Source organism: Pseudomonas sp. AK-TSAG1-1 (assembly GCF_056821665.1).
In genome coordinates, this window is record NZ_CM165965.1 from 5,000,185 (window position 1) to 5,057,855 (window position 57,671).

Here is a 57,671-nt window from a genome sequence, read left to right on the forward strand (position 1 = left end):
TTGAGCAATTTGAGCTGATCGTTCTGCACCTGGGTCAAGCGCTCCAGACGCTGGCGTTCCTGCTCGGAATGCTGGTGCTCGAGGGACTGACGCAGGATCAGCACCAGCTCCTCGTCATTCCACGGTTTGCTGATGTAACGGTGAATTTGCCCATCATTGATGGCTTTGATGATCGCCCCCGGGTCGGCATAACCGGTGAGCATGATCCGCGCAGTCGCAGGATATAGCTGACGGACATGGGCCAGTAACGAAGCCCCGTCCATGCTCGGCATGCGCGCATCGCTCATCACCAGGTTCACCGGCTGCTGCGCGAGCATGTCGAGCGCCTGGGCACCACTGGTGGCCAACAGAACTTCATAGGGCTGACCGCGCAGCAGGCGGCGCAGGCTGTTGAGGATCGATTCCTCGTCATCGACCAGCAGCACCGTCGGTCGATGCGTCGGCAACGGGGCGGATTGCTCTTCCATGGCATGGCCTCAAGCGAAAACAGAGGTTAACGACGCACCGACCGACCGCCGCACTGGCCCGCACCTGAGTCAAAGGCTAGATGAATTTTCAGTGCATTCACGCAAATCTTCACTCGGGGCCCAACGCGCAGTAACGAGGGGCCGACTATGCTGAACACGGCGCAGGACTCCATCGGCTGTCGAACAGGCAAATGGCGAGGGAAAAGGATGCCCCGGATGACCACAGCACGCCTCTTCGTGGGGGGTGCGACATGAACCTGCCAATCGCGCAGATCAATCGCCGCGTGCTCATCGTCGACGACAGTCCGGCGATTCATGGCGATTTCGCCAAGATTCTCAGCCCGGTCATCCCCGGCGACGATGGCTTGGGCGAAACCGAGAATCTGTTGTTCGGCAGCCCATCCGCCAAACAAACCCAACACTTCGAACTGGACTCGGCTTTTCAGGGCCGCGAAGCGCTGGACAAACTCGAAGCCGCGCTGGCTGAAAACCGCCCGTACGCCATGGCCTTCATCGACATGCGCATGCCACCAGGCTGGGATGGCCTGGAGACCATCGAACGGCTGTGGCAAGTCGACCCCAAGCTGCAAGTCGCGCTGTGCACGGCCTATTCCGACTATTCCTGGGAAGACATCGACCGGCGTCTGGCCCTGAACGACAGGCTGCTGATCCTGAAAAAGCCCTTTGACGCGATCGAGATCCGGCAGATGGCCAGCGCCCTCACGGTCAAATGGCAAATGACCGAAGACGCCGAACTGAAGATGAACCTGCTGGAAAACGCCGTGCAGGAGCGCACCCGCGAGCTGTCCGACGCTAACATCATTGTGCAGAACAGCCCGACCATCCTTTACCGGTTGCGCGGTGATCCCTCGTTTGCCCTGATGTACATCTCTCACAACATCACCCGTTACGGGCATGTCGCCGCCGACCTGGTGCGCTCGCCCAACTGGGCTCAGGAACTGATTCATCCGGACGATCAGGCAAGCGTCGATGCCGCCATGGCCCGAGTGCTGGATCGGCATGCGTCGGGCGCTTCCATCGAATTCCGGATGCGCACCGGCCAGGGAACCTGGCGCTGGGTGGAGAACCGCTACATCCCGGTGCGCGATCATGATGGCCGACTACTGGAAGTCGAAGGCATCATTCTCGACATCACCGAACGTCGCGTGGCCGAGGACAAACTGGCGTTGCTGGCCCGCTCCGATGGCCTGACGGGCCTGGCCAATCGCGCCACACTGATCGAACGCCTGCATCAGGCGTTTGCCGCCGCGCGACGGGGCGCCATGCCGTTTGCAGTGTTTTATCTGGATCTGGACCACTTCAAGCGGATCAACGACACCCTGGGACACCCGGTTGGCGATCTGCTGCTGCAGGAAGTCGCCCGGCGCATCAAGTTCGGCGTGCGCGAAAGCGACGTGGTGGCGCGCCTGGGCGGCGACGAGTTCGCCATCCTGCAACTGGACGTCAGTGACCCGACCCAATCGGCCACGATGGCCGCCAACATCCGCGACACACTGCTGGCGCCCTACAACCTGGCCGGTAATGCGCTGCACATTTCAGTCAGCATCGGCATCAGCAGTTACAGCGACCTCAGCCTCGATGCCGACAGCCTGCTCGGGCAGGCCGATATGGCGCTGTACCGCGCCAAGGAAATGGGCCGCAACCAGTATCACTTCCACTCTGAGGAGATCTCTCGGGAAGTGGCCGAGCGCATGACCCTCGTCAGCGAATTGATGACCGCCCTTGAAGGCAATGAGCTGCGGCTGCATTACGCGCCAGAAGTTGATCTGCACAGCGGCAGGATTCTGGGCATGGAAGCGCAAATCCTTTGGCAACATCCCCGTCTCGGCCTGCTGCCGGCATCCGAATTCGTGCCGATAGCGGAGAAAACCGGCGCGATCATTCCTCTCGGGCGCTGGGTGCTGGATCACGCCTGCCACCAGATGCATCTGTGGCGTAATGAAGGGGTGGCGCCGCCGGTGATGGCGATCAAGATTTCCCTGGCGCAACTCAAAAGCGGCCCGGAACTCATCTACAACGTGCTGCGCACCACCGCCCGCTGGGAACTCGCCCCCTGGGATCTGCGCTTCGATGTCACTGAAGCCACGCTGGCCCAGACCAAGTGGACGCACAACGATGCATTGCCGCGCCTGCGTGAACTGGGCGTGACCATCGCCATCGATGATTTCGGCACCGAGTACTCCTCGTTCGATTACCTGAAAACCTACCGGGTCAATCACCTCAAACTGGCCCAGAGTTTCATCGACAGTGCGACTCAGGATGTGACCGGTGCCAACGCGCTGCGCGCCATCGTCAACTTCGCCCGGGATCTGAATATCGGCATCATTGCCGAAGGTCACACGCCACTGAGTCGGCAGGATACCCCCAACGCCGGGGCTCCGCTGCCCAGCGCACAAGGCCTGTATTTCAGCGAGGCGGTCAGCGCCGAGCAGGCTGGACGACTGCTCAAGGACGGCCCCCGTCCGACTCCCTCCCCGAAGGAGGATGAGGCATGAAAGCCCCCTTTCCCCAGACCAACCGCCGCATCCTGATCATTGATGACACGCCAGCGATTCACGATGACTTTCGCAAAATCCTCGCCCCGCTGGCTGAGGACCAGGCCGATCTGCATCAACTGGAACAGACGCTGTTCAGTACCCGCCAGGCGCCACACTTGAGCTTCCAGCTCGACTCTGCCTATCAGGGTCAGGAAGCCCTGGCCCTGGTCAAACACGCGCTGGCCAGTGGCAGCCCCTATGCGCTGGCCTTCATCGACATGCGCATGCCGCCCGGCTGGGACGGCCTGGAAACCATCGAGCAACTGTGGCGGGTCGATCCGAACCTGCAAATTGCCTTGTGCACCGCCTACAGCGACTACAGCTGGGAGGCGATGGCCGAACGGCTGGAGTTCGGCGACCAGTTGCTGATCCTGAAAAAGCCGTTCGACAGTCTGGAAATCCGCCAGATGGCCAACGCCCTGACCTGGAAGTGGCAACTGGCACAGGATGCGGCGTTGAAGATGCTCAGCCTGGAGCGAACCATCGAGGCGCGGGTGCATGAATTGCTCAAAGTCTCGCACCTGCTGCAATACGACAGCCTCACGGGGCTACCCAACAGCACCCTGCTGGGTGATCGCCTTAGCCAGGCCCTGGCCGTGTGCCGGCGCCATGACAAACAACTGGTGGTGATGTTTCTCGGCCTGGATCGCTTCAAACGCATCAACAATGCGCTGGGCCATCCGGCGGGCGACGAGATGCTCAAGCGGACCGCGCGGCAACTGTTGTCCTGCGTGCGTGACTCGGACTCGGTGTTTCGCTACGGCTCCGACGAATTTGTGGTGATCCTCGGCGACATCAACCACCCGCAGCAAACCCATGGCATCGCCGAAAAGCTGCTCGCTGCCATTCGTCTGCCGCAGACGATTGCCGGCCATGACGTCAGCGTCAGCGCCAGCCTGGGCATCAGCATCTATCCCGATGACGGACTGGAGGCGATCGAGCTGATCAAGAAGGCCGAGACCGCGATGCGCAACGTCAAGGAGCACGGCTCCGACAACATCGGCTTCTTTATCGAGGCCATGAACCAGCACGCCAGGGAACAGCACAGCATCGAATCGGGCATTCGCCGCGCCCTGCACGAGCATGAATTCGTCCTGCACTATCAGCCGAAAATCGAGCTGCGCACGGCCACAGTGGTCGGTGCCGAAGCGCTGGTGCGCTGGCAAAAACCGGGGCATGGCTGGGTCTACCCTTCGGACTTCATCCCGGTGGCCGAGGACAGCGGCCTGATCGTGCCGCTGAGCAAATGGGTCCTGGCTGAGGCCTGTCGTCAGACCTGTGCCTGGCAAGCGGCCGGGCTGCCTTCGATTCGTATGTCGGTCAACATGTCGCCCATCGATTTTCGCCAGCGTGACTTCGTCGAAGGCGTCGAGCGCGTGCTCAAACAGACAGGTCTGGCGCCCGAATGGCTGGAGCTGGAAATCACCGAAGGCGTTCTGATGCAAAACGTCGACGCGACGATGACTGCGCTCAATCACCTGAAGGCGCTGGGCACCCATCTGGCCATCGACGACTTCGGCACCGGCTATTCCAGCCTGAGCTACCTGCGCCGGTTTCCCATCGATGTGCTGAAGATCGACCAGTCGTTCATTCGCGGCCTGAGCGACGACCGCAACGATGCCGCGCTCGTGAGCGCCATCATCAACCTGGGCAAGGATCTTGGGTTGAAGGTCATCGCCGAGGGCATTGAAACCGCCGAACAACTGGCCTTTCTCCAGGCGCATCACTGCGAGGAAGGTCAGGGCTACTTTTTCAGCAAAGCCCTGCCGGCAGACGCGTTTGCTCGCTTGCTGGCCGGCACCGAGCCTGCGCCGTGGACGATTTGATCAACACCTTAAACCGGCCTTGAGTCAGGGAGACGATTGCCGATGAGCCTTTTCCACCACGCCATGGCGTTGCTGCTGTGCGGACTCTGCGCCGGGGCCAGTGCCGATCCGCTGGACGAGCCCCTCAAACCCTTGCCCGGAGTGCCGCAGCAGGATGCCCGGCGCGTGGAACTCGGGAAGCGGTTATTCCACGAGCCACGGTTATCGATCAACAACACACTGTCCTGCGCCAGTTGCCACCAGCTGGACAAGAACGGTGCCGACAGCCGTACCTTGTCGCTGGGCTTCGACGGCAAACCGGTGGCCGTCAACACGCCGACCGTGTTCAACGCCGCCCTCAACTTCCGCCAGTTCTGGGATGGCCGCGTCGAGACGCTGGAGGAGCAAAGCAACGTCGTCATCACCAGTCCGCATGAAATGGGCAGCGACTGGAGCACCGTTATCGAGCGGATCGCCAACGACCCCGACTACCATCGCGATTTCGCCGCCACCTACCCGGACGGCGTGACCAAGGCCAATGTCCAGCAGGCGCTGGCCAGTTTCGAACGCACCTTGCTGACGCCCAACTCACGCTTCGATCAATACCTGCTGGGCAACACCGACATCCTCACCCTGGAGGAGAAGTACGGTTACCAGCGCTTCAAGGAATACGGCTGCATCGCCTGCCATCAGGGGGTGAACATCGGCGGCAACATGTTCCAGAAGTTCGGTGTGTTCGGCGATTACATTGCCGACCGCGGCAACCCGACGGTGGCCGATCAGGGCCGCTTCAACGTCACCGCCGACGAAGCGGACCGGACCGTGTTCAAGGTGCCGAGCCTGCGCAATGTCGCGATCACCGCACCGTATTTGCACGACGGTTCGGCGGCCACTCTGGAACAGGCCGTGGATGTAATGTTCAAGTATCAGTTGGGACGCGTACCGAGCGATGAGGACAAACGACTGATCATTCTGTTTCTCACGACTCTCACCGGCCAATGGGCAGGCAAGCCATGATCAACATCTCGCGGCGACGCAGCCTGTTGTTACTGACCCTGGTCGCCCTGGCGCTGGCCTCGATCCTGTTGTTTCTGTACTTCAAATCCAGCTCCGACCAGACCATGACGTACACCGAGTCGCGGGATCTGATCCGGCAGATCAAACAGCAGAATTCGCAGTGGGAAAACGAAATTCTCAAGGCCCGCGTGGCACTCACCCACAACTACGACCCGCTGGTCTCGCCGATGAACGAGATGAACCGGCTTTGGGAGCGCTTCGACGCGATAGAGTCCGGGCATGGTCGCAACGACTCGGCGCAATGGAACGACGCGCACGAGGGCTACCTGCAGGCGATGCAGGAAAAGACCCGTCTGGTCGAACAGTTCAAATCGCACAACGCACTGTTACGCAATTCCCTGGCCTTTTTGCCCACCGCTGAAGACGACATCCAGGAGCAACTGGCCAACCTGTCGGACCTGGATAAGTTACAGCTGCAAAACATCACCACCGATACCTACGACCTGCTGCTCAGCGCACTGGAGTTCGCCCAGGTCACCTCCGACGACAGGGCCGCCGACATCGAGGTCGGCCTGAACAAACTGAAGGTGAACGCACAACGCCTGCCGCCAGCCTTTCAGACCCCGGTCATGATCATGAGCAACCACATCACCCTGATTGCTCGCGAGCAGCCACTGGTCAATCAGTTGCTCGAAAGCATCGAAAACATTCCCGTGGCCGACCGCCTCGACAACATCACCACCATGCTCGATCGCGATCAGCAGCGCGCCGATCTGGTCGACCGCCAATACCACTTCTATCTGCTGCTGTTCTCGGTCCTGTTGATGCTGTCGCTGGTGTGGCTGGGCATCCGCCTGATCGGCAGTTTCGCCGAGATCAACCGGGTCAATAGCGCCCTGCACACCGCCAACGATGCCTTGGAGCAACGGGTCGAGGAGCGTACCCGGGAACTCAGGGATGCCCAGAGCGAACTGCTCGGCGCAGCTCGTCAGGCCGGCATGGCGGAAATCGCCACCAACGTGCTGCACAACGTCGGCAACGTACTCAACAGCGTGAACATCTCCAGCGACCTGATCGCACGCAAGCTACGCACCAGCAAGGCCCAGGGCCTGGGCAAAGCCATGCAACTGATCAACGAGCATCCGCATGACCTCGGTGCGTTCCTCAGCGAAGACGCCAAGGGCAAATTGCTCCCCGGCTACCTCAACCAACTGGTGGGCGCGATTGCCCAGGAACAGCAGGAAGTGGTCGACGAGTTGAACCAGATGAACAAAAGCGTCGATCACATCAAGGACATCGTCGCCACCCAGCAGTCCTATGCCGGCGCCAACAGCATGACCGAACCGCTGTTCATCAACGAATTGCTCGAAGACGCGTTGCGCATGAACGCCGGGGCCCTGACCCGGCACCATGTCACAGTGGTCCGCGAGTACGCCGACGTGCCGCAGGTGATGGGCGACAAACACCGCTTGCTGCTGATCCTGATCAACCTCATCAGCAACGCCAAATACGCGATGTCCGACCTCAGCAACCGCCCCCGCACCATGACCCTGGCGGTAAAAATCGCCGATGACAGCTTTCTCGAAATCAGCGTCAAGGACGATGGCGAAGGCATCGCGCCGGAAAACATGACGCGTATCTTTGCCCACGGTTTCACCACCCGCAAGGAAGGCCACGGCTTCGGTCTGCACAGCTGCGCCCTGGCCGCCATCGAGATGAACGGACACCTCACCGCGCACAGTGATGGTCCGGGTAAAGGTGCGTTGTTCACCTTGCAGATTCCCCTGATCAGCGTCACGGAGAACGCATGAGCGAGCTTTCGAACCGCCGCATTCTGCTGATCGACGACATGCCGTCGATTCATGAAGACTTCCGCAAGATTCTCGCCCCGGATGCCGCGCATTCGCTGGAACTGGACGAAATGGAGGCCGCATTGTTCGGTGCACCGGCACGCCCCCAGCGCCCGCTATTCGAGCTCGATTCCGCCTACGGCGGCGAAGAAGGTCTGGGCAAGCTGGTGCAGGCCTTGCAGGAACAACGCCCCTACGCGCTGGCCTTCGTCGACATGCGCATGCCCGATGGCTGGGATGGCGCGAAAACCATCGAGCATCTGTGGCAGCAGGACCCGCTGTTGCAAGTGGTGGTCTGTACCGCCTACTCGGATTATTCCTGGGATGAACTGCTGGAGCGTCTGCAAGCGCATGACCGCTTGCTGATTCTGAAAAAGCCGTTCGACAACATCGAAGTGCAGCAGATGGCCAACACCCTGCTGACCAAATGGCAGATGACGGAACGGGCCTCGTTGCAGATGCATCACCTGGAACATCTGGTCGATCAGCGCACCGCCCAGTTCAAGCAGGCCAGCGAAGAGCTGCAGCGAGAAATCGATGAACGCAAGCAACTGGAAGGTCAGCTGGTGCAGTCGGAAAAACTCGCTTCACTGGGCCAACTGGCGGCGGGCGTGGCCCATGAGATCAACAACCCGATTGGCTTCATCTCCTCCAACCTCGGCACGCTGGATGGCTACTTCAAACAATTGCTGAGCCTGTTCGATGCGTTCCAGACACTCGGGCACGCTTTGGACAACGAGTCCGTGGCGCGGCTTGAGCAATTGCGCCGAGACATTGATCTGGATTTTCTGCTCGAAGACATCCCGGTGCTGATCCGCGAATCCAAGGAAGGCATAGGCCGGGTCGGACAGATCGTGAAGGACCTGAAAGACTTCTCCCGGGTCGATACCAATCAGCAATGGCAGTGGGCCAATCTGCAACAAGGCATAGAGTCGACCCTGAACATCGTCGCCAGCGAACTCAAGTACAAGGCCGATCTGATCAAGGAGTATCAGCCACTGCCGGACATCGAGTGCCTGCCGTCACAAATCAATCAGGTAATCATGAACCTGGTAGTCAACGCGGCTCAGGCCATGGGCCCCGAGCGCGGCACCATTACCTTGCGCACCGGGCAACAACAGGACACGGCCTGGGTGGAAGTCGCCGACACCGGCGCGGGGATCGCGCCGGACATCCTGCAAAAAATCTTCGATCCGTTTTTCACCACCAAACCGGTCGGCCAGGGCACCGGGCTTGGCCTGTCCCTGTCCTACGGCATCGTGAAAAAGCACGGTGGCGACATTTCGGTACGCAGCGAACCGGGCGTGGGCACGACCTTTCGCGTCGAATTGCCGATGCGCCAGAGCCGGCCCGCGGCCTGAAGACGCCTCAGGTCGCTTCCTGGAAATCCATCTCCGGCGGCTGACGACGAAAGCCGCCGGTAAGTACCGCCAGATACACCACGCCCACCGCCAGCCAGCTCAGGCCCAGATACACCGCCAGGTGATCCAGGCTGACCATCAGCCACAAGTCCGCCACCAGCCCGATAAACGGACACACCAGAAACAGCAGCAGTTCGCGCGGGCCTTTTTTCTCGCCACCGATCCAGTAATGGAAGATCACCGACAGGTTGACCAGGCTGAACGCCAGGAATGCGCCGAAGTTGATGAACGAAGTGGACGTGGTCACGTCAAGTTTCAGGGCCAGCAACGCCACCACCGCACACAGCAGGATGCTGTTGACCGGTGTACCGAAGCGCGCGTGCAAGGTGCCGAAAAACGACTTGGGCAACACGCCGTCGCGGCCCATGGCAAATAGCAGGCGTGAGCCGCTGGCCTGAGCGGACAACCCCGAGGCGAACTGGCCGACGATCAGGCCGATGAGGAAGATCGAGACGAACAGATCGCCGCCGATATTGCGCGCAATTTCATAGGCCGCCGAGTCGACGCTGTCGAACTGGAACGACGGGTGCGCGATCTGCACAAAGTACGACACACCGACGAAGATCAGACCGCCGATCAGCGTGATCAACATGATCGCCAGTGGGATGGTGCGGCGCGGGTCACGGGTTTCTTCGGTCAACGTACTCACGGCGTCGAAACCGAGGAACGAATAGCAGGCAATCGCCGCGCCGCTCATGATCAGCGGCATCTGCATGTCGCCGTTGAAGAACGGTTTGATCGACCACAGCGGCGTACTCGCATCGCCCCCCACGTAGTGCACGCACAAGGTGACGAAAGCGATCAGCACCAGAAACTGCACCAGCATCAGCAAGGCGTTGATACCGTTGGCCAGTTTCAGGCCAATGATGTTGATCGCACTGGTGATTCCAATGAAGGCCAGCACCCAGATCCACTGCGCAATCGAGGGGAACGCCGACCCCAGGTACGCCGCGCCGATCAGCCAGATCGCCATCGGCAGAAACAGGTAATCGAGCAGCACCGCCCAACCGGCGATGAAGCCAAGTTTAGGGCTGATCGCCTTGCGCACGTAGCTGTAGGCGGAACCGGCGACCGGGAACGCGGCGGCCATGCGTCCGTAGCTCATGGCGGTGAAGAACATCGCCACCAGTGCTGCCAGATAGGCGGCCGGGACCATGCCGGCGGTGGATTGAGCGAGGATGCCGAAGGTGCCGAGAACAATGATCGGCGTCATGTAGGCGATGCCGAACAGCACCACCGACCCTAATGACAGGGTGCGTTGCAAACGAGCCATGAGCGACTTACTCCGAATTTTATTGGATTTATGGCAGAGCCGAGTTCGGCGAATGTTTCGGGTACGTGTGTTGTTGTTTTTGGATCAAACAGGTGTGTTGTCTGGGCGGGCCTCTTCGCGAGCAGGCTCACTCCTACAGGGTGTACGCGGTCGATGCAGGAGTGAGCCTGCTCGCGACAGGGCCGGTACAGTCGATGAAAAAAATCGGATCAGCGCGAAGGAATCAGCAACTCACGCAAACCGCAGGCGTGCGCCAGCACCTCCCCCGGCAGCTTCAAGCGCTGGTCATCCAGATAGCGGTAATCCTTGCGCGCAATCTCCAGTTGAGCGAAATCCAGCTCGACGCTGAACTGCCCTTCTTCACGCCCGGCCTCGAACAGCAACGTCCCCAGCGGATCGACCAGCGCACTGCCGCCGGCGAACATCAAGCCGTCATCCCCGGCCTCGACGCGGTTGACCATCAGCGCAAACGCCTGATTCTCCTGGGCGCGGGCCATGATCGCGGTACGGTGGGTCGGCGCGTACGGGTCCATGTTGCCGTTGGTCACGATCAGCAACTCGGCGTCCAGTTGCGCCAACGCACGGGCGGACTCGGGGAATTCGATGTCGTAGCAGATCAACAACCCGACCCGTACTCCGTTCCACAGGCACGTGGCATAGCGGTCGCCGGCCTCGAACACGCCGCGATCCGAGGCCCAGAGGTGGGTCTTGCGGTATTTCAGGGCAATGCCTTCGGGGGTGATCAGCAGCGTGGTGTTGTAGAAACGACCGTTGTCGTTCTCGGCCATGCCGATCACCACGCCGATGTTGCGCTGGCGGGCGGCGGCCAGCACGGCGCCGACGGTCGGGCCGTCCACCGGCTCGGCGATCTGCGCCACAGTGTCGGCGGTCGGGAAGCCCATCAGGTGGGTTTCCGGGAACACGATCAATTGCGTGTCGGCAGCACACGCCGCAATCGCCGCGAGGGCGCGTTCGAGGTTGTACGCCGTGTCTTTGTCACGGCCCGCCAGTTGGGCGAGTTCGACTTTCATGAAGATTCCTTGTGATGAGCATCGGGCGCTGAAAGATTGCCCGGTGGCTGTCTGTGGGCCAGTATGCGCAGCAAGCAACCGGTCAGGGAATCACGCGGCCGGGGTAACCCGATAGGGGTAGATCCATGACCGTTTCGTTTGATGACATCACCTGGCACCGCGCCGTCGGCCAACTGATCGACGCGCTCGACAAGCCCAATTTCTGGGCGCAACTGGTGCGCCTGCTCGACCAGTACGTGCCGTTCGATAGCTGGGTGGCGCTGCTGTTCAGCGCCGATCAGCACCCGCAGGTCTTCGCCGAATGCCCTGGCGAGGACGGCAGTCCCGACCAATTGTTTCAGGATTATCTGCGCGGGTTGTATCTGCTCGACCCGTTCTACATCGCCTGCCGCGAGCAGTCGCGCACCGGGTTGTACCGCCTGTCCGAGGTGGCGCCGGAGCATTTCGAGCTGACCGAGTATTACCAGCGATACTTTCGTCTGAATGTGGTCGCCGACGAAATCCAGTTCAATTGCCAGCTCGAAGGCGAACGCACGCTGTGTCTGTCGCTGGGCAGTGAAAAACGTTTCACTGGCGAACAGATCGCTTTGCTGTCTTTGATCCAGCCGTGGGTGCTGGGCCTGTTGCGCCAGCGCCTGCCGTACGAGATCAACGAAACCGTAGCCCTCGCTGCCGTGCCTGCACCGGCCGACTGGCGGGTGCAACTGGAAGCGTCGGTGCAGCAACTCAAGGGCGCGCAACTGACCGCCCGGGAGCTGGATGTCGGGCGTTTGATGCTCAGCGGTTGCTCCAGTAAAGAAATCGCCCGTAAGCTGGAAATCTCCGTAGAAACCGTGAAAGTCCATAAGAAACACATGTACAGCAAGCTGGGAATCAAATCCCAGTCCGAGCTGTTTTCGATTTTTCTCCAGGCACAAAATGCCTGACTGCAACGTGCAACAGCTTTTGTGGGAGCGGGCTTGCTCGCGAAGAGCCCATCACTTCCAACATTGATGCATCTGGCACAGCGCTTTCGTCGGATCGCCGCCCGGAGCAAGCCCGCTCCCACAGGGGACCTGCGTTGCTGAATTTATTGAGTCCGAACCCAAGGAAACCGTATGAGCCTGTCACTCCTGAGCCGCTACGCCTTCTTTGCCGTCTGCGTGATTTTCACCCTCGCCAGCCTGCCCTTTCTCGACCACGACTGGCTGTGGCCGATCACCGCCGTCACCGGTGTGCTGAGCCTGCTCGGTCTGTTCGACCTGATGCAGAGCCCGCACGCAGTGCGCCGCAACTACCCGATCCTGGGCAACATCCGCTATCTGGTCGAAGGCATCCGCCCGGAAATCCGCCAGTACCTGCTCGAATCCGACAGCGATGCCCTGCCCTTCTCCCGTGCCCAACGCTCACTGGTGTACTCGCGAGCGAAGAATGAAAGCGCCGACAAACCGTTCGGCACGCTGATCGACGTGTATCAGTCGGGCTTCGAATTCATCGGCCACTCGATGCGCCCGGCGCCGTTGAGCGACCCGAACAGTTTTCGCGTCACCGTCGGCGGCCCGCAGTGCACCCAGCCGTATTCGGCGTCGGTGTTCAACATCTCGGCGATGAGCTTCGGCTCGCTCAGCGCCAATGCCATCCGTGCGTTGAACCAGGGCGCCAAGCTCGGCAACTTCGCCCATGACACCGGCGAAGGCAGCATCAGTCCGTATCACCGCGAAAACGGCGGCGACCTGACCTGGGAGCTGGGCAGCGGCTACTTCGGCTGCCGCACCAGCGACGGCCGTTTCGACCCGGAGCGCTTCGCCACCCAGGCGCAGAACCCGCAGGTGCGGATGATCGAAATCAAGATGAGCCAGGGCGCCAAACCTGGCCACGGCGGGATTCTGCCCAAGCACAAGGTGACACAGGAAATCGCCGACACCCGCGGCATCCAGATGGGCGAAGACTGCATCTCGCCGTCACGCCACAGCGCGTTTTCCACACCGATCGAGATGATGCATTTCATCCAGCAACTGCGTGAACTGTCCGGCGGCAAGCCGGTGGGCTTCAAGTTCTGCCTCGGTCATCCGTGGGAGTTCATGGGCATCGCCAAGGCCATGCTGGAAACCGGCATCCTCCCGGACTTCATCGTGGTCGACGGCAAGGAAGGTGGCACCGGCGCTGCGCCCGTGGAATTCACCGACCACATCGGCGTGCCGATGCGCGAGGGCCTGCTGTTTGTCCATAACACCCTGGTCGGCCTGAACCTGCGCGACAAGATCAAGCTCGGCGCCAGCGGCAAGATCGTCAGCGCCTTCGACATCGCCAGCGTGCTGGCCATCGGCGCCGACTGGGCCAACTCGGCGCGCGGCTTCATGTTCGCCATCGGCTGCATCCAGTCGCAAAGCTGCCACACCAACAAATGCCCGACCGGCGTCGCCACCCAGGACGCCCTGCGCCAGCGCGCCCTCGTCGTCCCGGACAAGGCCCAACGCGTCTACAACTTCCACCGCAACACGCTCAAGGCACTGGCCGAAATGCTCGCCGCCGCCGGCCTGGAGCATCCATCGCAACTGTCGGCCAAACATCTGGTACGGCGCATGTCGGCGACTGAAATCAAACTGTTCTCGCAGCTGCATGTGTTTCTGAAACCGGGGGAATTGCTCACTGGGGAAGTGAACGGCGAGTTCTATTCGCGGATGTGGCAGATGGCGCGGGCGGACAGTTTTGAGCCGCAGGAGATAGCGGCAGCTTAAGCATGGAATTTGTGCCGCCCCGTGCTGGGGCCGGCACTGATTCTGGAGTAAACAGGTACGCTGAAATATCCCCCCCATACAAGGTGAGCGAAGGCGCCCGATCTTTCGCGAAAAGCGGTCTGTCTGCAGACAGGTCACTGTCCGTAATCCACCAGATTCTTTGGCTGCGACAGTCCAGAACTGTCACGCCATCCAAATAGCTGCTAGCGACCGGATCATTGATCAGGCTAAAGACGCCACGGCGAGTGAAGCGCAAAAAATCATCTATCGAAGAATGGATTTCAAACTTTGGATTAATTGAAGTGTTGCTGTAATAGGCAAATGTCGGAAACCAGAAAGGATTGGACATGATGATCTCATCCTTCGGGCGAACCACTTGATTTAACTGCAATATCAATTGGGAGAACCCCGACTCTCTACGCGGATCCGTTCCATTCAATCCATCGGTTTGCCGATATATTTCGGTCAGACCACACAGTTGCCCAACGATGAAAAACACTAATGCCGCACTGGCCCACAGCGGCCAGCGTCGGAATAAAACATCCAGCGCCATACCTGTAATCATCGCCAAAGCAGGTGCTGTAAACACCAGATATCGCGGTACAAATAACGGAAGAAACAGGGCAATCAGATAAAGAACTGTCACCGGAACGAAGAAGTAGCCGACCAGCAATACACGGAATCGCCGCTCACCCGAGTTGCCCACAACGGCAATACAAGCGCACAGCAGCATTAACGCAAAGGGCAACAAGTGCCAAATCGACTGCTTCGAAGAGTCATCGCCCATCACGGTGAACTGCCAGACGAGACTCAAAGCCCCCTGAAGAGTCGCAGGCTTGATCCAATCCAGAGTGGTCGTATCCGCAAGCTGGTTGAGCAAAGAAGGAACCCAGGGCAAATACCAGAACACAACAGCGCTGTTAACAATCAACCAGCGATCAGCCGCAATGGCGGTTCCGTTACCGGTCACTCGGCTCTGCCACCAGAACAACCAATGCACCAGTACGCATAGCCCTGCAAAGTAATGGGTATAAAACGCAGCAGTCATGAGCAGTACATAAACCACCGCGTAGCGTTTTTGCTCTGGCGCCCTCGCCCAACACACCAGTGCCACGGTGGCGCTCATCAGCAAGAAACCAAGCAGGGCGTACATCCTGACTTCCTGGCTATAACGCACAGAAATCGGCAGCAGCGCCAACAGCAACGCGGCGATCCAGGTGGCCCGGCGGGTCGCAATCAGGCTCATCAGCTTGATGCAAAGCAACAATGTGCCGACATCTGCCAGCACACTGAATGCACGAGCCGCCAATGGAGAATCGCCCCACACGATCCCCCAGTAATGCAGCAATACATAGTAGAGCGGCGGATGCACATCCAGCGCAGTCATTGCCCAGATGCGTGTCGGCGTTTCTCGCGCCAGCAGCAGACTGTAGGCCTCGTCATACCAAATAACCGGAACGGTGATTGAGTAGAACCGCACGCCCAGCGCAATCACCAGAACGGCCAGCAGAGCGAGCCGATCGATGCTCGCTGACGCACGCGCTGCGTTGAGCAAAGGAACGGCCAACAAGGGTTTCATCGTTGGCCACGAAACAGCAAAAAGCGGAAAAAGCAGTAACCCAACGTCAGGTTCAGCGCAGTGAACACCGTCACCGTCAGCAAGCCATGCCAGCCACGCATATCGGCAATCGAGCCGATGCCCAAGCTTGCTCCCGCCATCAAACCGATAAACAGCAAATAGCCGAACACCGACATCTTGCTGTCGAAGGTGTAGAGCATGTTCACGTAAAACGAGAACGCCGCCGCCATACAGAATGCGGCGAAGTTACTGGCGGCCTGGGTCAGTCCGACAGCGCTGCACAGGACGAAAAACACCTGCCAGTGGATAAGCGCATCGGCCATTCCAATCACTGTCAGCGCAGGAAATCCTTTCATTGCAGTTCCTTGCCATGGCTTCGTCCGGCTGACTTTCGAAACTAGGGCATGGCACGTGAGCGGTCTACTGTCAGAAATTACAGGTGGGGGGGTGGATTACGACGGGTGGTAAGTCTTACCACTGCAGCAACCTGCCGTGCGGCGGTTCTTTCATGACGATGAAAGCGTAATCGCCAATCAGATAAATCCGGTAATACAGGCTGTCCACCAATGCGGGGAAACCCTGATAGCCAACGTGGGTGGCATTGCGTCGTTCGCGCTCGACGACCACGTTGGTGATGCCCGCTGACGGCAGGTTTTCCGCGAGGACGAAGTAATCGACGTTGAGCAGATAGTGGAGGACCGGCAACCGTTTGAAAGAACCGGCCGCGCTGACCAGCCAGCGATCGGAGTAGCTCACCGACAGGTAAATCCGCTTGGCCTCGCGCAGCTCGCGATGCTCGGCAATGTCGTGGCTCAGGCTGTACAGCGCGCTGTCGGTGAAGGTTTTTTGCAGGGTCAGCACCCGGCCATACGCAAAGGACAGCGAGAGTGCCGCCAGCAGCGGGATCATCAGCAGCAGCGGCAATCGACGGTGCCCCGGTGCCAACGCCAGGTGTGCCAGATAGAACAACCCGACCAGCAACACGCCGAACCCCATCAGGGTCCGCGCACCTTCATTGAAATCACGAAACAGCAGCGTGATCCCGGGCACCAGCAATATCAGCATCGGCAACGTGATCAAGCACGCCAGCAGGGTTTGCCAAAGCGGCTGCCGCCCAGATCGTGCAAGCCGCACGCACCCCATGAGCGCGCACAACACCAGTACGGCGAACACCCACGGGTAGCCGCCGTGAAACAACAGCGCGACTTTTCCCGCTATACGCTCAAGGTTGATGCCGATCTGCAGCAGTGGCTGGCCGTCGAGGGTCAGCAGCTCGGTTTTGCGCAACGTGTCCATGAACGGATAGGCCGTGACGCTGTAGATCAGAATGCCCAGGCCCAATTGCGCGAATTTCCAGCCCAGCATCTGCAGGATCTCCGGCCATCGGGTTGGCCGGTGAACGGCACTGAGCAGTTCCACACAACACAGGCCGACAAATACATTGAGGCTGATCTGATAAAGACCGATCGCCAACGCCAACAGCGCCGATGGCACCAGCCAGCGCTGTATCCGTGACGCGCTATCGAACGTGATCGCGTAGATCACCGCGACCATGCTCAGGGCCATGATCGGGCCGTCGTATTGATAGGACAGGTTTTGCAGCAGGAACGGGTTGTACCAAAGCGGCAACGGCACCAGACAACAGGCCAGCGTCGGTTCAGCGAAGTAGTGAACAGTCAGGCGGCTCAGCGCCAGACTCATCCCCACAGTGGCCAGCAGCAGCGGCAAGGGAAAAATATTCGGTGCGGCGCCGGTGAAAGTCAGCGCCTGATAGAACCAGTCGGCAAACAATCGCCCCTGCCCGGCCCAAGCGTTACCGGCGGCCAGCGTGCGCCAGTTGTCGTCGATGTAGGGGAAGTCGGCGAGGATCAGTGGCAAGACGTACAGCAGTGTTGCGAACAGGAAGAACAGCACGACCTGCCGCTGGCTGAGCTCTCGTTCAAGAAATGCGCTGGTCCTCATGTCTGCGCCTCTGTTCACGGCTGCGCGAGATTGCAAAGTGATACAGGTTTGAGCCTTGCAGCGGGCTTTGTATCGCGCTTTCAGACCGGCGGTTAATACACGGGTGACGCCCATGAAAAAGCCCCGAACCAATGGCCGGGGCTTCGTTGTTGCCGCGCGCTCGACTTACGACATCGAACGTACCGCGCCCTGCGATTCACCGGTCGGTTGCAGCTTGAACACGTAGAACAACACGGTCAGCAGCACCAGGAACACCGGCCCCACATACAACGCCACGCGGGTGTCCGGGAAGTAGGCCATCAAGCCGACCACCAGCACCAGGAACGCCAGCGCACAGTACGAGCTGACCGGGTACAGCCACATCTTGTACTTCAGGCCGGCACGTTCGCTGGCGCTCAGGCCTTTGCGGAATTTCAGTTGCGCCAGCAGGATCATCACCCAGGTCCAGATCGCGCCGAAGGTGGCAATCGACGTCACCCAGACGAAGACTTTCTCAGGCACCAGGTAGTTGAGCAGCACGCCGATCAGCAAGGCGAAAATCGACAGCAGCAGCGCGCGACGTGGCACGCCATTGGACGTCTTGGCGAAACCGGCCGGGGCCTGGCCGTTCTGCGCCAGGCTGTAGAGCATGCGTCCGGTGCTGAAGATGCCGCCGTTGCACGACGACAGGGCCGCGGTGATCACCACGAAATTGATGATGCCGGCGGCAGTCTTGATGCCCAGACGCTCGAAGGTCATCACGAACGGACTGCCCTGGGTGCCAATCTCGTTCCACGGGTAGATCGACAGGATCACGAACAGTGCGCCAACGTAGAACAGCAGAATGCGCCAGAACACCGAGCCGATTGCATCGGGAATGGTCTTCTGCGGGTTCTTCGCTTCACCTGCCGTCAAGCCGATCATCTCGACACCGAGGTAGGCGAACATCACCATCTGCAGCGACATCAGCACACCGGTCACACCGTTGGGCATGAAGCCGCCGTGCGCCCACAGGTTGGAAATCCCCAGCGCGACGCCGTCGTTGCCGAAACCGAACGCGATGATGCCGACGCCACCGATCACCATTGCGATGATGGTGACGATCTTGATCAGGGCGAACCAGAATTCGAATTCGCCGAAGGCTTTCACCGCGATCAGGTTGATCGAGCCCATGCTGATCAGTGCCGCGAGCGCCCAGATCCAGCGTGGTACGTCGGGGAACCAGATGCCCATGTACACGGCGACGGCGGTGATTTCCGCGACGCAGGTCACCAGCCACAGGAACCAGTAGTTCCAGCCGGTGAGAAAGCCCGCCAGCGGGCCGAGGTAGTCCTGGGCGTAGCGGCTGAACGAGCCGGCCACCGGGTTGTGCACAGCCATTTCACCCAGGGCGCGCATGATCACCAGGATCGCCAGACCGCCGAGAATGTAGGACAGCATGATGGCCGGACCGGCCATTTCAATGGCCTTGGCCGAACCCAGGAACAGGCCGACGCCGATACAGGCACCGAGCGCCATCAGGCGAATATGCCGTTCACCGAGTTCGCGTTTGAGCGGGCCGCCGTGAGCGGTCTCGCCATGGGGCAGGTGATTGCCGACTGGCATAGGGATACAACCTCGTCTTGTTATTGGATATGACCACCGAGTGTCGAAGCCTCGACCGATAGGCCGGAGCTTCCCGAAACCGCGCCAGCCTCGTGGGCAAACGCGTCTCGCAGGTCCCAACCTGCAAGATCAGCGGGGCGTGCAGTATAAAAAGCCAATGACAGGGCTTTTCACTATATAAATCACAACATTCAGCGTTAAGTCTCGGCAATAAGCCGGTTTGCGGAGAGATATTACCTGATACCCGTAGGAATATTCACCACAAAAAAAGGCCGCCGAGTATTGCACGACAATGGTGCACCGTCATGCCCCTGCGTGGGTGGTATTGCGTGGTGGATAGCTCTAGCCCGGCCATCTACGCCAACCTGCTCTGATCAGATTCATATTTCCTGTTTTAAAGGGACTCTCTGAGGTGAGGGGATCTATCCCCTCGGCATAGATGAATTGCTTCCCCACAGATGAAGCCTCAAACAACTGCCATCGACTTCAGTTTTGTTCAGACGATTGCCCCAGCACATTTTTTCCCCCATCACCAACCACCGTCTAAGCTTCAGTCAAGTCCGATCAATCTGCGTGAATGGATCAATCGACTATGGGCGCTTTGTGGCAAACCGATTCGAGTAAAGCCGTGGTTCCGACTGAACGTGTGGATGAAGCGCCTGTCCCCCCCAAAAAACGCCGCAACCGGCACGGCTGGAAGGCGTTCTGGTTGTTGCTACTGATTATCGCGATTGTCGTTGGCCTGGCTGCGAGCAAGGAAATGCGCACCTCGCGCTTTCAGTCCCGGGAGCTGAGCCAATACGCAGCGTCGCTCAAATATCAGCTCGAACCCGGCCCCAGCGAAGCCATCCGCTACCCGGGCAACGGGCCGTTCGATTTGCGTCTTGGCTACAGCTCCCTCGATGAATTCCTGCCGCGCCTGCTCAAGCGCGATTACGTGATCACCGAGCAGACACGCTTTTCTCCGGCGCTGCTCAGCTACACCGACAGAGGCCTGTTCGTGCCCTACTCGGAAAAGATTCAGGCCGGGCTGTCGATCACCGATTGCCGTGCCGCACCGTTGTATCAGTACAAGTACCCACAGCAGCTGTATGCGAGTTTTGCAGCGATTCCACCAGTGGTCGTCAGCAGTTTGCTGTTCATCGAAAACCGCTTTCTGCTCGACCCCAGGCAACCGCTGGCCAACCCGGCCGTGGACTGGCCGCGCTTCGGCATGGCAGCGTGGTCGCAAGTGGCGAAGTTGCTGCACCTGCCGGGGCAATCGGCAGGCGGCAGTACGCTGGCCACGCAATTGGAGAAGTACCGGCATTCGCCCGATGGCCTGACGGTGTCCGGCGCCGAGAAGATCCGCCAGATGATTTCCGCCAGCGTGCGCGCCTATCAGCCCGGGCCGCAAACCCTTGGCGCACGGCAGAACATCATTCGCGACTATCTCAACAGCGTGCCGCTCTCCGCCGTACCGGGTCACGGTGAGGTACATGGCATGGCCGAAGGTTTGCGGGTCTGGTACGGCAGCGATTTCAATCAGGCCAATGAACAACTGAACAGCCCGGCCACCGATCCGAAAACCATGGCCGACAAAGGCCTGGCCCTGCGCGAAATGCTCTCGCTGATGATCGCCCAGCGCCGGCCTTCGCATTACCTGACCAAGGGCCGTGAAGAACTTGCCGAGCTCACCGACAGCCACCTGCGTCTGCTCAAACAGGGGGGGGTGATCGACAATGCCCTGGCCGATGCCGCGCTGGCGAGCAAGGTCACCTACCGCGACTGGCAGACGCAGCCGACCATTCAGCCAATCGAAACCAACAAGGGCATCAGCGTCGCCCGCAGCCGGCTGGCAACCATGCTCAATCGCCCGCTGTACGACCTCGACCGCCTCGACCTGTCGGCCACCAGCACCCTGCAGGGCGACTTGCAAACCCAAGCCACCGAGTACCTGAAAAAACTCGCCGACCCCGCGTTTGCCGGGCAGATCGGCCTGATCGGTGAACGCCTGCTCACCCCCACCAGCACCACGCAGGTGCGTTACAGCTTTACCCTGTTCGAACTGACCCCGGACGGCTCGCGGGTGCGCGTGCAGACTGACAGCACCGACCAGCCGTTCGACATCAACGAAGGCAGCAAGCTGGAACTCGGTTCGACAGCGAAGATGCGTGTGCTGACCACCTACCTGCAGATCATCTCCGAGTTGCACGACAAGTACGGCGCCATGAGCGTGCCGGAGCTGAAAAAAGTCGAGGTGCCGGATCAGGACCGCCTCAGCCAATGGGTGATCGACTACCTGATCCAGAACAAGGATCACGACCTGTCGAAAATGCTCGGCGCCGCGCTTGACCGCAAGTACTCCGCCAGCCCCGGTGAGGCGTTCTTCACCGGTGGCGGCCTGCACGTGTTCCACAACTTTCGCAAGGAAGACAACGGCCGCATGCCGACCCTGCGCGACGCCCTGCGTGAGTCGATCAACCTGCCGTTCATACGCCTGATGCGCGATGTGGTGCGCTACGTCACCTACTCCGGCCCAAACAGCAGCGCCGAGTTGCTCAAGGATGACCGCGACCCGCGACGTCAGGAATACCTGGCCAGTTTTGCTGATCGCGAAGGCACCTCGTTCCTGCTCAAGTTCTGGAAGAAGTACAAGAACAAGGACACCCAGGCCCGCCTCGACACATTCCTCGACAGCATGCGCCCGACCCCGATCCGCATGGCCGCGGTGCACCGTTACTTGCTGCCCAACGCCAGCCAGGAAGACTTCAACACCTTTGTGCGCGCGCACCTCAAGGGCGCCAAGCTCACCGAAAAACTCACCGACGACCGCCTCATCCGGCTGTACGACGCCTATGGCCCGGGCACCTACGACTTGCCGGATCAGGGCTTCATCGCCAAGGTTCACCCGCTGGATCTGTGGCTGATGGGTTACCTGCTGCATAACCCGGACGCGACCTTCAGCCAGATCGTCAAGGCCAGCCAGTTCGAGCGCCAGGAAGTCTACAGCTGGCTGTTCAAGAGCAAGCACAAGGGTGCCCGCGACAGCCGCATCCGCACCATGCTCGAGATCGAAGCGTTCCTCGAGATTCACCAGCGCTGGCAGAAAGTCGGCTATCCGTTCGATCATCTGGTGCCGTCACTGGCTACTGCCATCGGCAGCTCCGGCGACCGCCCTGCGGCACTGGCCGAACTGATTGGGACCATCCTCAACGACGGCGTGCGCATGCCGACCCTGCGTATCGACAGCCTGCACTTTGCCGCCGGCACACCGTATGAAACGCGCTTGAGCAACGACCCTCACGTGGGCAAACGGGTCATGCCATCGCAAGTCGCCACCGCCATGCGCGAGGCGCTGTCGCAAGTAGTGGACTCGGGGACAGCGAAACGCGTTTCCGGCAGCTTCAAGACCGCCGACGGCACACCCTTGGTGATGGGCGGCAAGACCGGTACCGGCGACAACCGCATTGAAGCGATCGGCTCCGGCGGGCGCATCCTGAGTTCCAAATCGATCAACCGCACCGCAACCTTCGTGTTCTACATCGGCAATAACCATTTCGGCACACTCACCGCATTTGTGCCCGGGCGCTCGGCAGAAAACTTCAAATTCACCTCGGCACTGCCGGTGCAGGTGCTCAAGGGTATGGCGCCGATCCTGTCGCCGTACCTGCAACCGGGGACGCACACCCTGTGCCAGCCGAATCAAACCACCGCCAGCCGTTGAGCGTGGATCACCTCATACGCCGGCGGTGGTGGTAGCCGGCTACTTTTCACTCCCTGATTTTGCGCCCTTGCGCCGAAAACCACGGGTGTACCGAACAGATCTTTACGCTTTTTTTGAGGCGTGCGCCTACCTAGTCTGATTGCTCCACAGTTGATCCACGGACGATCAGTCAATGCATGATGCAAACCCCAAGCAGATTCCGCCCGCCAGCGATTCGAGCAACAACAGTGTTCACTTTGAACACGTCAGCCAGGCACTTCCCTCCTGGCTCACCGATGCGTTGCCCTCCCGTATCAACCGATTGAGACCTGACCGAATCGATGTTTCCGACCCTCAGTGGGAAGCCTTGCGGGCCATCCGACAACGCATGAAAGAAACGATTGCGGGGCCAGCAATTCCTGAAACAAAAGACGACGTGTCATCGACACCAGTCCCACAGTCAGAGGCCATCAAGACCCTGGAACAGCGCCTGAAGAAAGCCATCGAGCTCAACTGGACGGCGCAGAACGATATTGACCGCGCACTTGATCAATTACAGGACGTCTACAGCTTCGCCAGACCGCTGCTGCAACAGGCATTGAAGAGCCGTTTTGGCGTCGAGGACGATGTCGAACAGACCTGCTTGCGTTTGTATTCGCCCGTGAAAACCGCGTGGTGGGTGCACGACTTTTCAGGCGGGACGAACAGCCGAACGGTTTCTCTGCTCGATGCGGCCTTGCACAACTTTGCCCGAGACGAGCAGTTTTCCCAGGACAGCGAGTTCATTACCCGCCCCGACGCCCGCGAGCATTTCCAGGTCAAACGCATCAAGCACAAGATGAGTATCGAGCAGTTCAAATCCCTGTGTCGGGAACTGGACATCGGCGCGCAATACCTGGCACACCTCAACAATTATTTGCGCTCGCCCAACCCGGTGGCCGCCAATATTCTGCGTCACAAGGTGACGCTCAGCGACAAGGCTGCGCTCAACGTGGCGGCGCACATTGCCCGGCTACACAACGACATCGACCAGAGTGCCTACGACGTTGTGCTGGGCATGTTCAACAAACGCGGGCCATTGAAATGGAACGGGCAATCGGTCGGCTACTACAACCTGTCGATCATGGACACCCAACTGAGCGGCATCGTGCTGATCGCCCCTGAAGCCGCTACCGCCTCCAGTGCGGTTCCGGTACTTGCCTACGTCCCCCATGATCCGCAGCACCCGCTCAAACAGTACTCCTCGTCGCTCCAGTTCATGGAGGAGCTGACCCGCCAGTTACGCGATAAAACCTCACCTGGAAACTACCAGCGGTTCTTCAGCCAGTTCGTGCCCCATCAGCAGCGCGGCATGTTCTTTTCCAGGCTGAACGAACGCATGAGCCAGGTGAAATGGCAACCGGCGCCCCCGGGTTCCAACATGCCCAGCTGGCGTGAAACGCCGGTAGACCGTCCCTATCTGCAGTTTCGCGCATCGAACATCAAGAGCGACAGAAGCACCGTTTACCAAAACGACTTGTGGGCCTACCTGCACGAACAGAAACTCAACCAGATACTCAACGACGCACAGCAAATCGCAATCTCCACCGCCTACGTCGACCGCATGGCCCGCTGGGCCTGGTGGGACAATCTGCAGAAAATGCTGGCGGATATTTTCAATGTCGCGCTACTGGTGGCGATTCCGCTCGTGCCAGGCCTCGGCCCCTTGATGATGGCGTACACCGCTTACCAACTGACCGATGAAGTGGTCGAAGGCATTGTCGATCTGGCAGAAGGACACTTTGCCGAAGCCTTGGAGCAAACCCTCAATGTGCTGCAAAGCGTGGTCCAGTTGGGCGCGTTTGCGGCGGCGGGTGCCATTGGAAGCATCGCGCGGGCGAAGCTCTCGTCATTTTATGAAGGTTTGAAACCGGTGCAATTGGCCAACGGCCAGAGCCGTTTGTGGCATCCGGATCTTACCCCCTACCATCAGCCAGACCTTGCCTTGCCGACAAACGCCAGACCTGATGCACAGGGTATTCACCTGCTTGAGGGCAAGCAGGTGCTGCGCCTGCAAGGTCAGCAGTTCGAAGTAAAGCAAGACTCGGCCACCGGCCAATACCGCATCCGCCACCCGCAACGATCCGAGGCCTACGCGCCCACCTTGCGTCACAACAGTCACGGCGCGTGGGTCATTGAAACGGAAAACCCGCGCGAGTGGGCTGGCTCGATCCTGATGCGTCGCCTCGGGCCCGTTGCCGACGCCTATAGCGACGAGCAACTGGAATTGCTACGCCAGGTCTGTGGCACTGACGAGGGCGCGTTGCGCCGCATGCATGTGGACAACACTGCGCCCCCGCCTCTGCTCATCGATACCCTGCAACGCCTGGGCAATGCGCCCGATGCGACGCTGCCTCCAACAAGCTCACCTGCCACCGACGAGGTTCTGCAAGTGTGCCCGCAATTGACGTCCGTGCTCGCTGACAGAGTCGTCGCTCACGCCACACCGCTGGAACTGCAGCAGCTCACCTTGCACCGGCGGGTACCATTACGCCTGAAAACCACGGCCCGCGAGCTGCAATTCGAACTGCAATCGGTCAGGGCTGCTCAAGGGTTGCAGCAGACTCGCCTGAGCAACATTGACAGCGAACGACTGATCCTCGGCGCCCTGCGGCAAAACACCGATGCGTTTGGTGATTTGCGCATCGAAATCCGCGAGGCCGCCTTCGATGGAGAACTGCGCAGCAGTGCCGGTAGCGACACGGCCACCCGGATTCGTGTACTGGTGCACGAAAGCCAGGACCATTACCGGGTGCGCGATGGCGCGAACCAGCCGATCCATGAAGCGTGCGGCCTGTATGAGGCGATCCTGCATGCCACAGACCATCAGGGGCGCAGTGTGTTGGGCTATCGACCGAGCGATGCCGACCAGTTTCAGCAATGGGTGATCGCCAAGACCACCACGCCGAGTGAACGCCGTGCAGTGCTCAGGCAGCCACCTGTGCGCCCGGTGGTACCTTTCGAAACCCAACAGATATTGAATGGCCCGCGCCTGAGCAGATACGCGGTCACCCTGCATGAGCGGATCGAGGACGTGTATCCGCACTTCAGCCGCCTCGAAATCGATACCTTCGCCAATGCCCTGACCGAACAGGGCGAGCCCATCCGCGCCATCGAAACACTTGCGAACGAGCTCGACGAATATCGTCAGATCGTGCATCGCTGGCGCTATCAACAGCCGGACAGTTGGGGCCCTGACAGTCAGAACTTTCGCGATGGCGGTGGCTTGCACATCTTCGAGCGCCTGCTCGACTGTATCGAACGCAAGAACGCGGAGCTGGGGCAACGTAGCGATCCCTCCACCTATGCCCTGGATCTATCCAGAGAGCTGCTCCCCCTGGATCTGCAAACCTGGTGGTCCAAGCGCCCGGCCATGAAAAAACTGTTTGATAAAGTCACCGTATTGAAGCTCGACAACACGCGCTTCTCCGCTGACTTGAACGGCCTGCTCAAGGACTTTCCAAATGTGCTGGAACTCAGTGTCAAACATTGCGAATTAACGCAATTGCCCCGACACATCGCTACCACAATGCACCGGCTCGAACGCCTGCGACTGAGCGACAACCACGTAGTGCTCGATTCGGCAGCGGTCAAACAGTTGCGCGACCTGACGTACCTGGAAGTCCTGAGACTGGAAAACAACCCGTTGACGCTGCCACCTGACATTTCGCGCATGCCGCGGTTGAAGGTCCTCGTCCTGAAAAACACCGGGCTGCAGACCTGGCCCGACGGCACGCTGGCCAGGACCCGACCACGCGGTTTTCTTCTCGATCTGCGGAACAACCCGATCAACCGGATTCCCGAGGTCAACGAGGGCTCGCCAGCGCAGTGGCTGGTCGCTCGGACGCGGCTGGATGTCGGCACGCTGTCAGAGACCGACCAGATTCAATACCAGGCCTATCGCCGTTCGGTGGGGCTGCCAGCAGAACCGGTCTTTGCGCCCGAGGAGGAAAACAGGGCCATCGTCTCAAACTACGGTGACGACTTCTGGAGCGATGTACCGGGCTGGGGCGTTGATCGGGAAACACCTTGGTCAGAGCTGGTGGAGGAGCCCGCAGCCCAGCCGTTCATGCAAGTGTTATTGGGGGTACGCGAGTATTCCGATTACCGCGCCGGCGGCGCCATCAAGGATCAGTTGATGCAGCGGGTCTGGCGCATGCTCGATGCCGTGCACACCGATACGCGCCTGCGGGAAAAACTCTTCACCATGGCGTCGGCACCGGTGGATTGTGCCGACGCCGGCGCGCAGATGTTCAACAGCATGGGTATCAACGTTCTGGCCAGCGAGGTCTACCTCTACAACACCGATACCACGCAAATCGAGAAGCAACTGGTCACCCTCGCCAAAGGTGCGGCGCGCCTGGATCTGGTCAACGAAGTGGCGCGTGCGGATGTCCAGTCCCGCGGTGGCAACCCCGATGAGGTGGAAGTCTATCTGGCCTATCAGACTGGCCTGGCGCAACGCCTGAGCCTTCCATGGCAGTCACAGACCATGCTCTACCGGCGAGTCGCCGGTGTCAGTGATGCCATGATCGATCAGGCCTTCACCACCGTGCAGGCGCTGAGCGAAGGCGATGGTCTGGTCAACCGGATGCTGGACCAGGACTTCTGGAAGGAGTTTATGGAACAGACCTGGCCGGTACGCCTGCAGAGCAACAAACGCCTCTACCTGGATAAATATGAACGCCTGGAAACCCTGCGCGAGGTTCAGCGTGAATGGGCAACCCGCTCACTCGACGATGTCCAGCGTGCTCAACTGCACAGCCGACTCGGGCAACTGATGAACGAATTACCCGTCCCGGCCACGGTGGTCTTCGCCGATGAGGCGATCAGCGACAGCACGTTTGACCGTTTGCTGACCGACCTGTGGGATGAAGAAAAAGAACTGGCTCGACGCCTGACCCGTGCAGCCCTGCTGGAGGCCGGTCAGTAATCACGAAACGACAACATTACGCTGTCGCGTCTCAGGGCGCGGCGGCCGTGAAGATCAGTTGAACATTGCCGTAGTACTGACCTGGCTTGTAACCGCCGACCGGCGCCTTCGGCTGGATTTCCAAAGGGAAGCGGCCTCCGGTCATTGCCTGGGCCGCACTCACCACTACCTGCGACTGCGGGGCATGGCTCAACTCCTTGCCATTGAAGCTGACACGCAGATAAATGTTCTGCTCGTCGCGTCCATTGGACAGGTAGGGCTCGGACTCCAGTCGCGCTTCAATGGCACTGGTGTCGTGCCTGACGTCGAAATTCTTGCGCAGCCCGCCCAGCGTCCTGGTGTGGGCATCCCACACTAACGTCTGCTGCAGATGTATCCAGTTCATCTCGGCGGGTATCACGTAAAACCCCAGAGTCGGGATATCCAGCGATACCTCGAACACGCGTTCTTCGCGCGCGGCAAACGCCTGGGCACTTGCCAGCACAACGACGCCCGCCCACAGGGCGATGGCCGATTGCTTGATCATGTCAGTTACCTTGTTGCGTCAGAAAACCGCGAGCCACCGCAATAGCCCGCCCCGGCGGTGTTATTGGCTGGCGATGCGCAGCGCTTTTTTCGACGCGCCCTCGACCAGGTTGAAGCGGTACTCGCGACCGGACTTTTTCTCGAATTCGAAGGTTTTACCCGCCAGGACATGGTGCTTGGTGACTGGCTCACACTCGGTCTCGTTTTTCAGCGAGCAATTACGAAACTCATCGATCAGCACCACGGTATTGCCGTTGTTGCGCAGCCGGTAAACACCGGGACTGTCATCGATCGCAGTGTCGAACCGGGCGTTTTTCGGACGCACGAAGAACACCGTGCCAAACCCGGTCATCACATTGACCCCGGCCGAGAGATTTTGCTTGTAGACGTCCCGTTCTTCAGCCGAGACGGCGAACTCGTCTTCCTTCTCCGGCACCACCGGGATGAAACGCACGCGAAAGTAACGCTCGGTGTCACGTTCGCCCATCATCAACAGACGTGTGCCCTGCATGCCTTTGGCCGGCACGATCAGCCGTGCCGGGCTGGCCATCAAGCCGTCACGACCGCTGCCATCGGTCTGCGTTTTCACCGCCACTTCCTCGTGGCCGCCATCGGCGTCGTAGACGATTTCAAGGATGTTGACCTTGACGAACGCCGTGCTGTCGCCGCTGTTGAACACACGTTTGAGGTATGTACTCTTGTCGCCATCCAGATAGTCGTAAACCGTTCCGACGTTGATCTGCGGCCCGGCCTGAATGACCAGAGAAAAACCGCTCAACCCCACCAGTGCCCACAGACGTTTCATACCCTTGAACCTCATCACATTGAACACAGCACAAACACGCACCATCGATACGCGGGCCATCAGACTTCCGAATCCCAGATCACTGTGATATTTCCTGAAAAACGCCCCCCTTCACCGGACTTGACGATTTCATTGACCCAGAACGGCGACATTTCGAAGTGCAGGATTCCGGGCGCGCGGTCGAGATAAGCCCCGGGTTGGAACTTCATGCTTTCCTCCCCGTAGTTCACCCGAAGCGGGCGCCGCTGAACCGGTCGCCCGGCAAAATCGGTCAAGCCATTGGGCAGGCTGACACTGACCTGTACTACCGCCGTGCGCTGGGAAACGGGGTCGCGAATCAAGCAGTTGAACATCTGAAGAAACTCGCATTCCAGCTGCATCTTGAAACGCGACGACACCGAAATATGGAAGGGCTGATCGCGGAACAGCCGCTCCGGTTTGCGCCCTGCGTGCAGCCAGCCTTGCCAGCCACCGGCAGGCACCAGTGCAATTTTCTCGCCGCCGGGCGGGATGTCGACCTTGAGCGTGTGCTGAACATCCAGCACAAAATTCAGGGTCAGGTCCGGGTCGCTCGGCAGCATCACATCCCCCATGTCAAAGTCGCCTCCGGGACCAATGCGATAACTCAAATCCCCGGTATAGAGCCCGGATGACATTTTCAACGGATTGGGGGTTTTCAGTTCATACGAAACATCCAGATCGTCATACTTCATGGCCGGGATGGGAAAACTGGCCGTCTTGACGCAAGTTCCTTGCACTGGCGTCTTCCAGAAGAATTGGTAGTAGTCGTGCGAAAACACTCCGACACCACTGTAGGTGCAGGGGGGCGCCGAATTTACCCAACTGCTACCCGCCCCCCCCCATAAAGCGCGATGCCCCTCGAGGGCCGTCGGCGCCCCAGTCAGGTTGGCTGCGGTATCGCTCAGGATGTAGCGCGAGCCGAAGCCGGCAATGCGTACCTCGACGGTTTCCGTTTCTCCGGTTTCCCGATGGGTCACCGTCAACGGACGCCACAGAGAAGGAACCCTGAACATTGCACTGTTGCGTGGCGACGCATTGGGCTGCATGGGGCTCGCCGAATCGAACCGGATGGGCAGACGGATACTGAAGGTTTCGTTGTCCCGGCACTCGCTCGGCTGGTCTGCACAATAGCCACTGACCGGGGTCTTGTTGATGAACATGTTACGTTGCGGATTGGCCGAGTCGGGGGTGAACAACGCCCGGATCTCCTGATTCACAGCCTGCGCGCAAGGCGCGGCAATGACCGCCAGCATCCCCAGCCAGCGACTGCGACGCAGCAGACTGGAGCAGGTCAAAGTCAGATTCATGATCACACTCTCTAGAACATCGGGCCTGGCACGGTTCAACCGGCCGAGCTCCGGTTGGACGTGGCATCCGCCAGGGTGTCCGGCGAACACCGCAGATCACCGATCATCAGCACACTGTTTTCACGACGGTACTGATCGATATCGAGGCGGAACTGGCACAGCAACTGGTCGGCATAGCGGACTTCCAGCGTTGGCGAGCCGGCGTTCATTTCCATCGAGAAAAAGCCATCGACTTCGCTGACCCCGCGGCTGGCATGGTTGATCACGTGATGTCCCTTGAGCGGCCGGCCTTGCGGGTCGAGCAGTCGACCGAGCACGGTAAGGGTCTTCATGACCCGCACCTTGCGATACTCCACACCGCCCTTGTTCAGGTGATAGCGGGTTCGCGCCGGTTCGATGCTGGCTGCGGGCACGTCGTTGCCTTCGAAATCGAAACTCACCGAACTGTTTTTGTAGGCCGTGAGCGCGATGAAATTGCGCCCGGGGCGCAACGCCGCACTGCCGCCGCTGAGATCATCGGCACGCAGCGCAATGCCATCGATGTCCGACTCGACGTCAACGATCATTCCCGCACCGCGGCCCTGATGCTGGCTGGTCAACACCATGTGCTGGCCGCCGATCACCAGGGTGCTGTCGAGGTTCAAGCCACCGGTGAAGTTGTCGTTGAACGATGAGCGCTGAAGGAATCCGTCACCGTTGACCACATCAGTGCGAAAGTTCGCCAGGCTCGACAGGCCCACACCATAGGTGTCGGTGAGCGCGGTCACCGAGACGCTTTGCAACACGTGGTCCTGCAAGTCCTGGCGAAAGCCCAGTGAGCCATTGTTGTCACGACGGCCATCGCGGGCCGTACGGCTACCGATGCTGCCGGATATCTGCTGCCCCGGGCGGCCCAGCGCCAGGTTGATACTCAGGTCGACTCCGCGATTGCGTGCCTCGCTACTGCTGTAACTGCCCGGACGGTCGAACAGCGACAACCGCCAGTTGGCATCATTGCCAAACACCACCGTGCGTTGCGTCCAGCCGAGGTCAACGCCTACCCCTTCGACGTTGCCCTCGCTGTGCGACACCCTGCCATTGAGCGAACTCTGGCGGCTGATCCGGTGGTTCAGCGCCAGCGAAGAATTGCTGGTCTGCCCGGTAAACACATTGCGTTGGCGCACGCGGGTGCCATCAGGCAGCGTGTCGTAGGTGTTGGTCGTGTCGAGCCAACTGCGGTTGTGACTGACCACCAGACTGCCGGCGCCATAGTTGTACAACCCCTGGAAGTCGGCGCCGGTGCCATGGTCTTCGGTCTGATACAAGTTGGCGTAAAGGCTGGTGCGCTCGCCAAGGCTCCAGTCGATCGAACTGCCGTACTGCAGCTTTTCGCGCACTTGGCGCGCCGAAAGGCCGAGGATCACCCGCGGGTGCAGCAGGTAGTTGAGAGCCGCACCGGCCGTGGCATCACCACTGCTTTGCTGCTCCCAGTTGCTGAGCAGTTTGCTTTCCTGACCGGCGAACAGGTTATAGCGCCAGCGTTCGTCATGGTTGCGCCAATTGTTGGGTTTGTAGATCAACTCTTGGGTGGTCGAGGTGGTCTGGCCGTCTTCGATCAGACGCACTTCCACTTCGTAGATGCCACCGGGCAACGCTCGTGTATCGAGCGTCTGCAACCCCGCCGGCACTGCCTGGGTGTTAATCAGCAGCCCATCCCGGTAGATCTCCACCGAGGCCTGGCGATTGGCGGTGACATACACCGGATAAACGCTGGGTTTCGGGCTGTCGATGGCCAGACTGTCGGAGCTTCCGTACATCAGCCCCACCGCCGTATCCGGGCTGTTGCCGAAGGCTCGGGGTTCACGCATCAGGCCCTCGGAGTTGGGGGTGAAGTAGCCCAGACGAAAAAAATTGCCCTCCATTTCGCGCTGGGTATAGAGCTCATGTACTGCGTGATAAGTCTTGTCATCCGGGCTGCCCAGTCGCGACAGCTGCAGGTTCAAGCTCTGGCTCCAGTTGCCCAGACTGCCGCTGGCCTCCAGGCCGAATCGACCACCCAGGTCCTGCTCCTGACCACCGTTGAGGTTGAGTTGGTTGCGCACGATCAGGCCACGGCTACCCCCTGGCGGCTGATCGTGAAAACGCTTGGCCCCAATCTCACGCTCGGCATTTTCGGTCACGATCGACAGCAACGAGTTTTCCAGGTTGTAGTGAACCGCCAGCATCTGCGCAGGGCACTGAGCCGTGCAGGCTCCCAGGCTCACACCGGGCTTGAGAACGTCCGCCCAGGTCTCGCGCTCGCTGGCTTCGAAGCGGCTTTCGCTGGTATCGGTGAATTCGAGCAAGGTCACCCGGTCATCGCGCGACAACACGATCATGGCCTCGCCGAGAGGTTGCTGGTCGAGTTCCACTCGTACCGCCAGCGGAACATCAAAAAAATGCTCTTCAAACTCTGCCGGCAGGCCTTTGGCCTGAGCGAGCAAACTTCGTGGCGTATTATCAATAGAAGAGGTTGCCGCAAATGCACTGCTACATAACAACAGCGCAAGCGCTGTCGCGATGGGCGTCATCGGGAACATGAACTAATACTCTGATTACCAAGAAATCAACGCTCGGCCGACAAACCGGAAAGTTTGCCGACCGGGAACGCCACTTGAGACAAGTAAACGTTTTCCGTCATCTGTATTACTTAGACGGAAGGTTCCACAACCATCGTGACAACACCGGTGTATTCACCCGCGTCAGGCTTTTGGGTGGTGACGGCACTGATCTTGAACGGCGCACGATAGCGCGTGTTGGAATCAGTGGCGTTAACCACTTCTTGCGACGTGGTGGTCAACGTCTTGCCATTGAGTTCAACCTTCAAATCAATGGTCTTGTTGCCGGCAATCAGCTTGGGCACACCTTCCAGTCGTGCATGAACCTTGCCCGCCGTGTGCAGCACGTCAAAGTGCCCATCGATGGTACGCATGGAGTCTGTGCCCGGGTTGTAGCTCATGTCCTGGTCTTTGTTGACCAGGTCGTAGTCAACCGGTACCGCGTAGAATTCATCGGAAGAAACAGTAGCGACCAGACTGATGGAGTGTCTGGCATCAGTGGCGGCGAACGCCATCGAAGCACTCAGTGCCAGAGCAGCCACAGGAGCAGCAAACGCGATTTTCTTGAACATCTTTCAGTACCTGTTATTTAAAATAATCGAAGGAGAGTCAAAAGTTATTGATGAGCAAAACCGTCACGAGCAGTTATTGACCCAACTGAACTTTCAACGCCGAAAGATGATCAAGCAATTCCCTTTGAAAGTAAGCAGGCAAGTTCCGACAAGCGTGTAGCCCAGTGACCTCTAACCAAGAGAGAAAAAACCACGAAAACCATAAAAGTTTCAGCCCTGCTGTAAGAGACAGGCTACAACGCGCCAGCAATCTGTCTGAACGCGCCAACTTTCACAGCAACTTCCGTAAGACACATACCACACCCTGCCGATAATAAAGGCCGACGCCGACTATTAGAGAGTTAGCACTAAACTGCGCCTTTGCCGGGCGATTTAATACCGCTTTTTTTTGATCGTTTGCCGTAATCAGCGCCCGATATTTCGATTGAAGGACGACAACCGTCGGTCAGGAGGCCTTGCAGACACCTAAAGATATATCTTAAGTTGTATCTAAATACGACGAGAGAGAAAGCAAAAATGAGAGACCATCATTCCCCCCACCGCGAGCACGGTGACGGCCGCGACGGCTTCGAGAAGCGCCCCGGACGCGAACGCGGCGGTCGCGGCCCACGGGTGTTCGCCCCCGGCGACCTGAAATTGCTGCTGCTGGCACTGATTGCCGAACAGCCGTGCCATGGCTATGACCTGATCCGCCAGATCGAAGGCATGTTCGACGGTGCCTACAGCCCCAGCCCCGGCGTGATCTACCCGACCCTGACCTTTCTGGAAGAAAGCGACTTGATCAGCGGCGACGCCGATGCCGGCAAAAAGCGCTACAGCGTGACCGATGCCGGTCGTTTGTCTTTAAGCGAACAAGCGATCGCACTGGACGGCGTGCGCATGCGCATCGAGGTCAGCAAACGCTCGCTGCGTGGCCACGATCGGCCGCCGGAAATCCACGAAGCCGTACACAACCTGCGCCACGCGTTGCAACTGCACCACGGGCGCTGGAGTCCCGAAGAAATTCTGCGCGTGCGTGATCTGCTCAACGACACCGCCAAAGCCATTGTCGACGGCCCCGCCGTTCAATTTGCTCCGGAGAAAGCCGAATGACTGCAGTCGATACCCAAACCATTCACCGCGTGATGCACGAAATCAAACGCCGCAAACTCGAAGTATTGCGCGTGGTCGACCTGACCCCGCGCATGCGCCGCATCACCCTTGGCGGGCCGGAGCTGGCCGGGTTCATCAGCCTGGGCACCGACGATCACGTCAAGCTGCTGTTCCCGCAGAACGCCGAACAAACTGCTGCGCTGGAGACCATGGTGCTCGGTGCGGGCAAGGACAACGGTCCGCTGCCCGAGATGCGCGACTACACCCCGCGTCGCTACGACCTGGAAAAACTCGAGCTGGACATCGACTTCGTCCTGCACGGCGACGGCCCTGCCTCGACCTGGGCCGAACAGGCCCGACCTGGGCAATTGCTGCACATCGGCGGGCCGCGTGGCTCGATGATCGTGCCGGATATCTTCGACAGCTACCTGCTGATCGGCGACGAAACCGCCCTGCCTGCCATCGCCCGTCGCCTCGAAGGCCTGGCGGCCAATCGCAAGGCGCTGGTGGTGATCGAGGTGGAGAACGGTGCCGAGCAACAGGCGCTGCAAAGTGCGGCGCAGGTCAATGTGATCTGGGTGCTGCGTGAAGGTGGCAAGGACAACCTGCTGACCACCGTCAAACAGCTGCAAGTGCCCAAGGGCAATCTGTATGCGTGGGTAGCGACCGAGACCAAGGTCTCGCGGCAGATTCGCCGGGTATTGATTGATGAGCATGGGCTGGACGAGCAGCTCATCAAGGCCGTCGGCTACTGGCGTGCCGAAGGTACTCCCGAAGAGGAATGAGATGCCTCCCTGTGGGGCGGGTTTGCTCGCGAATGCGGTGGTTCATTCAAAAATGATGTTGACTGACCCGACGCTTTCGCGAGCAAGCCCGCTTCCACATGGGTTTCAATGCCGTGCTGACCGCCAGCGGTCGAGGCCGATCACCAGCAAACCTATCAGCACAAACCCCACCAATATCCCCCCGGCATTGATGAACACCTGTGCATAACCCAGCATGGCCACATCAATGAACGGGTACGCATACGCGCCCAGCAGATGCCCGCGCAGCAAGGCATAACCGAAATACACCAGCGGGTAAATCAGCCACAGCGGCAGGTGCCAAAAGCGCAACGTACCTTTGGGCACGCAGCACCACCAATAGCCCAGAAACAGCAGCGGCATCACGTCGTGCAGCAATTCATCAGCGATAAACTGCCACCCCTCGGGGTGCCACAAATGTCGCAGTAAAATGCTGTAGGCCAGGCCGACCACCGCGATGCTCACCGCCACCCCGCTACTGACCCAAGGCAGCAGAAACCAGCGCTGCACAGCGGATTCGCGCCGGGTGACCGCGCTCGTCAGCACGCTCGCCACCAGGGTATTGGTCAGTACCGTGAAGTAACTGAAGAAGCTCACCAGCCCGCCCAGCAGACTGGCGTCGACACTCAGGCGCGCAAGGAAAATCAGGTACAGCTGAATGCTCAACCCGGCCCAGCCGAGGCTGGCGATGAGCATGATCAGGCGTCGCCGCAAAACGGCGTCCATCTCAGAGCGGACGCTTGGTACGCATCAATTTCACATACAAGCGCTCGACCTTCTCCCGTGCCCACGGAGTTTTGCGCAGGAACGTCAGGCTCGACTTGATGCTCGGGTCGCTCTTGAAGCAGCGGATATCGATGCGCTCGGCCAACCCCGACCACTCGTAATGCGCCACCAGCGCATTGAGGATCTGTTCGAGGGTTACGCCATGCAGCGGATCGGGAGTGTGGTCGTTCATGCCAGGCCTTTGGACGGAGTGAAAATGCACAAGCCGCGCACCTTAGCCGAGGGGCCGGTCAGGTGGAAGGCCTTGCATCAAATGTAGGCCAACCCGAGAAGATCGCAGCCTGCGAACCTGCCCACAATGCGCCCGTTTGACGCACTGTTACCGAATGCGAAACGCTGCATGTCTGCAAAAGCCCTTTGTCTTTTTGTTACAGATCATTATCCTGCCGCCCTTCAGCTGAATCGCTTCACTGCCTGCGGCAAATTGAAGCGCTCGGTTTACCCCCAGAAAACATCAAAAAAAGACTGATCCATGCCTGATTTTTCCTTCTCCCGAGACAGCGCTATCTCAGCCCTGCGCCTGCTCGGCGGCTGCACCGCGCTCGGCTTCGCCACCTACGCCCAGGCGGCCCCCGCCTTCGACAGCGACTCACCGTGGATGCTCGGTGACTGGAACGGCACCCGTACCGAACTCTCGGAAAAAGGCTACGACTTCAAACTCGATTACACCGGCGAAATGGGCAGCAACCTGCACGGCGGCTACGACCACGACCGCACCGCGCGCTACAGCGACCAGTTCGGTCTGGGCACGCACCTGGACCTGCAAAAGATCCTCGGCTGGGACGACGCCGAGTTTCAACTGACCGTCACCAAGCGCAGCGGCAACAACATCAGCAACGACCGGATCAACGATCCGCGCGTCGGCGGCTTCACCTCCGCGCAGGAAGTCTGGGGCCGTGGCCAGACCACGCGCCTGACGCAGATGTGGTATCAGCAGAAATTCTTCGACCAGAAGCTCGACATCAAGGTCGGTCGTTTCGGTGAAGGCGAAGACTTCAACAGCTTCCCGTGCGACTTCCAGAACCTGGCGTTCTGCGGCTCGCAAGTCGGCAACTGGGTCGGCGGCATCTGGTACAACTGGCCGGTCAGCCAGTGGGCGCTGCGGGTCAAATATCACCTGACACCAGAGCTGTACGCCCAGGTCGGCGCTTACGAGCAAAACCCGTCGAACCTCGATCGCGGCAACGGCTTCAAACTCAGCGGCAGCGGCACCCAGGGCGCCGTGTTGCCAGTCGAACTGGTGTGGACGCCGAAACTCAATGGTCTGCCGGGCGAATACCGCGCCGGCTACTACTACAGCAGCGCCAAGGCATCTGACGTCTATAAAGACCAGAACGGCCAGCCTGCTGCACTGAGCGGCGAAGCCTACCGCAGCGCGTCGAGCAAGCACGGCGTGTGGTTCGGTGCCCAGCAGCAAGTCACCAGCATCGCCAGCGACCACTCGCGCGGCTTGAGCGTGTTCGCCAACGCCACGATGCACGACAAGAAAACCAACGCGATCGACAACTACGTGCAGGCCGGCGTCGTCTACAAAGGCCCGTTCGATGCCCGCGCCAAGGACGACATCGGTTTCGCCCTGGCCCGCGTTCACGTCAATCCGGCCTTTCGCAAGAACGCCGAGGCGAGCAATCAGGCCAACGCCGTCTACGACTATGACGATCCGTCGTTCCTGCCGCCGCAGGACACCGAATACAGCGCCGAATTGTATTACGGCGTGCACCTCGCCAACTGGCTGACCGTGCGCCCGAACCTGCAATACATCCGCCATCCCGGTGGCGTGAACGACGTCGACGATGCCCTGATTGCGGGGATCAAGATCCAGTCGTCGTTCTAAGAGCTGGCAAATACCCACTGTGGGAGCGGGCTTGCTCGCGAAGGCGTCGTGTCAGTCAACACATCAGCCTTCTGACACACCGCTTTCGCGAGCAAGCCCGCTCCCACAAAAGAATTTCGTTAGCTACACAAGTTTTATCTGAACCATGCCTGCGCCCAATCGTCATCTACAGTGACTACTGCGCGGGACTACTTGAAACGTCACGGAGAATCACACTATGAGCACCGAAAGTGCTTCGAGTCGGGGCCGTCTGCTACCGAGCCTGCTCGGCATACTGCTTCTACTGATGGGCCTGGCCATGTTGGCCGGGGGAGTCAAGCTGAGCATGCTCGGCGGCTCGCTGTACTACCTGCTGGCCGGTATCGGCATTGCGCTGACCGGCATTCTGTTGCTGCTGCGTCGTCGTGCAGCGCTGGGCCTGTACGCCATCGTGCTGTTCGCCAGCACGGTCTGGGCCTTGTGGGAAGTCGGTCTGGACTGGTGGCAACTGGTGCCACGTCTGGCCCTGTGGTTCGTTCTCGGCATCGTGATGTTGCTGCCGTGGTTCCGTCGTCCATTGCTGCTCGCAGGCCCGGCGCCGATGGGCACTGGTGGTCTGAGTGTGGCCGTGGTTCTGGCCGGCATCACCGCGTTGGCCAGCCTGTTCACCCACCCGGGCGAAACGTTCGGCGAACTGGGCCGCGACACCGCGGACATGACCAGCACCGCGCCAGCCATGCCCGATGGCGACTGGCAGGCCTACGGCCGCAGCGAATTCGGTGACCGTTACTCGCCGCTCAAGCAGATCACCCCGGCCAACGTCGGCAAGCTGCAAGAAGCCTGGCGCATCCAGACCGGCGACCTGCCGACCGCCGATGACCCGGTCGAGCTGACCAACGAAAACACCCCGCTCAAAGCCAACGGCATGATCTATGCCTGCACCGCGCACAGCAAAGTGCTGGCGCTGGACCCGGACACCGGCAAGGAACTGTGGCGCTTCGACCCGCAGATCAAGAGCCCGGTGGGCTTCAAGGGCTTCGCCCACATGACTTGCCGTGGCGTGTCGTACTACGACGAAGCCGCTTACGCCAAATCTGAAAACGCCGCGTCGGCCGTTATCTCCGAAGCCGGCAAAGCCGTTGCCCAGGCCTGCCCGCGTCGCCTGTACCTGCCAACCGCTGATGCACGCCTGATTGCACTGAACGCCGACACCGGCAAGATCTGCGAAGGCTTCGGCAAAAACGGCGTGGTTGACCTGACCCAAGGCATCGGCCCGTTCACCGCCGGTGGTTACTACTCCACCTCGCCAGCGGCGATTACCCGTGATCTGGTGATCATGGGCGGTCACGTTACCGACAACGAGTCGACCAACGAGCCATCAGGCGTGATCCGCGCCTTCGACGTGCGCGACGGTCACCTGGTGTGGAACTGGGACAGCGACAAGCCGGACGCCACCGAGCCATTGGCCCCGGGCGAAATCTACAGCCGCAACTCGGCCAACATGTGGTCGCTGGCCAGCGTCGACGAAAAACTCGGCATGGTCTTCCTGCCACTGGGCAACCAGACCCCAGACCAGTGGGGCGCTGACCGCACCCCAGGCGCCGAGAAATTCAGCGCCGGCATCGTCGCCCTCGACCTGGCCACCGGTAAAGTGCGCTGGAACTACCAGTTCACCCACCACGACCTGTGGGACATGGACGTTGGCAGCCAGCCAACCCTGCTCGACATGAAAACCGCCGACGGCGTGAAACCTGCGCTGATCGCTCCGACCAAACAGGGCAGCCTGTACGTCCTCGACCGTCGTGACGGCACGCCGATCATTCCGATCCGCGAAATCCCGGTACCGCAAGGCGCCGTGAAAGGCGACCACACCGCACCGACCCAGGCCCGTTCGGACCTCAACCTGCTGGCTCCGGAACTGACCGAAAAAGCCATGTGGGGTGCCAGCCCGTTCGACCAGATGCTGTGCCGCATCCAGTTCAAGGAACTGCGCTACGAAGGCCAGTACACGCCTCCGTCGGAACAAGGCAGCCTGATCTACCCGGGTAACGTCGGTGTATTCAACTGGGGTGGCGTATCGGTCGACCCGGTTCGCCAGATGCTGTTCACCAGCCCGAACTACATGGCCTTCGTCTCGAAGATGATCCCGCGCGCCGAAGTGGCCGCCGACAGCAAGCGCGAAAGCGAAACTGCCGGTATCCAGCCAAACACCGGCGCGCCATACGCCGTGACCATGCACCCGTTCATGTCGCCATTCGGCGTACCGTGCCAGGCCCCGGCCTGGGGCTACGTCGCCGGTATCGACCTGACCACCGGCAAAGTCGTGTGGAAACGCAAGAACGGCACCAGCCGCGACAGCTCGCCAATTCCGATCGGCTTCACCCTGGGCGTACCAAGCATGGGTGGCTCGATGGTCACCGCCGGCGGCGTCGGCTTCCTCAGCGGCACCCTCGACCAGTACCTGCGCGCCTACGACGTGAACACCGGTAAAGAACTGTGGAAATCGCGTCTGCCTGCAGGCGGCCAAGCCACGCCAATGACCTACACCGGCAAAGACGGCAAGCAATACGTCCTGCTCGTCGTCGGCGGTCACGGCTCGCTGGGCACCAAAATGGGTGACTATGTGATTGCGTACAAACTGCCGGAATAAGCTTTAGCGGCGGTAATAGAAAGGCGATGTCTCGTGAGGGGCATCGCCTTTTTTGCATACAACTGCTCTGAATTCGCTGAAAAACCTGTGGGAGCGGGCTTGCTCGCGAAGGCGGTGTATCAGTCAATTGATTTGCCGACTGACACACCGCCTTCGCGAGCAAGCCCGCTCCCACAATGGACGATGTTCGTCCTACAGAAGCGCGTTATGCGCGGGAGTTTTCCGACAGGTCGCGTCGGTTGTGCCTCGGAAATTGGGTGGATAGGCTCTGAAGGTCGCTGGAAATTCAGCGGCTGGGCGTCGCGGCCTGATAACTGATGCATAATCGCCAGCCTGACAGCACCTGCCGGTGCCTGTTGGTTGTTTCATGGCGGCTGTGCGCGGGATACCTTCGTAGAGGGTATGCCGATTTCTCAGTTATCGGTCCGCGAACCCGCGTACAGCTGCCACCCCAGATTGCGTCGCGGCAATCGAAGGTAGCTCCACTTCACAAAACTGAGTATTCACCATGATCAAACCAACACCCAATCCCCCTGAAACCGATGGGACATCTCCCTACGAATCCCTCGATTCGAGAAGGCTCCACGACGCCGCCGAACGCGCCCTCGACCACTACCTGAAACCCTCCGCCACGACCCTCAAATTCCACAAACCCAGCACCATGTTCCAGGTCGCCCCGGGCATGGACAACGAAAGCCTGCTAGTCCACGCCTGCGAATCACTGGCCTCGGCGAGCATCATGACCAGCGACATTGCGGCCTATGTGGACAGCCCGCAACGACAGACGATTCTGGCGATACAGCAGATCATCATGCTGGCCGAGCTGGCGGTGAATCGGGTGTTGGATAACGTCGAAGGGACCCGAACCCCGGCACACAGCTGAACCCTTGTGGGAGGGCATGCTCGCGAAGGCGTCAGCACATCCAACACTTGCGGTGACTGACACACCGCTTTCGCGAGCAGGCTCGCTCCCACAATTGGATTGGGTGTGTTCAGTTGAGGATTGGTCGGCTGTCAGGCCGCCTTCGCTGGCAAGCCAGCTCCCACAATTGAGTTGGGTGTGTTCAGGTGGGGATTGGTCGGCTGTCAGGCCGCCATCGCTGGCAGGCCAGCTCCCATAATTGGATTTGGGTGTGTTCAGGTGGGAATTGGTCGGCTCGTAGGCCGCCATCGCGAGCAGGCGAAAGTCTGCAGTTTAGATTTGTGTGCACCGCACGCGGCAAAGCCGCCCCACTCAACAGGATGAGCGCAAGCTCGGCTGCAGCTCTTGATCTTGATCTGCAAGGCCCCTTCGGCAGGCTGAGTGGAGGGGTTTATCCGGGGGTGGGAGCGCAGCGACCGTTTGGCGCAGCCAAACACATCGAGAGGAGGTGCAGCGAAGCAAACCGTAGACGATGCCCCCGGATGAACCCCGCAACGAAGGAACCCGAGCCTAAGCGAGGGCCGAACGCCGGGGTCCAGCCTTTTGGTTACTTTTTGGCGTCTGAAAAAGTGACCCGCTGTAAGAGCGGAACCGCCAGCCGCACCACCCGAAGCAACGGATATACCCCCCCAACCCCAAAAGAACATGGTCGGCCCAGAGGCCGCCAAGTCCAAAGAAACCCTGTCAAAACCCTGAACACACAAGCAGAAACATCCACCCCCATTGAAACCACCCACCCCCCGCCCCATCTAAGACCCATACCCCATTGCGCAGGTGCCCCATGAGCGACCAGCAAGAATTCCCGGACAACCCAGACGACTACACCGAAGCCGAACACATCGAACACACCTCCTCCGGCAAGGGCCTGGCCCTGCCCGGCCAGAACCTGCCGGACAAGGTCTACGTCATCCCGATCCACAACCGCCCGTTCTTCCCGGCCCAAGTGCTGCCAGTCATCGTCAACGAAGAACCCTGGGCCGAAACCCTCGATCTGGTCAGCAAATCCGACCACCACTCCCTGGCCCTGTTCTTCATGGACACGCCCCAGGAAGATCCACGCCACTTCAACACCGGCGCCCTCCCCGAATACGGCACGCTGGTCAAGGTTCACCACGCCAGCCGCGAAAACGGCAAACTGCAGTTTGTCGCCCAGGGCCTGAGCCGTGTGCGCATCAAGACCTGGCTCAAGCACCACCGCCCGCCGTACCTGGTGGAAGTCGAATACCCGCACCAGCCCACCGAGCCGACCGACGAGGTCAAGGCCTACGGTATGGCGCTGATCAACGCGATCAAGGAACTGCTGCCGCTCAACCCGCTGTACAGCGAAGAACTGAAAAACTACCTCAACCGCTTCAGCCCCAACGACCCGTCACCGCTGACCGACTTTGCCGCCGCCCTGACCTCCGCCACCGGCCCCGAGCTGCAGGAAGTGCTGGACTGCGTGCCGATGCTCAAGCGCATGGAAAAAGTCCTGCCGATGCTGCGCAAGGAAGTCGAAGTCGCGCGCCTGCAAAAAGAAATCTCCGCTGAAGTGAACCGCAAGATCGGCGAGCATCAGCGCGAGTTCTTCCTCAAGGAACAACTCAAGGTCATCCAGCAGGAACTCGGCCTGACCAAGGACGACCGCAGCGCCGACCTTGAACAGTTCGAACAGCGCCTCGAAGGCAAAGTCCTGCCGGCGCAAGTGCAAAAACGCCTCGAAGAGGAAATGAACAAGCTGTCGATCCTCGAAACCGGCTCGCCGGAGTACGCGGTCACCCGCAACTACCTCGACTGGGCGACTTCAGTGCCGTGGGGCGTGTATGGCGAGGACAAACTCGACCTCAAACACGCGCGCAAGGTGCTCGACAAACACCACGCGGGTCTGGACGACATCAAGGACCGCATCCTCGAGTTCCTTGCAGTCGGTGCCTACAAAGGCGAAATCAGCGGCTCCATCGTGCTGCTGGTCGGCCCGCCGGGCGTGGGTAAAACCAGCGTCGGCAAATCCATCGCCGAATCGCTCGGCCGGCCGTTCTATCGCTTCAGCCTCGGCGGCATGCGCGACGAAGCCGAGATCAAGGGCCACCGTCGCACCTACATCGGCGCACAGCCGGGCAAACTGGTGCAGGCGTTGAAAGACGTCGAAGTGATGAACCCGGTGATCATGCTCGACGAGATCGACAAGATGGGCCAGAGCTACCAGGGCGACCCGGCCTCGGCGCTGCTGGAAACCCTCGACCCGGAACAGAACGTCGAATTCCTCGACCACTACCTCGACCTGCGCATGGACCTGTCAAAAGTCCTGTTCGTGTGCACCGCCAACACCCTGGATTCGATTCCCGGCCCGTTGCTGGACCGGATGGAAGTGATTCGCCTGTCGGGCTACATCACCGAAGAAAAAGTCGCCATCGCCAAGCGCCACCTGTGGCCGAAACTGTTGGAAAAGGCCGGCGTGTCCAAGGGCAGCCTGAGCATCAGTGACAGCGCGCTCAAGGCCTTGATTGACGGTTACGCCCGTGAAGCCGGTGTGCGCCAGCTCGAAAAGCAAATGGGCAAACTGGTGCGCAAAGCGGTGATGAAACTGATCGAAGACCCGAAAGCGGTGATCAAGCTCGGGCCGAAAGATCTGGAAGCCTCGCTGGGCCATCCGGTGTTTCGCAATGAGCAAGTGCTGTCCGGTACCGGCGTCATCACCGGTCTGGCCTGGACCAGCATGGGCGGCGCGACCCTGCCGATCGAAGCCACGCGGATTCATACACTCAACCGTGGGTTCAAACTCACCGGGCAACTGGGCGATGTGATGAAAGAGTCAGCCGAGATCGCCTACAGCTACGTCAGCTCGCACTTGAAGGCGTTCGGCGGTGATCCGAAGTTCTTCGACGAAGCCTTCGTTCACCTGCACGTGCCGGAGGGCGCGACCCCGAAAGACGGCCCGAGCGCCGGCGTGACCATGGCCAGCGCCCTGCTATCGCTCGCCCGCAACCAGCCGCCGAAAAAGGGCGTGGCAATGACTGGCGAACTGACCCTGACCGGGCATGTACTGCCGATTGGCGGGGTACGTGAGAAAGTGATTGCGGCGCGCCGGCAGAAGATCTTCGAGTTGATTCTGCCGGAGCCGAACCGTGGCAATTTCGAGGAGTTGCCTGACTACCTGAAGGACGGCATCACCGTGCATTTTGCCAAGAAGTTTGCGGATGTAGCGAAGGTGTTGTTCTGATTGGAGGTATGGCGCTCTCAGTCATGAGCTGTTAGCGCCAATCCGCCATAAAACACATGTTATCCAACATAATCAATATAAAAACCTGTCATATATGACAGTAGCCAAGTCCGACCCTGGCGATCACTATTTTCCGTGCCCCTCTCACACGGAAGAAGATCGCCATGACAGCCAACACCGACAGCTCCGCAGTTCGTGACCTCCAGCGCATTGAAGGAACCCTTCAATTAAAGACAGAAAGGCAAGTCGAAATCACATCATCGCAACTTGAAACTTACGCTAGCAGAGACAAGACAAACACAACGTTCACTTTTTCTCTCAATACAATCACTAACACTCAAAGACAAACGTTCTCAATTACACTTTCAAATAAAATCACGTCAGGAACCTACCCACTAGACAGACTTGGCAACTTTATCGGCGCCCATTATCTTGAGCAATTAAAAACAGACGACGACACATATCAGAGTTTAAGCTCCGAAGGCATCAATGGCTCATTGACTATCGCGGTTGAGGACTCAGGCACCGGACAGCGCATTTACAAAATAAATACTTTCAGCATTTCCGTCAAAGCCGTTCAAGGTAACGCAGAAACCCAGGTGTTGGCTGGCAATCTCATCGTCGCACAGGGTGATGTCACACTGGATACCCTGCTCCCCAACATCAACGCACTGGCTGCCAGACTTCAAAACATAACTGGCGAGTTCAATGCCAGATTCCTGAATATAAATGGGCAGGATTCAAGGGCGCCTTATACATCCCGATCAATTCAAAATCATGCACTCGAAGATGACGACTATCTTTCATTCCGTGCCATTGCAGGCGACACCGCCTTACAACCCCGTTATGCCAGTGATCGACGCGAATTCCTGCTCAAGTTGAAAAAAGATATTTCGTCCGGCACTCATACATTCAAACAGGATGTTCCCGGCAGTATCCTTGACGTCCAGTATGCAGAAATACGTTACTCGGACATAACTAAAAATCACCAATTAATTTCAACTACCGCACTCGAAGCAACCCTCGACTTAAAGATCTCGAGCGACGGACTCTGCTACTCATCAAACGATTTCAACATCAAGATCCAGACAAGCAGCGGATCTATGCTCATCATCGAATCCAATTTCAAAATTTATTTGACGAACGAATAAAAAAGCGCTTCCGACTCAGCAGCCAAACAATACAGCGCCCTCAAGAATAGCTAATACCAGGAGCAGGCCTATGGAAACCGTCATGAACGGAACCATCAACTTCAGTATTGAAAACGGGTACTTTTTCCATCAACAAACTTTCCAATCTAAAACTACAGTGTTCCGAACGTCTGGACATCAGTTTCTCTGCAAATGGCGCTAGCACTACCAACATGCGAAGTTTTTTGGCATGGACGCGAGAATCGTTACTGGAACATACACCATCGGAGCTAACAACTCTGGTGGCTACGCTACTGGACCTTGAATACTTCAAGCCCCCCAATGGAGCCCGAGGTATCAGAACACTCAGCCGAGATGGGTAGCGCCGCATCTGTCACACTTTGTCTCATCTTCAGTTATGCTCGCCGTTCGTCGCCAACGTCGGAGCCGCTGACCTTATGTCCCCCACTCGCCTGCTTGTCCCCCTCGCCCTCTCTCTGCTGGCCGCCTGCGCCACGCAGCCCAAACAGAACGTGACTGTGGAAAAACAGAGCGAATGCCCCGTGCGACTGACCAACGGGCAAAACCTGATCGTCATGCTTCCGAGCAACCCTACCACCGGTTATCGCTGGGCTATTCAGGATTCGGCCGGTGGCGTACTGCGTGCGCTGAGCCCCGAGGTTTACAGCAGCCCGAAAGATTCCGGCATGGTTGGCGCGGGCGGCTTTTCCACGTGGCGCTTCCGGGCATTCGCCACCGGAACCGGCCGTTTGCGCCTGACTTCGCAACAGCCATGGGAGCCTGAAGTCACGCCAGCGGAAACCTTCGACTGCGCCATCTCGGTGAACTGATCGTGGGCTGGCTGATTCTGGCGCTGATGGGCGCGGTGACGTTTCTCTACGGTGTGAGCACCCATGCGGCGCTGCTGTGCCTGTTGGTCAAACCGTTACCGGTGTTGGCGCTGCTTGGCTGGCTGCATGATGCGCCGCCCAGCGACTATCGCCGCTGGATCAGCCTCGGTCTGATTTTCTCTGTGCTCGGCGATGTGTTGCTGGCGTGGCCGGGGGATCTGTTTGTATTTGGCCTCGGCGCGTTTCTGCTCGCGCACCTGGCGTATCTCAAGGCGTATCTCAGCGACTGCAAGCGTCTGGCGCTCTTGCCGCTGGTGCTTGCCCTCGGCCTCGGGGGCGTTCTGCTGGGCATTCTGATATCCGGTGGGCTGGGGCCGTTGCTGGTGCCGGTGATCGTCTATGGCAGCGCAATCAGCGCCATGCTCTGGCGCGCCCTCGCTCGCCTTGGCAGCAACGTGCCTCAGCGTTCAGCGTTGCTGGCAGCGGGTGGCGCGGTGGCATTCGTGTTCTCGGACAGTGTCATTGGCATCGACCGCTTTGTGGCGCCATTCCATGCCGCGCCGTACGCGATCATCCTCAGTTACTGGCTCGGGCAGTGGGGCATTACCGCCTCGGCATTCAACAAAAACAAGTAAAGTTGCCAAACTCACAACGTAAAAGTCTGCGACCATAACGAAAGATTATAAGAGACTGTCAGAAATGACAGTAGTTAACCTTAACCGGCCTTACTAGTATGCAGATGGCTTCAACAACCATTCTGACAATACAAGGAAGACCTTCATGACCTTCTTCAAAAGCAATAATGCAATTTCTGCCAACGCTGTAGATTCTTACATCACTGTTAGCGCTGAGACAATTGCCACAATCTCTGGTCGAGTAAAATTCGAGAGCCAGATTGTTGCGTACGAACCCGACCCTTGCGGTAGCGACATTATTGCATTGGTCACTCGTGCGAACGCTTCAGACTACTCACGCGGATGTAAAAAAGGTCTGGTGCTGGTATTCAACAAAAACATTAAACCCGGCACCTATACTGTGACCGATCCGAACTTCCCTTTCCTTAACGCCTACTACTTTGAAACCGGCACCCGCCCGGGTGATGTCAAGTCTCGTAACTATGATGCAAAAAGCGGCTCCATTACTATTGAAAGCGCAGCCGTAGATTCCGAACAATTAAAATACAAACTCAACTTCAACTTCAAGGGCGTGGACAAACGTAATCGGGAACTAAATATCAAGGGCACATCCGACTACACTGTGTTAATCGATTCCGATTAATCAACGTCAAATAATCAATGGCCAAGCCTCGTCCTTGCGCTTGTCCATTGATTTTTCCTCAGCTGTTTCACGCTTTATCAGACAACCCAAGCATCTCCGCGCCCTTTTGGCTAAAATGCCGGCCTTTTCCACCGACACCGCCGGAACCGCCGTGAGCAAAGAACCCGATCGCATTTTCGCCCAGCCGATGGCCCAGGTGCCTGACTTCGCCTTCAACGAGGACGTGGTGCGGGTGTTCCCGGACATGATCAAGCGCTCGGTGCCGGGTTACCCGACCATTGTCGAAAACCTCGGTGTGCTAGCGGCGCAATTCGCTCAGCCGAACAGCGTGCTGTATGACCTTGGCGCTTCGCTCGGCGCAGTGACTCAGGCCCTGCGTCGCCACGTGCGCACCGACGGTTGTCGGGTGATCGCGGTGGATAACTCCGCAGCGATGGTCGAGCGCTGCCGCGAATACCTCAATGGTCAGGACTCGATGTTTCAGGAGTTGCTGCCGGTCGATGTGATCGAAGGCGACATCCTCGCGCTCGACTTCAAACCAGCCTCGGTGGTGGCACTGAACTTCACTCTGCAATTCATCGCTCCGGAGCAGCGCACCGCACTGCTGTCGCGTATCCGCCAGTCATTGCTGCCCGGCGGCGCATTGATCCTGTCGGAGAAGCTGCGCTTCAACGATGCCGAAGAGCACGCGCTGCTCACCGATCTGCACGTCGCGTTCAAACGCGCCAACGGCTACAGCGAACTGGAAATTGCCCAGAAGCGCAGCGCCATCGAAAACGTCATGAAGCCCGACAGCCTCGAAGAACACCGCGAACGCCTGCTGGCCGCCGGGTTCTCGAAAGTCGTGCCGTGGTTCCAGTGTCTTAACTTTGCCTCGTTGATTGCCTTGCCATGATTGATCTGTCCCCCCTCGCCCGCCGTCTGGCCGGTACCCCGCTGGCCGACTGGGCCAATACCCTGCAAGTGCAACTCGACAAGAAAATGGAGAAGGGCCACGGCGATCTGGAGCGCTGGCAAAGTGCGCTGGACGCGCTGCCGAAGATCCAGCCGAGCGAAGTCGATCTGCTCAATGGCCTGAAACTCGACACCGAGTGCGACGACGAAACCCGCACCCAAATGCGCACCGCGCTGATGGGGCTGTCACCGTGGCGCAAAGGCCCGTTCGACCTGTTCGGCGTGCACGTCGACACCGAATGGCGCTCGGACTGGAAGTGGTCGCGGGTGTCTCCACACCTTGATCTGAAGGGCAAGCGCATCCTCGACGTCGGCTGCGGCAACGGCTATTACATGTGGCGTATGCTGGGCGCCGGTGCTGATAGCGTGATCGGCGTCGATCCGAATTGGCTGTTCTTCTGCCAGTTCCAGGCGGTGCAGCGTTACCTGTCCGAGCCAAACGCCTGGCATCTGCCGTTCCCGTTCGAAGACCTGCCGCCGAACCTCGAAGGTTTCGACACGGTGTTTTCCATGGGCGTGTTCTACCACCGCCGCTCGCCGATCGAGCATTTGCTGGCGCTCAAGGATTGCCTGGTCAAGGGTGGCGAACTGGTGCTGGAAACGTTGGTGGTTGAAGGCGACAAGCACCAGGTGCTGGTGCCGGAAGACCGCTACGCGCAGATGCGCAACGTGTGGTTCCTGCCCTCGGTTCCAGCGCTGGAGTTGTGGCTGCGCCGAGCGGGCTTCACCGACATTCGCTGCGTAGACGTCAGCACCACGACGGTTGAAGAACAGCGCGGCACCGAGTGGATGAAGTATCAGTCGTTGAGCGACTTTCTTGATCCGCAAGATCACAGCAAGACCATCGAAGGCTTGCCGGCGCCGATGCGCGCGGTGATCGTCGCCAAGAAATAACCCGACCTCCCCTTAAAAGGAGATCCCCCTGTGGGAGCGGGCTTGCTCGCGAAAGCGGTGTGTCAGGGACATCAATGTCGACTGGCCCTCCCTCTTCGCGAGCAAGCCCGCTCCCACATTTGTTTTGTTTTTATTCAGTGGATTTTGCGCGGCGCGCCCTGAAGAACTCGGTCAGCACGGCGCCACACTCCTCCGCCAGCACCCCGCCTTCATACAGTACCCGGTGATTCAAAAAGCCCTGGGTAAAAAACTGCCCCTGACTCTGCACAATCCCCGCTTTCGGCTCCAGCGCGCCATACACCACCCGGGCAATCCGCGAATGCACGATCAGCCCTGCACACATGCTGCACGGCTCCAGCGTCACGTAGAGCGTGCTGCCCGGCAGCCGATAATTGTTTACCGCTTGGGCGGCCGCACGAATCGCGACCATTTCCGCATGGGCACTCGGGTCGCTGCCACTGATCGGGCAGTTGAAGCCGCGACCGATGATCTCGCCATCCTGCACCAGCACCGCACCCACCGGCACTTCGCCAAGGGCTGCGCCTTGGGCAGCGAGGGCCAGAGCTTCGCGCATGAAATCCCGGTCACGGCTGCGGTCGATGATCGCGGCGGGGCGAATCTGGCGCATCACTTCACCTCAATGGCGGCCATCAGGCCGGTTTCCATGTGGTCGATCACGTGGCAATGGAACATCCACACGCCCGGGTTATCCGCCACCAGCGCCACTTGCGCACGCTCGTTCTTGCCCAGCAGATAGGTGTCGGTGAAATACGGAACGATCTTGTGCCGGTTCGACGCAATTACCTTGAAGCTCATGCCGTGCAGGTGGATCGGGTGTTGATACTGGGTCATATTCTTCAATTCGAAAATGTAGCTCTGGCCCAGTTTCAGGCTGGCGATCGGCCGGTCCGCGCAGGTCTTGTCGGTGATGTCCCAGGCCTTGCCGTTGATCTGCCACAGGCTCGGCGGCTTGCCGTTGTCGACGTTGACCGACACCGAACCGACCCATTCGAAATTGAAGTTGAGTTTCTCGGCATTCGCCAGATCCGGCTCGGCCACCGGGTTGGCCGGCAGGGCTTTTGGCCAGTCCGTCGGCGCATCATTGTTGGCCACCGAGCGCAATGTACCCAGGCGTACCGGGCCGTTGCGCAGCGACAATTCTTCACCGGCCGGCGGCGCCTTGATCGCCAGACAAATGCGCATGCCCGGGCCCAGCCAATATTCCTTGCCCAGCGGCCGCGGCTCGACCGGGTTGCCGTCCAGCGCATAGATCTGCGCTTCGACGCCAGGGATGTTGATGCGATACGTCAGGGTGTTGTCGAGGTTGAGCAGACGCACCCGGGTGATCTGCCCGGCCGGCAACTCGATCACCGGCGCCGGCACACCGTTGATGGTCGAAAGACGTCCCGCCGTGCCGCCACGCGCCGCTTCCCGAGGGATGCTGAATTCGACGAAATTGCCTTCATCGTCGATGTGCCAGTTCTTCAGGCTCAGGGTCTTTTCGTACTTGAACCCGGTCGGCTCGCGCTCTTCGACGATCAACGGCCCGACCAGCCCGCGCCCCAATTCTTCGCTGCTGCTGACGTGCGGGTGATACCAGTAGCTGCCGGCGTCCGGCACGCGGAATTTGTAATCAAAATATTCACCGGGCAATACCGGCAATTGCGACACGTACGGCACGCCGTCCATCTCCAGCGGCAGACGGATACCGTGCCAGTGAATGGTGGTTGCCACCGGCAGATGGTTGATGAAGCGCACTCGCAGCCATTCACCCTGACGCACGCGCAATTCGGTGCCAGGTGCCGAAGGGCCGAACGCCCAGGCCTCGGTCTTGTGCCCCGGCACCAGCTCCACGTCCAGCGGCGCGGCGATCAACTCGTAGTCGTGGCCTGCGTCAGCGTCGGCCATCTTGCCCAGCCAGTAGCGCGACGCGCCACCGGCCCCCACGCCAACCACCACAAGACCGGCCAGACCACCGAGGATTTGTCGACGGGTAAAGGACATGAACTCAACTACCTCACTATCAGCAACAGGCCCAAGACCCGCAAAAGGCGATTACGATACACCTGCGGTTGCGAAACAGTAAGGGCAGCGCGGCGACTGGTCACAGCCAACAAGGGCTGCGCCCAGATATTTTCGACAGGCATAACTATGTAGTGCACAAACCTTGAGCCAACGGGTCATCCTCGCTGCCCGATTCTCAAGGAAAGAGAGTGTATGAACGCCATCGAAGCCCGCCCGTTGCCCAATGCCGCCGACAAGGCTGCCCTCAAAGCCATCGCCACCACCATCGTCAAGACTTGCCCCGGCCTGCGCGACACCGCTTATGAAGTCGCCGGCGGTCTGCTGAAGAAATACGGCCTCGCCCACCTCGACCCGGACAAGGTCTATTTCCATCGCTTCGATGCTGCGCAAAGCAGCACCAGGACATTCACCGGTTGGGAGCACCTGTACGAAAAGCCCGCCACCACCCTGACCCTCACTCAATTGGTGATCCAGCGTTTTCGCGTTTCCGACCAGGACAACGCGGACCTGCTCGATGTCTACGCAGGCTTCTACACGGCAGGTCCGGAGGTCGACACCTTCAACGAAACCAATGAAGTCCACCTGCATGGCAATGCGGTGCTGAATGACTTCTGGAACATCGACTTCAGCGCCCTCTACACCGACAGGTTGACGGCGTTCTGGAACGACAATGCCAGCGACTTCCGCACGCTGACCAAGTGCACCTTCCTCAGTGACGCGGTGCAAGCGCGGGACAAAGGCCAGTTAAGCGACGACGACTTCCAGCACGTGACCAACGCCGTGATCGGCCCCATCACCTGGCCTGTCAGCCTGCAACTGCTGCAAGCGCAGCACACTTGCGACGGAGTTCGTACCCTGGATTTCGCCGGTTACGTTGCCACCAACATTTTGCGTTTCGTGCTCCCCAAAGGTCGGCAGATTCTTTACCTTCCCGGCGAGCACAAACCTTTTGCAGTCGTTGAGACCATCACCGACATGCACTTCTGGATGCTCCAGCAACTGAACACAGACGCGGCGCGCAAGGTGTTCATGAGCCACTACTCTCTGCGTAATCGCCAGGTCATCGGCGAAAACATCAGCGACATCATGAACCAGCTGGTGGCGATGTGGGGCACCTATGACCATCACCTGATCAATCAGGAAAACCACGTCATTGAAGGTGATGCCTTCAGTTGGTTGCGAGACGCGGCCAAAGACACGATGTTTGCCGACTCTGCGCTGTCGTTAACCTCCAATGGCGATCTACGCAAAAAACTCTGGAAAGGCTACCTCAGCGCCGGGCTGCGCTTGTTCGGCCCGATGGCCGTAGTCGGCTGGCCGGTCGCCTTGCCGGTGGTCGGCGCCAGCCTGGCGAGCCTGGGCCTGAATATCGATCAGGCCGCCAACGGCAAAACCCCGGAAGATCGCAAGGCCGGCATCCTGGGGTCAGTGCTGAGCAGCATCGACCTGCTTTTCAATCTGTTGATGCTCAAAGGCCCGGGATCGCTACAGGACATCGGCCCCGAGATTGATGCGGCCGAAGCGCAGGAAATGGCCGATCTGGTTGAGTCGACGCAACCGGCCAAAACGGCAACTGACATCACGATTGAACAGCCGACCGTGATCGCGCCAGACGCAGAAGTACCAGCGTCCTTCAAGATTGAGGGACCGCTCAGCGAAAACGCCTTGGTGCGTGAACCGGGCAAGTTTCATGGCACGTACCGGCTCGCATCGAACCCGTCGACCGCGATCAAACTCAACGACAACGCTTATTACGTGCGCTATGAAAACGGCCTCAATGGTCGCGGTCACTGGGCAATCATCGACCCGGCAAACCCTGATGCTTTTTCGGGTTCGATTCCTGTCCGCATGGGCGCCGAAGGCAAGTGGGAAGTCATCCCGCGATTGGGGTTGAAGGGTGGCATGGACGTCTTGCCCTCCACCGTAGAAAGCACGGCTGGGGGGCGCGTTGTCGAGGAATGGGCGCAATCACCCGGTGTGTATGTGACCGGTCTTGAGGATCCCGAAATGAGGGCATGGGCATTGGGGGGGCCAGATGTCCAGGGCCAATTCCGGCGGGTATGGACGCTGGGTGGCATAGATGTGCGCAGTGTGGTCGAGTCCGATCTCGAGAGTGACGGTGCCCGTAGTGCGCTGATGGCCCCTGCAGACGAACAAATAATCACGTTGAGTGAGTTCGATCTGGCTCAGGAAGAACCTCGCACAAACCTGATCAACGATGCCCGCGCCTTTTACGAACTGCACCCGCCAACACCTCGCCCGCCCGTATCGGCCACAGCGCCCACACCGACCGAACTGCTGGAGACAGCCTTGGCGCAAAAGCCCAGGCTGGTCATCGGTGAAAGTCGAGGCAGCATCGGCAGCAAGACGCTTCTGATCGAGGAGATGCCAAACCTGGCCCGTACCGGAGTGAAAACCCTGTACCTCCAGGAACTCTTGGCCAACGTCAACCAACTCGATCTGGACGCCTACGCACGTAGCGGAGAAATGTCCGAGGAGCTGGAAAATTATCTGACCCGGCTCGACATCAAGGCCGGAAACGACCCCGAAGGAAAATTCAATCTCCTGTCACTGGTGAAAGCTGCCAATGCCCAGCGTATCCGGGTCCAGGCCATCGACATGTCGACAACCTACAACATCAATAAAGACCCTCTCCATCCAGTACCCGACACTCAAATGTCGCGCAGTTTTTTTGCAAGCGAGGTCATCCGTTTCAATCAGGAATTGAAAGGCCCAGCCAAATGGGTCGCGCTGGTCGATCAGGAAAACATGGCAGCCTTCAGAGGCTATCAGGGCATCAGCGAACAGACCGATGCGTTGTGCATACGTGTCGTGGATGCACAACCTGGATCGGCACACTCCATCACGGCTGATCCCGGCGTAACGATGGAATACGCGGACTATCCCGATGCCCCTGCCTTTGAGGTAGAGGGCTTGAGCGACCCCGACAGCCTCCAGTCACTGATCAAGGGCGACTGGCGCGTGCAGATGCAAACCCCGTGGGCATACAGGACCTCACAAGAACTGCGAGCGCTGTTGCCGGAACCGGGGATGTTCACCTTTCAACGCTATAGAAGCAGCATCCTGGTGGTGTATCGCAACGCCAGCCTGCGCATGGCGGACAGTGTCGTCAGACCGACACCGGGTGGAAGGATCAATCTGGATACCCCGCTCGGGCGAGCCTACGACACCATGACGGTGGCCAATCTCGATGAGCTGAAACAACAACTGATCGCCAGAGGCATGCGGCCAATGGGCTGGCCAGAGCTGGCCGGTGAAGCTGAAGGCGCATCGTCATTGCTGGGGGACCTCGCGCCAGCGCGTCCGGGAATCCAGCGCCCGACCGTACCGTCCAACTGGCAAGCCAATGAACTGCTCGAAGGGCAAACGCCCATCAGCGATTCAGGAAAATTTCAGGGCATTTATCAACTCGACTCAAACCCTGCCACCGCCATCATGATGGACGACACCGCGTACTACGTGCGCTATGAAGCCGACGCCAACGGCGGTGGGCATTGGGCAATCATCGACCCGGAAAATCCGCATGCCTTGGCTGACTCGATCCCCGTGCGCCTTAACGCCGAAGGTGAATGGGAGACCCTGCCGCGCCTCGGCCTCAAGGGTGGCGGCAAGACACCGGCGCCGCACCTGCCCGCCTCGGAGTATGACGTCCCCACCCGACTGAGACCGGAACTTGAGGATGGCGCGGCCGGGTTAAACGATGAGGCGCTGCGCGATTACTACGATAGCCTCAACGAGTTCGATGCCTACCGTGATTTCAAGGCGATTAGAAAGCACCTGTATCGGGATGCCATCCGCTTTTATGCCGAGCTGAAGTTGCCCGGCCGCCCGCCCATTCCAACACTCAATCCCGACGCCAGCGCCGAGGAGATTATCGACAAGATCCTCGAGCATGCCCGAGGCCTGATCATCGGCGAAAGCCACGGCTCCATCGGCAGCAAGCAATGGCTGATCGAGAACATGGCGTTGCTCACCGGCAAAAACGTGAAGACGCTGTACATGGAACACCTGCTGACCGACTTCCATCAAGCCGCCCTGGATGCCTTCTTCGAAACTGGGGTGATGGCCACGGACCTGGCGAACTACCTCAAAGCCCTCGACGTCGGGAACATGACTGATCCGCTTGAGCGCTACACCTTTCTGGAGCTGGTCAAGCAAGCCCGCCAATACAGGATTCGGGTGCAGGCGATCGACTGCATGGCGAGCTATCGACTCAACGGCATGGAAAAAATCGGATCGCTGGAGCCGGCCATTCAAACAACCGCACGACAGAAAATGATGAACTACTACGCCCGCTCGATCATTCGCGCCGATCAGTCGCTACGCGGCGCTCACAAATGGATCGCCCTCATGGGCAACTCCCACGCCAACACCTACGAGGGCGTCGCCGGGGTCAGTGAGCTGGAAGAAGCCATCGGAATCCGCATCGAAGACGTTGCCGAGAATCTATCCACCGGCATCACTGTGGATCCGGGCAAAATCCTGCCGATTGGCGGGTTGGGGGATGAAACCGCATTGGTCCAGGGTGACTTGCAACTGCAAGTCGAGACGCCTTGGGCTACCAGATCAATGGCAGAAATCGACCCCCTGTTGTCCCGACACGGCATGTACACCTTGAAACAAGAACCCGGGACGACTTATCTGGTTCACCGCAGCCGCAACCGGGCGCTTGTCCGTACGCGCATCGAAACGGATAGCGGCCGCTACTACATCGAACGCCCGAACTGGCCTTCGGTCAGCGGCAAACGCTACCCCAGCATGAAAACGCTGTTGCAGGCACTGGATGACATGGGCATGCAACTGGGCGGCTGGTCACAACCGCTGTAATGCAAAAACAGAAAAGCCGTGTGAAACGGATTTCACACGGCTTTTCGGTTGCAGCGATCAAGCCTTTACGGCTTGCGCAGGATCACTCCCACTCGATCGTCGCCGGTGGCTTGCTCGACACGTCGTACGTGACGCGGGAGATGCCTTCGATTTCATTGATGATACGGCCGGAGACGGTTTCCAGCAGTTCGTAAGGCAGGTGCGCCCAACGTGCGGTCATGAAGTCGATGGTTTCTACGGCACGCAGTGCTACAACCCACGCGTAACGACGGCCATCGCCGACCACGCCAACCGATTTGACTGGCTGGAACACCACGAACGCCTGGCTGACCTTGTGGTACCAGTCGGCCTTGCGCAGTTCTTCGATGAAGATGTGGTCGGCACGACGCAGCAGGTCGGCGTATTCCTTCTTCACTTCACCGAGGATCCGCACGCCCAGGCCCGGACCCGGGAACGGGTGACGGTAGACCATGTCGTAAGGCAGGCCGAGTTCCAGGCCCAGACGACGGACTTCGTCCTTGAACAGTTCGCGCAGTGGCTCGACCAGTTTCAGGTTCATCTCTTCCGGCAGACCGCCCACGTTGTGGTGAGATTTGATCACGTGCGCCTTGCCGCTTTTCGCGCCAGCCGACTCGATCACGTCCGGGTAGATGGTGCCTTGCGCCAGATACTTGATGTTGTCCAGTTTGCAGGATTCGG

At 59.4% G+C, this 57,671-nt stretch carries 39 protein-coding genes (2 of these 39 only partly in view); 22 read left to right on the forward strand and 17 right to left on the reverse strand.

What is annotated here, in order from left to right:
* On the reverse strand, positions 1–467 hold the 5' portion of the coding sequence (gene nosR / locus AC1UK9_RS22570; protein ID WP_482578531.1) for a response regulator c-di-GMP phosphodiesterase, NosR family. The gene continues 895 nt to the left of window position 1, outside the view; the window shows 467 of its 1,362 coding nt (coding positions 1–467); its start codon is at positions 465–467; its stop codon lies beyond the left edge, outside the window.
* Positions 468–718: 251 nt separating this feature from the next.
* On the opposite strand from nosR, the gene AC1UK9_RS22575 reads away from it, so the two are divergent.
* From AC1UK9_RS22575 to AC1UK9_RS22595, 5 genes are read left to right on the forward strand one after another with little or no spacing between them, the layout of a single operon-like run.
* Complete coding sequence (locus AC1UK9_RS22575; RefSeq protein WP_482578532.1) at positions 719–2,983, forward strand: EAL domain-containing protein; 2,265 nt, start codon at positions 719–721, stop codon at positions 2,981–2,983.
* On the forward strand, positions 2,980–4,851 hold the full coding sequence (locus tag AC1UK9_RS22580; RefSeq protein ID WP_482578534.1) for a putative bifunctional diguanylate cyclase/phosphodiesterase: 1,872 nt from the start codon (positions 2,980–2,982) through the stop codon (positions 4,849–4,851). The genes AC1UK9_RS22575 and AC1UK9_RS22580 overlap by 4 nt, the downstream gene beginning before the upstream one ends.
* A 42-nt stretch (positions 4,852–4,893) precedes the next feature.
* Complete coding sequence (locus tag AC1UK9_RS22585) at positions 4,894–5,847, forward strand: cytochrome-c peroxidase (protein ID WP_482578535.1); 954 nt, start codon at positions 4,894–4,896, stop codon at positions 5,845–5,847.
* Positions 5,844–7,658, forward strand: coding sequence for a DAHL domain-containing protein (locus AC1UK9_RS22590; RefSeq protein ID WP_473013469.1), 1,815 nt, complete (start codon positions 5,844–5,846; stop codon positions 7,656–7,658). Before AC1UK9_RS22585 ends, AC1UK9_RS22590 begins: the two co-directional genes overlap by 4 nt.
* Positions 7,655–9,058, forward strand: a complete 1,404-nt coding sequence (locus AC1UK9_RS22595) for an ATP-binding protein (RefSeq protein WP_473013470.1) — start codon at positions 7,655–7,657, stop codon at positions 9,056–9,058. Before AC1UK9_RS22590 ends, AC1UK9_RS22595 begins: the two co-directional genes overlap by 4 nt.
* A 7-nt stretch (positions 9,059–9,065) precedes the next feature.
* Here AC1UK9_RS22595 and AC1UK9_RS22600 read toward each other — a convergent pair whose 3' ends face one another.
* Positions 9,066–10,391, reverse strand: coding sequence for an APC family permease (locus tag AC1UK9_RS22600; protein WP_482578536.1), 1,326 nt, complete (start codon positions 10,389–10,391; stop codon positions 9,066–9,068).
* Positions 10,392–10,600: 209 nt separating this feature from the next.
* On the reverse strand, positions 10,601–11,422 hold the full coding sequence (locus AC1UK9_RS22605) for a carbon-nitrogen hydrolase family protein (protein ID WP_482578537.1): 822 nt from the start codon (positions 11,420–11,422) through the stop codon (positions 10,601–10,603).
* A 125-nt stretch (positions 11,423–11,547) separates the two neighbouring features.
* On the opposite strand from AC1UK9_RS22605, the gene AC1UK9_RS22610 reads away from it, so the two are divergent.
* Both AC1UK9_RS22610 and AC1UK9_RS22615 read left to right on the forward strand, forming a co-directional pair.
* Positions 11,548–12,348: a helix-turn-helix transcriptional regulator gene (locus tag AC1UK9_RS22610; RefSeq protein WP_482578538.1), complete on the forward strand. Its 801-nt coding sequence runs from the start codon at positions 11,548–11,550 to the stop codon at positions 12,346–12,348.
* A gap of 171 nt (positions 12,349–12,519) precedes the next feature.
* Entirely contained in the window at positions 12,520–14,139 is a 1,620-nt protein-coding gene (locus tag AC1UK9_RS22615) for an FMN-binding glutamate synthase family protein (RefSeq protein WP_473013473.1), read from the forward strand.
* Here the strand turns inward: AC1UK9_RS22615 and AC1UK9_RS22620 are convergent.
* The 4 genes from AC1UK9_RS22620 to AC1UK9_RS22635 form a co-directional block, all read right to left on the reverse strand.
* Entirely contained in the window at positions 14,048–15,718 is a 1,671-nt protein-coding gene (locus tag AC1UK9_RS22620; RefSeq protein WP_482578539.1) for a glycosyltransferase family 39 protein, read from the reverse strand. The genes AC1UK9_RS22615 and AC1UK9_RS22620 overlap by 92 nt on opposite strands.
* Positions 15,715–16,074, reverse strand: coding sequence for a GtrA family protein (locus AC1UK9_RS22625; RefSeq protein ID WP_473013475.1), 360 nt, complete (start codon positions 16,072–16,074; stop codon positions 15,715–15,717). Before AC1UK9_RS22625 ends, AC1UK9_RS22620 begins: the two co-directional genes overlap by 4 nt.
* A gap of 115 nt (positions 16,075–16,189) precedes the next feature.
* On the reverse strand, positions 16,190–17,680 hold the full coding sequence (locus AC1UK9_RS22630) for a glucosyltransferase domain-containing protein (protein WP_482578540.1): 1,491 nt from the start codon (positions 17,678–17,680) through the stop codon (positions 16,190–16,192).
* A gap of 165 nt (positions 17,681–17,845) precedes the next feature.
* A complete protein-coding gene (locus AC1UK9_RS22635; protein WP_025112421.1) occupies positions 17,846–19,264 on the reverse strand; it encodes an amino acid permease in 1,419 nt (472 codons plus the stop codon).
* A 592-nt stretch (positions 19,265–19,856) separates the two neighbouring features.
* On the opposite strand from AC1UK9_RS22635, the gene AC1UK9_RS22640 reads away from it, so the two are divergent.
* Both AC1UK9_RS22640 and AC1UK9_RS22645 read left to right on the forward strand, forming a co-directional pair.
* The gene (locus tag AC1UK9_RS22640) at positions 19,857–22,970 is read left to right on the forward strand and encodes a transglycosylase domain-containing protein (protein ID WP_473013477.1); all 3,114 of its coding nucleotides are present in this window, start codon (positions 19,857–19,859) and stop codon (positions 22,968–22,970) included.
* Positions 22,971–23,385: 415 nt separating this feature from the next.
* Positions 23,386–27,921 (forward strand): dermonecrotic toxin domain-containing protein, encoded by a 4,536-nt coding sequence (locus AC1UK9_RS22645; RefSeq protein ID WP_482578541.1) that lies wholly within the window; start codon positions 23,386–23,388, stop codon positions 27,919–27,921.
* 31 nt (positions 27,922–27,952) lie between these two features.
* Here the strand turns inward: AC1UK9_RS22645 and AC1UK9_RS22650 are convergent, their stop codons facing one another.
* The 5 genes from AC1UK9_RS22650 to AC1UK9_RS22670 form a co-directional block, all read right to left on the reverse strand.
* On the reverse strand, positions 27,953–28,447 hold the full coding sequence (locus AC1UK9_RS22650) for a CS1 type fimbrial major subunit (RefSeq protein WP_482578542.1): 495 nt from the start codon (positions 28,445–28,447) through the stop codon (positions 27,953–27,955).
* Positions 28,448–28,507: 60 nt separating this feature from the next.
* Positions 28,508–29,251 (reverse strand): molecular chaperone, encoded by a 744-nt coding sequence (locus AC1UK9_RS22655; RefSeq protein ID WP_482578543.1) that lies wholly within the window; start codon positions 29,249–29,251, stop codon positions 28,508–28,510.
* Positions 29,252–29,310: 59 nt separating this feature from the next.
* Positions 29,311–30,579 (reverse strand): hypothetical protein, encoded by a 1,269-nt coding sequence (locus tag AC1UK9_RS22660; protein WP_473013481.1) that lies wholly within the window; start codon positions 30,577–30,579, stop codon positions 29,311–29,313.
* Positions 30,580–30,614: 35 nt separating this feature from the next.
* A complete protein-coding gene (locus AC1UK9_RS22665) occupies positions 30,615–33,137 on the reverse strand; it encodes a CS1-pili formation C-terminal domain-containing protein (RefSeq protein ID WP_482578544.1) in 2,523 nt (840 codons plus the stop codon).
* A 110-nt stretch (positions 33,138–33,247) separates the two neighbouring features.
* Positions 33,248–33,727: a CS1 type fimbrial major subunit gene (locus AC1UK9_RS22670; protein WP_473013483.1), complete on the reverse strand. Its 480-nt coding sequence runs from the start codon at positions 33,725–33,727 to the stop codon at positions 33,248–33,250.
* A 516-nt stretch (positions 33,728–34,243) separates the two neighbouring features.
* Here AC1UK9_RS22670 and AC1UK9_RS22675 point away from each other — a divergent pair.
* Together AC1UK9_RS22675 and AC1UK9_RS22680 are read left to right on the forward strand one after the other, a co-directional pair.
* Positions 34,244–34,819 carry a PadR family transcriptional regulator gene (locus AC1UK9_RS22675; RefSeq protein WP_482578545.1) on the forward strand — a complete coding sequence of 192 codons (576 nt, stop codon included), beginning with the start codon at positions 34,244–34,246 and terminating at the stop codon, positions 34,817–34,819.
* Positions 34,816–35,604: a siderophore-interacting protein gene (locus AC1UK9_RS22680; RefSeq protein WP_482578546.1), complete on the forward strand. Its 789-nt coding sequence runs from the start codon at positions 34,816–34,818 to the stop codon at positions 35,602–35,604. The genes AC1UK9_RS22675 and AC1UK9_RS22680 overlap by 4 nt, the downstream gene beginning before the upstream one ends.
* Before the next feature lie 105 nt (positions 35,605–35,709).
* Here AC1UK9_RS22680 and AC1UK9_RS22685 read toward each other — a convergent pair whose 3' ends face one another.
* On the reverse strand, positions 35,710–36,348 hold the full coding sequence (locus tag AC1UK9_RS22685; RefSeq protein ID WP_482578547.1) for a Pr6Pr family membrane protein: 639 nt from the start codon (positions 36,346–36,348) through the stop codon (positions 35,710–35,712).
* A 1-nt stretch (position 36,349) separates the two neighbouring features.
* Entirely contained in the window at positions 36,350–36,580 is a 231-nt protein-coding gene (locus AC1UK9_RS22690; RefSeq protein ID WP_003227831.1) for a VF530 family protein, read from the reverse strand.
* A 300-nt stretch (positions 36,581–36,880) separates the two neighbouring features.
* Here AC1UK9_RS22690 and AC1UK9_RS22695 point away from each other — a divergent pair, with 300 nt between their 5' ends.
* The 10 genes from AC1UK9_RS22695 to cmoB all read left to right on the forward strand — a co-directional run bounded on the left by AC1UK9_RS22695 (position 36,881) and on the right by cmoB (position 50,099).
* On the forward strand, positions 36,881–38,242 hold the full coding sequence (locus AC1UK9_RS22695; protein WP_025112433.1) for a carbohydrate porin: 1,362 nt from the start codon (positions 36,881–36,883) through the stop codon (positions 38,240–38,242).
* Between the two features lie 217 nt (positions 38,243–38,459).
* Positions 38,460–40,871, forward strand: a complete 2,412-nt coding sequence (locus tag AC1UK9_RS22700) for a glucose/quinate/shikimate family membrane-bound PQQ-dependent dehydrogenase (RefSeq protein WP_482578548.1) — start codon at positions 38,460–38,462, stop codon at positions 40,869–40,871.
* A gap of 508 nt (positions 40,872–41,379) precedes the next feature.
* Entirely contained in the window at positions 41,380–41,754 is a 375-nt protein-coding gene (locus tag AC1UK9_RS22705) for a DUF6124 family protein (RefSeq protein WP_482578549.1), read from the forward strand.
* Positions 41,755–42,574: 820 nt separating this feature from the next.
* Positions 42,575–44,992 (forward strand): endopeptidase La, encoded by a 2,418-nt coding sequence (gene lon / locus AC1UK9_RS22710; RefSeq protein WP_025109193.1) that lies wholly within the window; start codon positions 42,575–42,577, stop codon positions 44,990–44,992.
* Positions 44,993–45,156: 164 nt separating this feature from the next.
* Positions 45,157–46,143 (forward strand): hypothetical protein, encoded by a 987-nt coding sequence (locus AC1UK9_RS22715; protein WP_482578550.1) that lies wholly within the window; start codon positions 45,157–45,159, stop codon positions 46,141–46,143.
* Between the two features lie 437 nt (positions 46,144–46,580).
* Positions 46,581–46,973, forward strand: coding sequence for a protease inhibitor I42 family protein (locus AC1UK9_RS22720; RefSeq protein ID WP_482578551.1), 393 nt, complete (start codon positions 46,581–46,583; stop codon positions 46,971–46,973).
* Positions 46,974–46,975: 2 nt separating this feature from the next.
* Complete coding sequence (locus AC1UK9_RS22725) at positions 46,976–47,608, forward strand: lysoplasmalogenase (protein ID WP_473013489.1); 633 nt, start codon at positions 46,976–46,978, stop codon at positions 47,606–47,608.
* 145 nt (positions 47,609–47,753) lie between these two features.
* Positions 47,754–48,251 (forward strand): hypothetical protein, encoded by a 498-nt coding sequence (locus AC1UK9_RS22730; RefSeq protein ID WP_473013490.1) that lies wholly within the window; start codon positions 47,754–47,756, stop codon positions 48,249–48,251.
* Positions 48,252–48,366: 115 nt separating this feature from the next.
* The gene (cmoA, locus tag AC1UK9_RS22735) at positions 48,367–49,146 is read left to right on the forward strand and encodes a carboxy-S-adenosyl-L-methionine synthase CmoA (RefSeq protein WP_177327309.1); all 780 of its coding nucleotides are present in this window, start codon (positions 48,367–48,369) and stop codon (positions 49,144–49,146) included.
* Positions 49,143–50,099 carry a tRNA 5-methoxyuridine(34)/uridine 5-oxyacetic acid(34) synthase CmoB gene (gene cmoB / locus AC1UK9_RS22740; RefSeq protein ID WP_025109199.1) on the forward strand — a complete coding sequence of 319 codons (957 nt, stop codon included), beginning with the start codon at positions 49,143–49,145 and terminating at the stop codon, positions 50,097–50,099. The genes cmoA and cmoB overlap by 4 nt, the downstream gene beginning before the upstream one ends.
* A gap of 130 nt (positions 50,100–50,229) precedes the next feature.
* Here cmoB and tadA read toward each other — a convergent pair whose 3' ends face one another.
* Together tadA and AC1UK9_RS22750 are read right to left on the reverse strand one after the other, a co-directional pair.
* Entirely contained in the window at positions 50,230–50,727 is a 498-nt protein-coding gene (gene tadA / locus AC1UK9_RS22745; RefSeq protein WP_025109200.1) for a tRNA adenosine(34) deaminase TadA, read from the reverse strand.
* Complete coding sequence (locus AC1UK9_RS22750) at positions 50,727–52,103, reverse strand: multicopper oxidase family protein (protein WP_025109201.1); 1,377 nt, start codon at positions 52,101–52,103, stop codon at positions 50,727–50,729. Before AC1UK9_RS22750 ends, tadA begins: the two co-directional genes overlap by 1 nt.
* 213 nt (positions 52,104–52,316) lie before the next feature.
* Between AC1UK9_RS22750 and AC1UK9_RS22755 the strand changes: the two genes are divergently transcribed.
* On the forward strand, positions 52,317–56,972 hold the full coding sequence (locus AC1UK9_RS22755; RefSeq protein ID WP_482578552.1) for a dermonecrotic toxin domain-containing protein: 4,656 nt from the start codon (positions 52,317–52,319) through the stop codon (positions 56,970–56,972).
* Positions 56,973–57,054: 82 nt separating this feature from the next.
* Here the strand turns inward: AC1UK9_RS22755 and guaA are convergent, their stop codons facing one another.
* Positions 57,055–57,671: the final stretch of a glutamine-hydrolyzing GMP synthase gene (guaA, locus tag AC1UK9_RS22760; protein WP_482578553.1), read on the reverse strand. It continues 961 nt past the right edge of the window; only the last 617 of its 1,578 coding nucleotides appear in the window; its start codon lies off the right edge, out of view; the stop codon is at positions 57,055–57,057.

Bases quoted from the DNA above. Each gene is read 5' to 3' on its own strand.
- AC1UK9_RS22575 (WP_482578532.1), top strand. From the start codon at position 719: ATGAACCTGCCAATCGCGCAGATCAATCGCCGCGTGCTCATCGTCGAC.
- AC1UK9_RS22580 (WP_482578534.1), top strand. From the start codon at position 2,980: ATGAAAGCCCCCTTTCCCCAGACCAACCGCCGCATCCTGATCATTGAT.
- AC1UK9_RS22585 (WP_482578535.1), top strand. From the start codon at position 4,894: ATGAGCCTTTTCCACCACGCCATGGCGTTGCTGCTGTGCGGACTCTGC.
- AC1UK9_RS22590 (WP_473013469.1), top strand. From the start codon at position 5,844: ATGATCAACATCTCGCGGCGACGCAGCCTGTTGTTACTGACCCTGGTC.
- AC1UK9_RS22595 (WP_473013470.1), top strand. From the start codon at position 7,655: ATGAGCGAGCTTTCGAACCGCCGCATTCTGCTGATCGACGACATGCCG.
- AC1UK9_RS22600 (WP_482578536.1), bottom strand. From the start codon at position 10,391: ATGGCTCGTTTGCAACGCACCCTGTCATTAGGGTCGGTGGTGCTGTTC.
- AC1UK9_RS22605 (WP_482578537.1), bottom strand. From the start codon at position 11,422: ATGAAAGTCGAACTCGCCCAACTGGCGGGCCGTGACAAAGACACGGCG.
- AC1UK9_RS22610 (WP_482578538.1), top strand. From the start codon at position 11,548: ATGACCGTTTCGTTTGATGACATCACCTGGCACCGCGCCGTCGGCCAA.
- AC1UK9_RS22615 (WP_473013473.1), top strand. From the start codon at position 12,520: ATGAGCCTGTCACTCCTGAGCCGCTACGCCTTCTTTGCCGTCTGCGTG.
- AC1UK9_RS22620 (WP_482578539.1), bottom strand. From the start codon at position 15,718: ATGAAACCCTTGTTGGCCGTTCCTTTGCTCAACGCAGCGCGTGCGTCA.
- AC1UK9_RS22625 (WP_473013475.1), bottom strand. From the start codon at position 16,074: ATGAAAGGATTTCCTGCGCTGACAGTGATTGGAATGGCCGATGCGCTT.
- AC1UK9_RS22630 (WP_482578540.1), bottom strand. From the start codon at position 17,680: ATGAGGACCAGCGCATTTCTTGAACGAGAGCTCAGCCAGCGGCAGGTC.
- AC1UK9_RS22635 (WP_025112421.1), bottom strand. From the start codon at position 19,264: ATGCCAGTCGGCAATCACCTGCCCCATGGCGAGACCGCTCACGGCGGC.
- AC1UK9_RS22640 (WP_473013477.1), top strand. From the start codon at position 19,857: ATGGGCGCTTTGTGGCAAACCGATTCGAGTAAAGCCGTGGTTCCGACT.
- AC1UK9_RS22650 (WP_482578542.1), bottom strand. From the start codon at position 28,447: ATGATCAAGCAATCGGCCATCGCCCTGTGGGCGGGCGTCGTTGTGCTG.
- AC1UK9_RS22655 (WP_482578543.1), bottom strand. From the start codon at position 29,251: ATGAAACGTCTGTGGGCACTGGTGGGGTTGAGCGGTTTTTCTCTGGTC.
- AC1UK9_RS22660 (WP_473013481.1), bottom strand. From the start codon at position 30,579: ATGAATCTGACTTTGACCTGCTCCAGTCTGCTGCGTCGCAGTCGCTGG.
- AC1UK9_RS22665 (WP_482578544.1), bottom strand. From the start codon at position 33,137: ATGTTCCCGATGACGCCCATCGCGACAGCGCTTGCGCTGTTGTTATGT.
- AC1UK9_RS22670 (WP_473013483.1), bottom strand. From the start codon at position 33,727: ATGTTCAAGAAAATCGCGTTTGCTGCTCCTGTGGCTGCTCTGGCACTG.
- AC1UK9_RS22675 (WP_482578545.1), top strand. From the start codon at position 34,244: ATGAGAGACCATCATTCCCCCCACCGCGAGCACGGTGACGGCCGCGAC.
- AC1UK9_RS22680 (WP_482578546.1), top strand. From the start codon at position 34,816: ATGACTGCAGTCGATACCCAAACCATTCACCGCGTGATGCACGAAATC.
- AC1UK9_RS22685 (WP_482578547.1), bottom strand. From the start codon at position 36,348: ATGGACGCCGTTTTGCGGCGACGCCTGATCATGCTCATCGCCAGCCTC.
- AC1UK9_RS22690 (WP_003227831.1), bottom strand. From the start codon at position 36,580: ATGAACGACCACACTCCCGATCCGCTGCATGGCGTAACCCTCGAACAG.
- AC1UK9_RS22695 (WP_025112433.1), top strand. From the start codon at position 36,881: ATGCCTGATTTTTCCTTCTCCCGAGACAGCGCTATCTCAGCCCTGCGC.
- AC1UK9_RS22700 (WP_482578548.1), top strand. From the start codon at position 38,460: ATGAGCACCGAAAGTGCTTCGAGTCGGGGCCGTCTGCTACCGAGCCTG.
- AC1UK9_RS22705 (WP_482578549.1), top strand. From the start codon at position 41,380: ATGATCAAACCAACACCCAATCCCCCTGAAACCGATGGGACATCTCCC.
- lon (WP_025109193.1), top strand. From the start codon at position 42,575: ATGAGCGACCAGCAAGAATTCCCGGACAACCCAGACGACTACACCGAA.
- AC1UK9_RS22715 (WP_482578550.1), top strand. From the start codon at position 45,157: ATGACAGCCAACACCGACAGCTCCGCAGTTCGTGACCTCCAGCGCATT.
- AC1UK9_RS22720 (WP_482578551.1), top strand. From the start codon at position 46,581: ATGTCCCCCACTCGCCTGCTTGTCCCCCTCGCCCTCTCTCTGCTGGCC.
- AC1UK9_RS22730 (WP_473013490.1), top strand. From the start codon at position 47,754: ATGACCTTCTTCAAAAGCAATAATGCAATTTCTGCCAACGCTGTAGAT.
- cmoA (WP_177327309.1), top strand. From the start codon at position 48,367: ATGCCGGCCTTTTCCACCGACACCGCCGGAACCGCCGTGAGCAAAGAA.
- cmoB (WP_025109199.1), top strand. From the start codon at position 49,143: ATGATTGATCTGTCCCCCCTCGCCCGCCGTCTGGCCGGTACCCCGCTG.
- tadA (WP_025109200.1), bottom strand. From the start codon at position 50,727: ATGCGCCAGATTCGCCCCGCCGCGATCATCGACCGCAGCCGTGACCGG.
- AC1UK9_RS22750 (WP_025109201.1), bottom strand. From the start codon at position 52,103: ATGTCCTTTACCCGTCGACAAATCCTCGGTGGTCTGGCCGGTCTTGTG.
- AC1UK9_RS22755 (WP_482578552.1), top strand. From the start codon at position 52,317: ATGAACGCCATCGAAGCCCGCCCGTTGCCCAATGCCGCCGACAAGGCT.